General features: G+C 62.7%; 58 protein-coding genes (2 of these 58 cut by a window edge). 20 read left to right on the forward strand and 38 right to left on the reverse strand.

Annotated features, from left to right (window positions below; all coding sequences use genetic code 11):
- Positions 1-142, reverse strand: partial view of a 23S rRNA (uridine(2552)-2'-O)-methyltransferase RlmE gene (rlmE, locus tag ACZ6WW_RS17060; protein ID WP_465275250.1) — the start only. The gene continues 509 nt to the left of window position 1, outside the view; only the first 142 of its 651 coding nucleotides appear in the window; its start codon is at positions 140-142; its stop codon lies off the left edge, out of view.
- 81 nt (positions 143-223) lie between these two features.
- On the opposite strand from rlmE, the gene yhbY reads away from it, so the two are divergent.
- Positions 224-520 carry a ribosome assembly RNA-binding protein YhbY gene (gene yhbY, locus ACZ6WW_RS17065; protein ID WP_281849437.1) on the forward strand — a complete coding sequence of 99 codons (297 nt, stop codon included), beginning with the start codon at positions 224-226 and terminating at the stop codon, positions 518-520.
- Positions 520-894, forward strand: coding sequence for an Mth938-like domain-containing protein (locus ACZ6WW_RS17070; RefSeq protein ID WP_465275251.1), 375 nt, complete (start codon positions 520-522; stop codon positions 892-894). Before yhbY ends, ACZ6WW_RS17070 begins: the two co-directional genes overlap by 1 nt.
- A 2-nt stretch (positions 895-896) precedes the next feature.
- Here the strand turns inward: ACZ6WW_RS17070 and ACZ6WW_RS17075 are convergent, their stop codons facing one another.
- Genes ACZ6WW_RS17075 through surE form a run of 4 tightly spaced genes read right to left on the reverse strand, consistent with a single transcriptional unit; the run spans position 897 to position 4,020 of the window.
- Complete coding sequence (locus ACZ6WW_RS17075; protein WP_465275252.1) at positions 897-1,922, reverse strand: peptidoglycan DD-metalloendopeptidase family protein; 1,026 nt, start codon at positions 1,920-1,922, stop codon at positions 897-899.
- A gap of 39 nt (positions 1,923-1,961) precedes the next feature.
- The gene (locus tag ACZ6WW_RS17080; protein ID WP_281849439.1) at positions 1,962-2,570 is read right to left on the reverse strand and encodes a YqaA family protein; all 609 of its coding nucleotides are present in this window, start codon (positions 2,568-2,570) and stop codon (positions 1,962-1,964) included.
- On the reverse strand, positions 2,570-3,250 hold the full coding sequence (locus ACZ6WW_RS17085; protein ID WP_281849440.1) for a protein-L-isoaspartate(D-aspartate) O-methyltransferase: 681 nt from the start codon (positions 3,248-3,250) through the stop codon (positions 2,570-2,572). The genes ACZ6WW_RS17080 and ACZ6WW_RS17085 overlap by 1 nt, the downstream gene beginning before the upstream one ends.
- Entirely contained in the window at positions 3,247-4,020 is a 774-nt protein-coding gene (gene surE / locus ACZ6WW_RS17090; protein WP_465275253.1) for a 5'/3'-nucleotidase SurE, read from the reverse strand. Before surE ends, ACZ6WW_RS17085 begins: the two co-directional genes overlap by 4 nt.
- Before the next feature lie 146 nt (positions 4,021-4,166).
- Here surE and ACZ6WW_RS17095 point away from each other — a divergent pair, with 146 nt between their 5' ends.
- Positions 4,167-4,712 (forward strand): Smr/MutS family protein, encoded by a 546-nt coding sequence (locus tag ACZ6WW_RS17095; RefSeq protein ID WP_281849442.1) that lies wholly within the window; start codon positions 4,167-4,169, stop codon positions 4,710-4,712.
- Between the two features lie 221 nt (positions 4,713-4,933).
- Here ACZ6WW_RS17095 and truD read toward each other — a convergent pair whose 3' ends face one another.
- The 13 genes from truD to cyoA all read right to left on the reverse strand — a co-directional run bounded on the left by truD (position 4,934) and on the right by cyoA (position 17,142).
- A complete protein-coding gene (truD, locus tag ACZ6WW_RS17100; RefSeq protein ID WP_465275254.1) occupies positions 4,934-5,959 on the reverse strand; it encodes a tRNA pseudouridine(13) synthase TruD in 1,026 nt (341 codons plus the stop codon).
- 31 nt (positions 5,960-5,990) lie between these two features.
- Positions 5,991-7,424 carry a magnesium transporter gene (mgtE, locus tag ACZ6WW_RS17105; protein WP_465275255.1) on the reverse strand — a complete coding sequence of 478 codons (1,434 nt, stop codon included), beginning with the start codon at positions 7,422-7,424 and terminating at the stop codon, positions 5,991-5,993.
- Positions 7,421-7,894, reverse strand: a complete 474-nt coding sequence (gene ispF / locus ACZ6WW_RS17110) for a 2-C-methyl-D-erythritol 2,4-cyclodiphosphate synthase (RefSeq protein ID WP_465275350.1) — start codon at positions 7,892-7,894, stop codon at positions 7,421-7,423. The genes mgtE and ispF overlap by 4 nt, the downstream gene beginning before the upstream one ends.
- Positions 7,894-8,604, reverse strand: a complete 711-nt coding sequence (gene ispD, locus ACZ6WW_RS17115; RefSeq protein WP_465275256.1) for a 2-C-methyl-D-erythritol 4-phosphate cytidylyltransferase — start codon at positions 8,602-8,604, stop codon at positions 7,894-7,896. The genes ispF and ispD overlap by 1 nt, the downstream gene beginning before the upstream one ends.
- Before the next feature lie 2 nt (positions 8,605-8,606).
- Positions 8,607-8,933 carry a cell division protein FtsB gene (gene ftsB / locus ACZ6WW_RS17120; protein ID WP_465275257.1) on the reverse strand — a complete coding sequence of 109 codons (327 nt, stop codon included), beginning with the start codon at positions 8,931-8,933 and terminating at the stop codon, positions 8,607-8,609.
- Positions 8,934-8,954: 21 nt separating this feature from the next.
- Positions 8,955-10,253 (reverse strand): phosphopyruvate hydratase, encoded by a 1,299-nt coding sequence (eno, locus tag ACZ6WW_RS17125; RefSeq protein WP_465275258.1) that lies wholly within the window; start codon positions 10,251-10,253, stop codon positions 8,955-8,957.
- 23 nt (positions 10,254-10,276) lie between these two features.
- Positions 10,277-10,489: a hypothetical protein gene (locus ACZ6WW_RS17130; protein WP_281849448.1), complete on the reverse strand. Its 213-nt coding sequence runs from the start codon at positions 10,487-10,489 to the stop codon at positions 10,277-10,279.
- Positions 10,490-10,498: 9 nt separating this feature from the next.
- On the reverse strand, positions 10,499-11,341 hold the full coding sequence (gene kdsA, locus ACZ6WW_RS17135) for a 3-deoxy-8-phosphooctulonate synthase (RefSeq protein ID WP_465275259.1): 843 nt from the start codon (positions 11,339-11,341) through the stop codon (positions 10,499-10,501).
- Positions 11,338-13,008, reverse strand: coding sequence for a CTP synthase (locus ACZ6WW_RS17140; protein ID WP_465275260.1), 1,671 nt, complete (start codon positions 13,006-13,008; stop codon positions 11,338-11,340). Before ACZ6WW_RS17140 ends, kdsA begins: the two co-directional genes overlap by 4 nt.
- Positions 13,009-13,263: 255 nt before the next feature.
- A complete protein-coding gene (cyoD, locus tag ACZ6WW_RS17145; RefSeq protein WP_465275261.1) occupies positions 13,264-13,641 on the reverse strand; it encodes a cytochrome o ubiquinol oxidase subunit IV in 378 nt (125 codons plus the stop codon).
- Positions 13,641-14,261 carry a cytochrome o ubiquinol oxidase subunit III gene (cyoC, locus tag ACZ6WW_RS17150; RefSeq protein ID WP_281849453.1) on the reverse strand — a complete coding sequence of 207 codons (621 nt, stop codon included), beginning with the start codon at positions 14,259-14,261 and terminating at the stop codon, positions 13,641-13,643. Before cyoC ends, cyoD begins: the two co-directional genes overlap by 1 nt.
- Before the next feature lie 3 nt (positions 14,262-14,264).
- Positions 14,265-16,241 (reverse strand): cytochrome o ubiquinol oxidase subunit I, encoded by a 1,977-nt coding sequence (cyoB, locus tag ACZ6WW_RS17155; RefSeq protein ID WP_465275351.1) that lies wholly within the window; start codon positions 16,239-16,241, stop codon positions 14,265-14,267.
- Positions 16,242-16,257: 16 nt separating this feature from the next.
- Positions 16,258-17,142: a ubiquinol oxidase subunit II gene (cyoA, locus tag ACZ6WW_RS17160; RefSeq protein ID WP_465275352.1), complete on the reverse strand. Its 885-nt coding sequence runs from the start codon at positions 17,140-17,142 to the stop codon at positions 16,258-16,260.
- Positions 17,143-17,529: 387 nt separating this feature from the next.
- On the opposite strand from cyoA, the gene ACZ6WW_RS17165 reads away from it, so the two are divergent.
- The 3 genes from ACZ6WW_RS17165 to ACZ6WW_RS17175 all read left to right on the forward strand — a co-directional run bounded on the left by ACZ6WW_RS17165 (position 17,530) and on the right by ACZ6WW_RS17175 (position 22,096).
- On the forward strand, positions 17,530-19,326 hold the full coding sequence (locus ACZ6WW_RS17165) for a M24 family metallopeptidase (RefSeq protein ID WP_465275262.1): 1,797 nt from the start codon (positions 17,530-17,532) through the stop codon (positions 19,324-19,326).
- 278 nt (positions 19,327-19,604) lie between these two features.
- Positions 19,605-21,494, forward strand: a complete 1,890-nt coding sequence (gene parE, locus ACZ6WW_RS17170) for a DNA topoisomerase IV subunit B (RefSeq protein ID WP_281849455.1) — start codon at positions 19,605-19,607, stop codon at positions 21,492-21,494.
- A 62-nt stretch (positions 21,495-21,556) separates the two neighbouring features.
- Positions 21,557-22,096, forward strand: a complete 540-nt coding sequence (locus ACZ6WW_RS17175) for a 3-hydroxyanthranilate 3,4-dioxygenase (RefSeq protein WP_465275263.1) — start codon at positions 21,557-21,559, stop codon at positions 22,094-22,096.
- A gap of 278 nt (positions 22,097-22,374) precedes the next feature.
- Here the strand turns inward: ACZ6WW_RS17175 and ACZ6WW_RS17180 are convergent, their stop codons facing one another.
- On the reverse strand, positions 22,375-22,920 hold the full coding sequence (locus tag ACZ6WW_RS17180; RefSeq protein WP_465275353.1) for an NUDIX hydrolase: 546 nt from the start codon (positions 22,918-22,920) through the stop codon (positions 22,375-22,377).
- A 202-nt stretch (positions 22,921-23,122) separates the two neighbouring features.
- On the opposite strand from ACZ6WW_RS17180, the gene ACZ6WW_RS17185 reads away from it, so the two are divergent.
- The 3 genes from ACZ6WW_RS17185 to ACZ6WW_RS17195 all read left to right on the forward strand — a co-directional run bounded on the left by ACZ6WW_RS17185 (position 23,123) and on the right by ACZ6WW_RS17195 (position 27,358).
- A complete protein-coding gene (locus tag ACZ6WW_RS17185; RefSeq protein WP_465275264.1) occupies positions 23,123-24,091 on the forward strand; it encodes a hypothetical protein in 969 nt (322 codons plus the stop codon).
- Positions 24,092-24,303: 212 nt separating this feature from the next.
- Positions 24,304-25,791 (forward strand): amino acid permease, encoded by a 1,488-nt coding sequence (locus tag ACZ6WW_RS17190; protein ID WP_465275265.1) that lies wholly within the window; start codon positions 24,304-24,306, stop codon positions 25,789-25,791.
- A gap of 103 nt (positions 25,792-25,894) precedes the next feature.
- Positions 25,895-27,358 carry an amino acid permease gene (locus ACZ6WW_RS17195; protein ID WP_465275266.1) on the forward strand — a complete coding sequence of 488 codons (1,464 nt, stop codon included), beginning with the start codon at positions 25,895-25,897 and terminating at the stop codon, positions 27,356-27,358.
- Positions 27,359-27,791: 433 nt separating this feature from the next.
- Here ACZ6WW_RS17195 and ACZ6WW_RS17200 read toward each other — a convergent pair whose 3' ends face one another.
- Positions 27,792-28,127 (reverse strand): high-potential iron-sulfur protein, encoded by a 336-nt coding sequence (locus ACZ6WW_RS17200; protein ID WP_281849461.1) that lies wholly within the window; start codon positions 28,125-28,127, stop codon positions 27,792-27,794.
- A 173-nt stretch (positions 28,128-28,300) separates the two neighbouring features.
- On the opposite strand from ACZ6WW_RS17200, the gene ACZ6WW_RS17205 reads away from it, so the two are divergent.
- From ACZ6WW_RS17205 to ACZ6WW_RS17220, 4 genes are all read left to right on the forward strand, one after another.
- Entirely contained in the window at positions 28,301-28,948 is a 648-nt protein-coding gene (locus ACZ6WW_RS17205; RefSeq protein WP_465275267.1) for a methylthioribulose 1-phosphate dehydratase, read from the forward strand.
- Positions 28,949-29,021: 73 nt separating this feature from the next.
- Entirely contained in the window at positions 29,022-29,591 is a 570-nt protein-coding gene (locus tag ACZ6WW_RS17210) for a 1,2-dihydroxy-3-keto-5-methylthiopentene dioxygenase (RefSeq protein ID WP_281849463.1), read from the forward strand.
- Entirely contained in the window at positions 29,588-30,274 is a 687-nt protein-coding gene (gene mtnC, locus ACZ6WW_RS17215) for an acireductone synthase (RefSeq protein WP_465275268.1), read from the forward strand. Before ACZ6WW_RS17210 ends, mtnC begins: the two co-directional genes overlap by 4 nt.
- Positions 30,275-30,298: 24 nt before the next feature.
- Positions 30,299-31,336: a C13 family peptidase gene (locus ACZ6WW_RS17220; RefSeq protein ID WP_465275269.1), complete on the forward strand. Its 1,038-nt coding sequence runs from the start codon at positions 30,299-30,301 to the stop codon at positions 31,334-31,336.
- 39 nt (positions 31,337-31,375) lie between these two features.
- Here the strand turns inward: ACZ6WW_RS17220 and hisIE are convergent, their stop codons facing one another.
- From hisIE to ACZ6WW_RS17285, 13 genes are all read right to left on the reverse strand, one after another.
- Complete coding sequence (hisIE, locus tag ACZ6WW_RS17225; protein WP_465275270.1) at positions 31,376-32,005, reverse strand: bifunctional phosphoribosyl-AMP cyclohydrolase/phosphoribosyl-ATP diphosphatase HisIE; 630 nt, start codon at positions 32,003-32,005, stop codon at positions 31,376-31,378.
- Positions 32,002-32,772: an imidazole glycerol phosphate synthase subunit HisF gene (hisF, locus tag ACZ6WW_RS17230; protein ID WP_465275271.1), complete on the reverse strand. Its 771-nt coding sequence runs from the start codon at positions 32,770-32,772 to the stop codon at positions 32,002-32,004. Before hisF ends, hisIE begins: the two co-directional genes overlap by 4 nt.
- On the reverse strand, positions 32,766-33,494 hold the full coding sequence (locus ACZ6WW_RS17235) for a 1-(5-phosphoribosyl)-5-[(5-phosphoribosylamino)methylideneamino]imidazole-4-carboxamide isomerase (RefSeq protein WP_465275272.1): 729 nt from the start codon (positions 33,492-33,494) through the stop codon (positions 32,766-32,768). Before ACZ6WW_RS17235 ends, hisF begins: the two co-directional genes overlap by 7 nt.
- A complete protein-coding gene (gene hisH, locus ACZ6WW_RS17240) occupies positions 33,491-34,081 on the reverse strand; it encodes an imidazole glycerol phosphate synthase subunit HisH (RefSeq protein ID WP_465275273.1) in 591 nt (196 codons plus the stop codon). The genes ACZ6WW_RS17235 and hisH overlap by 4 nt, the downstream gene beginning before the upstream one ends.
- A complete protein-coding gene (gene hisB, locus ACZ6WW_RS17245; RefSeq protein WP_465275274.1) occupies positions 34,081-35,145 on the reverse strand; it encodes a bifunctional histidinol-phosphatase/imidazoleglycerol-phosphate dehydratase HisB in 1,065 nt (354 codons plus the stop codon). Before hisB ends, hisH begins: the two co-directional genes overlap by 1 nt.
- Positions 35,142-36,206: a histidinol-phosphate transaminase gene (hisC, locus tag ACZ6WW_RS17250; protein WP_465275275.1), complete on the reverse strand. Its 1,065-nt coding sequence runs from the start codon at positions 36,204-36,206 to the stop codon at positions 35,142-35,144. Before hisC ends, hisB begins: the two co-directional genes overlap by 4 nt.
- Entirely contained in the window at positions 36,203-37,519 is a 1,317-nt protein-coding gene (gene hisD / locus ACZ6WW_RS17255; protein WP_465275276.1) for a histidinol dehydrogenase, read from the reverse strand. Before hisD ends, hisC begins: the two co-directional genes overlap by 4 nt.
- Complete coding sequence (gene hisG / locus ACZ6WW_RS17260; RefSeq protein WP_465275277.1) at positions 37,516-38,406, reverse strand: ATP phosphoribosyltransferase; 891 nt, start codon at positions 38,404-38,406, stop codon at positions 37,516-37,518. The genes hisD and hisG overlap by 4 nt, the downstream gene beginning before the upstream one ends.
- On the reverse strand, positions 38,403-38,738 hold the full coding sequence (locus tag ACZ6WW_RS17265) for a YerC/YecD family TrpR-related protein (protein ID WP_281849475.1): 336 nt from the start codon (positions 38,736-38,738) through the stop codon (positions 38,403-38,405). The genes hisG and ACZ6WW_RS17265 overlap by 4 nt, the downstream gene beginning before the upstream one ends.
- A gap of 1,028 nt (positions 38,739-39,766) precedes the next feature.
- Positions 39,767-41,326 (reverse strand): protein adenylyltransferase SelO, encoded by a 1,560-nt coding sequence (locus tag ACZ6WW_RS17270; protein ID WP_465275278.1) that lies wholly within the window; start codon positions 41,324-41,326, stop codon positions 39,767-39,769.
- Positions 41,327-41,389: 63 nt separating this feature from the next.
- The gene (locus tag ACZ6WW_RS17275) at positions 41,390-43,156 is read right to left on the reverse strand and encodes a DUF885 domain-containing protein (RefSeq protein ID WP_465275279.1); all 1,767 of its coding nucleotides are present in this window, start codon (positions 43,154-43,156) and stop codon (positions 41,390-41,392) included.
- 55 nt (positions 43,157-43,211) lie between these two features.
- Complete coding sequence (locus ACZ6WW_RS17280) at positions 43,212-43,925, reverse strand: pseudouridine synthase (protein ID WP_465275280.1); 714 nt, start codon at positions 43,923-43,925, stop codon at positions 43,212-43,214.
- Positions 43,922-44,992 (reverse strand): class I SAM-dependent methyltransferase, encoded by a 1,071-nt coding sequence (locus tag ACZ6WW_RS17285; RefSeq protein ID WP_465275281.1) that lies wholly within the window; start codon positions 44,990-44,992, stop codon positions 43,922-43,924. The genes ACZ6WW_RS17280 and ACZ6WW_RS17285 overlap by 4 nt, the downstream gene beginning before the upstream one ends.
- A gap of 91 nt (positions 44,993-45,083) precedes the next feature.
- Between ACZ6WW_RS17285 and ACZ6WW_RS17290 the strand changes: the two genes are divergently transcribed.
- The 4 genes from ACZ6WW_RS17290 to ACZ6WW_RS17305 all read left to right on the forward strand — a co-directional run bounded on the left by ACZ6WW_RS17290 (position 45,084) and on the right by ACZ6WW_RS17305 (position 50,403).
- On the forward strand, positions 45,084-45,746 hold the full coding sequence (locus tag ACZ6WW_RS17290) for a hypothetical protein (protein ID WP_465275282.1): 663 nt from the start codon (positions 45,084-45,086) through the stop codon (positions 45,744-45,746).
- 123 nt (positions 45,747-45,869) lie between these two features.
- The gene (locus ACZ6WW_RS17295; protein WP_465275283.1) at positions 45,870-47,867 is read left to right on the forward strand and encodes a S1 family peptidase; all 1,998 of its coding nucleotides are present in this window, start codon (positions 45,870-45,872) and stop codon (positions 47,865-47,867) included.
- A 184-nt stretch (positions 47,868-48,051) separates the two neighbouring features.
- The gene (locus ACZ6WW_RS17300) at positions 48,052-49,299 is read left to right on the forward strand and encodes a TIGR03862 family flavoprotein (protein WP_465275284.1); all 1,248 of its coding nucleotides are present in this window, start codon (positions 48,052-48,054) and stop codon (positions 49,297-49,299) included.
- Positions 49,300-49,410: 111 nt separating this feature from the next.
- Complete coding sequence (locus ACZ6WW_RS17305) at positions 49,411-50,403, forward strand: HDOD domain-containing protein (protein ID WP_465275285.1); 993 nt, start codon at positions 49,411-49,413, stop codon at positions 50,401-50,403.
- Between the two features lie 2 nt (positions 50,404-50,405).
- Here ACZ6WW_RS17305 and ACZ6WW_RS17310 read toward each other — a convergent pair whose 3' ends face one another.
- The 5 genes from ACZ6WW_RS17310 to ACZ6WW_RS17330 form a co-directional block, all read right to left on the reverse strand.
- Complete coding sequence (locus ACZ6WW_RS17310; protein ID WP_465275286.1) at positions 50,406-50,648, reverse strand: hypothetical protein; 243 nt, start codon at positions 50,646-50,648, stop codon at positions 50,406-50,408.
- Between the two features lie 203 nt (positions 50,649-50,851).
- Positions 50,852-51,844, reverse strand: coding sequence for an LLM class flavin-dependent oxidoreductase (locus tag ACZ6WW_RS17315; RefSeq protein ID WP_465275287.1), 993 nt, complete (start codon positions 51,842-51,844; stop codon positions 50,852-50,854).
- 41 nt (positions 51,845-51,885) lie between these two features.
- Positions 51,886-52,095, reverse strand: a complete 210-nt coding sequence (locus tag ACZ6WW_RS17320; protein WP_281849486.1) for an oxidoreductase-like domain-containing protein — start codon at positions 52,093-52,095, stop codon at positions 51,886-51,888.
- A gap of 71 nt (positions 52,096-52,166) precedes the next feature.
- A complete protein-coding gene (locus tag ACZ6WW_RS17325; protein ID WP_465275288.1) occupies positions 52,167-52,937 on the reverse strand; it encodes a class I SAM-dependent methyltransferase in 771 nt (256 codons plus the stop codon).
- Positions 52,938-53,030: 93 nt separating this feature from the next.
- Entirely contained in the window at positions 53,031-53,591 is a 561-nt protein-coding gene (locus ACZ6WW_RS17330; RefSeq protein WP_465275289.1) for a 2'-5' RNA ligase family protein, read from the reverse strand.
- Between the two features lie 291 nt (positions 53,592-53,882).
- Here ACZ6WW_RS17330 and ACZ6WW_RS17335 point away from each other — a divergent pair, with 291 nt between their 5' ends.
- The 3 genes from ACZ6WW_RS17335 to ACZ6WW_RS17345 all read left to right on the forward strand — a co-directional run.
- Positions 53,883-54,308, forward strand: a complete 426-nt coding sequence (locus ACZ6WW_RS17335; RefSeq protein ID WP_465275290.1) for a YciI family protein — start codon at positions 53,883-53,885, stop codon at positions 54,306-54,308.
- Between the two features lie 11 nt (positions 54,309-54,319).
- Entirely contained in the window at positions 54,320-54,739 is a 420-nt protein-coding gene (locus ACZ6WW_RS17340; protein WP_465275291.1) for a VOC family protein, read from the forward strand.
- A 69-nt stretch (positions 54,740-54,808) separates the two neighbouring features.
- Positions 54,809-55,777, forward strand: partial view of an RNA polymerase sigma factor gene (locus tag ACZ6WW_RS17345; protein ID WP_465275292.1) — the 5' portion only. 300 nt of this gene lie beyond the right edge of the window; 969 of the gene's 1,269 nt are visible here — the first part of the coding sequence; its start codon is at positions 54,809-54,811; its stop codon lies beyond the right edge, outside the window.

Consider the following 55,777-nt stretch of genomic DNA (forward strand, 5'->3'; position numbering starts at 1 on the left):
GCTTGAGCAGCTTGTCGCGGTCGACGAGCTCCTCAAGCTTGAAAGCCGCGCGCGAACGCAGGCCTTCGGCCTGGGCCTTCTTCACGAAGACGTCATCGAAATGTTCCCGCAGCCAGCGGGAACTGCTTTTGCTGCGAGACATCGTCGGCAACGGCCACAGGTAAGGGGGATGGCTGCATGATACCCTTTACGGTCCATCTGCCGCGAATCCGAGACTGAACGCATGGCCCTTTCCCCTTCACAGCGCCGCTACCTGCGCAGCCTGGCTCACGACCTGAGCCCGGTGATCCTGCTCGGCGCCAAGGGCGCGACCGACGCAGTGCTCAAGGAGCTGGACCTGGCCCTGTCCCATCACGAGCTGGTCAAGGTAAAGCTGTCCGGCGGCGACAAGGACGAGCGCCAGGAACAGATCGACTTCCTGAGCCAGGGCACCCGCGCCGAAAGCGTCCAGCAGATCGGCCATGTCGTGGTCCTGTTCCGCCGCAACGAGGACGAGCCCAAGCTCGCCCTGCCTCGCTAATGGACCTCGCGCTCGACCGCCCAGGCGATTTCCTGTTCGTGCGGCGTGTTGCCGCACGGTCAATTACGGTCATGGACCGGGAAATCACCCAGAGTTTCCTGTTGGCGCCCGATCAGGCCGTGGAAGGCTGGCCGGTGAATGACGCCAAGGCCCTGACTACCGTCCAGGTCGACGACATCCTGGCACTGAAGCCGGAACTGGTGATCCTGGGTACCGGCGAACGCCAGGTATTCCCCCCCGCCGAGTTCATGGCCGGTTTCCTGCGCAAGGGCGTAGGTATCGAAGTGATGGACAACGGCGCGGCAGCGCGGACGTACGACTTGCTCGCCGGTGAAGGGCGACGGGTTGTCGTCGCCTTCATCCTGCCGGCATGAAGTCACTTCGAGGGTAAGTACCCCAGCGGATCCACCGGATTGCCGTCCTTGCGGATCTGGAACTGCAGTTCGTCACGCGAAGCACCCGTGGCGCCCATTTCCGCGATCTGCTGGCCCGCCGTGACCTTCTGACCTTCCTTGACCAGACGCTTGCGGTTATGGCCGTAGGCCGAAAGGAAGCTGTCGCTGTGCTTGATGATGACCAGCTCGCCGTAGCCGACCAAGCCATTGCCGCTGTAAACGACGACACCGTCGGCGGCCGCGCGAATGGGATCGCCTGCCTTGCCGAGTACTTCAATGCCGGGAATCGCATCGCCGCTCTGGAAGCGCTTGCCGAGCTGACCGTCGGCGGGCCAGCGCCAGACCACCCCGCCCTGCGAACGCGTGCCACCGGGTGATGGCGCCACTGCAGCCGGAGGCGGCGGGGGCGGTTGCGTAGCTGGAGACTGCGTCGGCGCACCAGCCACCGGCACGACCGTGCTGGTGGGCACGGCAGGCGTGGCGGTACCGGTCGAGGCCGGTTTGGGTGCTGAAGCGGCAGGTGCGGGCTTGCCGGTATCGGCCGTATTGGCAGGAACGTCCTCGAACATCGGCTCCGCCGGCGGCGGCGCAGCAGCCGGCGCGGGCTTGTTGGCAGGCACCACGACAGGCGCGGCGGCAACGGCCGCCGGCTTGGCGTTACCGCCACCGGCAGGCGACAGGCGCAGCACCTGCCCCGGCCAGATCGTGTAGGGCGCCTGGATATTGTTCCATTGCGCCAGATCGCGGAAATCCACCTTGTTACGGAAGGCGATCGAATACAGCGTATCGCCATGCACTACCTGGTAACTACCGCCGGGCACCTGCGTACGCGCCGGTGCGGGCGCGGAAGTCCGCGGTGCCGGACCGGACGACGCAGTCGGCTCGACCCGCACCGAATGGGTCATGCTGCCGCAGGCAGCCACGCTCATGGCCAGAACGGAAATCGCAGCGAGCCGGACGGAAGGATTCATGGTCGCCAGCATACCTAGGCGCAATGGGGATTTCATACGGGACACCGATCTCCTTTCGACATCGCTTAAGCCACGTCAACGTGACAGAAGCCACCACGCTACCAGGGCGATCAGGATCACCACGACCGCCCAGCCGATCCATTCGATATTTTTCTGCAGCATGCGCTCGGCGCGCTCGCCGAACAGGCGTACAAGAATCGCCAGCAGCCACACGCGCTTGCCACGACCGACCGCAACGCACGCCAGGAATGGGATCAACGGCACACCGACGATACCCGCCGCCCAGGTGACGAACTTCATCGGCACGACCGGCTGCAACGCGGCCAGCGCGAGCACGGCGAGCAGACCCAGCCAATGCTGGTTCATCTCGGTGCGCAGGCTATCGACGCCCTTTTGAATCGGCTCGAGCAGATGCAGGGTGTCGAGCAGCGGATGCAAGGCCTGAAACGCCCAATGCCCGAGCGAGTAGCCGACGATCGAACCGAGCAGGGAAAACAGCAGGCTGATATTGGCGTAGAAGAACGCCTTGTGCCGTTTACCGAGCATCATCGGCGCGAGCATCACCTCCGGCATGATCGGAAAGATGAAAGCTTCGACGAAACTCAGGCCGGATAGATACCAGACCGCGCGGGGATGGCGCGCCCAGACCAGTACACGCGCATAAAGCGAACCGAACAGCCGCATCAGCCGATACCGCCAAGCAGCGGCACGAAACTGACGGCAGCGAGTTCTTCCTGGGTGAAGTCGCCGTTGCCGTCGCCGCGCATGCGGATCAGGGTCTGACTGCTGGGCGAGCCGACGGGTGCTACCAGCACACCGGTGGGGCTCAATTGATCGAGCAACTGCGTCGGCACGGTATCTCCGGCGGCGGTAAGAATGATCGCATCGAACGGCGCTTCGTCCGGCCAGCCAAGCTTGCCGTCGTCATGACGCGAACGGATCTGCGTCAGGCCGAGCTGACGAAAACGTCTGCGCGCCTGGCGCAGCAGCTCTTCGATACGCTCGACGGTGAACACCTGCGGCACCAGCCCAGCCAGCACGGTGGCCTGATAGCCGGAACCGGTGCCGATCTCCAAGACTTTTTGCGGTACGCCGAATTCGAGCAGCGCCTCGCTCATGCGCGCGACCACCCAGGGCTGCGAAATGGTCTGGCCATGGCCGATCGGGAGCGCCGTGTTCTCGTAAGCGCGCGAGTGCAGCGCCTGATCGATGAAATGATGGCGCGGCACATTGCGGATCACGTCGATGACGCGCGGGTCCTTGATGCCCTCTTCCTTGAGTTTGGCAACGAGGCGGTCACGCGCGCGCTGCGAGGTCATTCCCTCGCCTTTGAGCATCGCCGGCGGTAGTGGATGCGTGTTCATTCGACCGCCATGCCTTCGGTCAGCGTGGTCATCCAACTGCTGACTTTTTCCAGCGCCTGAAACCGCGTGAGGTCGACATGGATCGGCGTCACCGAAATAAAACCGCGCTGCACGGCATTGAAGTCGGTGCCGGGACCGGCATCGTCGACATCGCCTGCAGGGCCGATCCACCAGATCGGCTTGCCGCGGGGGTCGGTCGCCTTGATGCACGGCGCCGAGCGATGGCGCTTGCCCAGACGGGTGACTTCGAAACCCCGGATCTCCGACCACGGCCGGTCGGGCACGTTGACGTTGAGAATGGTGTCGGCAGGCAGCGGATCGACCAGCAGGCGTTGCATCAGCTGCAACACGGCCTGCGCCGCCGATTCGTAGTGCTCACCCTTGTGGTCGCGGCTGACCAGCGAGACGGCAATCGCGGGCAGGCCGAGAAAGCGCCCTTCCATCGCGGCCGAGACGGTGCCGGAATAGATCACGTCATCGCCAAGATTGGCCGCGTTGTTGATCCCGGAAACGACGATGTCCGGTTCGTAGTCGAGCATGCCGGCCAGCGCAAGGTGCACGCAATCGGTGGGCGTGCCGGCAACGCGGTAATAGCGGTTGCCCATGTCCAGCACCCGGATCGGCGCATCCAGGGTCAGGGAGTTGCTCGCTCCCGACCGATCGCGATCGGGCGCCACTACCGTGACTTCGCCCACCGCGCTCAGGCGATCGGCAAGTACGCGGATACCCGGGGCATCCACGCCATCGTCATTGCTAACAAGAACTCGCATCATGATCCGTCTAGAACCTGCCCAGGGCGCATCCCCCGGACGCACCCACAAGGTCTGAAGTCTACCGGAGCGGGCAAGAGGTTTCACACTTTGTGGAATCGGACGCCGAGCAAAGTATGCTCAGCACAGGTCCTGGACTTTCGTGCATGAAACGACGCCCCGCCAACCCCATCAGCGACGACGACGCCCGCCTGTTCAGAGAGGCGATCGGCGAGGTTCGCCAGTTGGACCCGGTCGAGCTGCCGCCGGCCGCACCCAAGCCCAAGCCGCGGGCGCATATGTTCGAGGCGGATGAAGCGGCCGTGCCCTCCGAACTGCTGGAAATGGCATTCGATCCCGCGCTGATGGAAGTGGGCGAGGAGCTCAGTTATCTACGAGACGGCTATCCGCCCAAACTGCTGCGCCAATTGAAGCGCGGCCAGTACAGCATCGAGGACGATATCGACCTGCATCACATGAACGCGGCGGCCGCGCAGCAGACGATCGTGGAGTTTCTTGCCGAGGCGCACCACAACGGCTTTCATTGCGTGCGCATCGTGCATGGCAAGGGCTTGCGCTCGAAAGCCGCGGGGCCGGTGCTGAAGGTGCTGACGGATCGGATGCTGCGGCGGCGCGACGATGTGATTGCGTTTGCGTCGGCGCGGCCGGCGCAGGGTGGGACGGGAGCAGTGTTGGTTTTGCTTAAGGATTGAGTGACTTCTGATCGCAGCTGAAGGGAAATTCGAAATCCCTTCCTAGTCGTCATCCCGGCGCAGGCCGGGATCCAGTGGCTTCGGTTTGAGGTTTTCGCGATAGCGCAGATGCGCATGGGCTCTTGCGATAACCGATCGCAAAGTCACTGGATCCCGGCCTGCGCCGGGATGACGATAGGAGAAACTGAGGTTCACTCAAGACCGCTCGCCCGCGATATTAATCAGGTCGGGGCGTCCTGCTTGCTCTGCGCCAGCTCACGCACCACCACCGTTGCATAAGCACCGGCCGGCAATTCAAACGACAGCTCCAACGCATCGGCCTCCAGCCAACGCCAGCGCAACCCCTGCGGCATCAGGCGCAGCGGTCGCCGCTCCTGCTCCATCCGCGCACCCGCCAGCCCCTTGGCGAGGTCTTCGTTGGCAGCAGCAATCTCACGCTCAAGCGCACCGGCATCACCCTGCGCCGGCGTCTCGCCATCGCCCCACAGCGGGCCCGACGGATGAATGTCGCCCTTGGCCAAGCGCCCGGCCAGCACCTCGTCGAACGGCTCGGGGCCGAACCACGAACGCGAACCGGCCAGCGACCAGATCTCGCCATCGAGCGGGCTGTCCCATGCCGCGCGCTCGATCCGCGCGGCGAGCAGATGGTTGAAGATTTCCGAGCGCGCGGCCGAAAGCAGAAATGCACGCTTGTCGCGATCGACACGCCGCCCGGCAAACATCGCCCGCGCCTGCGCCACGTTGCCGCCTTCACGGCCGAAGCGCTGCTCGCCGAAATAATTGGGCACGCCACGCTGCGCGATCTGCGCAAGCACCTGCTCGGCCGCAGCGCGATCGCCTTCGACGTCGCGCAACACGAGCACGAAACGATTCCCGCGCAGCGCGCCGCGCTTCAACTTGCGTCGATGCTTGGTGGCCGCGAGCACCTTGGCCTCGGTCGAGGGAAAGGCCGTCCAGTCCGGCTCCGGCTTACCGGCAAGCCCGACCGAAAAGGTCTGCCGCGTCACGGCGTGGCGATCCTTCAGGCCGGCATAGCCGACATTGAGCGGCGGCACGCCCGCGTAACGGGCCAGCTCGCGCGCCACCCAGTCGGTGTTCGCGCCACGCTTCTCCACCCACAGCAGCGCGTGCTCGCCCTCGCCGTCCGCGTCATAGCCGAGAATCTCCTCGACGACAAAGTCTTCCGGAGCGACGCGCAGTCGTGCGGAGAGAGGCGGTTGGCCATAGGCGGTGGGCAGTTCGGACATGCAGTACTCGGAATTAAAGAGGCGCAGCAGTTTAGGTCAGAAAGACCGTTGCCAGGCCCAGGAAAATAAAAAAGCCGCCGCTGTCGGTCATGGCGGTGATCAACACACTCGAACCCAGTGCCGGATCGCGGCCGAAACGGGTCATCAGTATCGGGATACCTACGCCACAAAACGCAGCTAGCAGCAGGTTCAAGGTCATTGCGGAGGTCATCACCACGCCGAGCGCCACGTTGCCATAGAGCAGCCACGCGACGACACCGATCACGCCGCCCCAGACCAGACCGTTGACCAGCGACACCAGCAACTCCTTGCGCCATAGACGCTTGGCGCTATCGGTCGTGATCTGATCGAGCGCCAGTGCACGCACGATCATGGTGATGGTCTGATTGCCGGAATTGCCGCCGATACCGGCCACGATCGGCATCAGCGTCGCCAGGGCGACCAGTCGCTGGATCGATCCTTCGAACAGGCCGATCACGCGCGACGCGATAAAGGCAGTGACGAGGTTGATCGCCAGCCACGCCCAACGATTGCGTACCGAGGCCCAGACCGACGCGAAAATGTCTTCCTCTTCGCGTAGACCGCCGCGACTCAGCGCTTCGCTTTCGCTCTCTTCGCGGATCACGTCGAGCATGGCGTCGACGGTGATACGGCCGATCAGGTGCCCGCCCGAATCGACCACCGGCGCGGTCACCAGGTCGTAGCGCTCGAAGGCCTGCGCCACGTGATAGGCATCGTCGTCGGGCGCGAACGTATTGACGTCAGGCGCCATCACCTCGCTGACCATCTTGTCCGGCGAATTGACCAGCAGCCAATGCAGCGGCAACACACCGGTCAATACGTTCTCATGATTGATCACGAACAGCTTGTCGGTCTGTTCGGGCAGTTCGTCGAAACGGCGCAGATAACGCAGCACGGTTTCCAGGCTCACATCCTCGCGGATGGTCACCATCTCGAAATCCATCAACGCACCGAGTTGGTCGTCCGCATAGGACAGCGCCGATTGCACACGCTCGCGCTGCTGCGCGTCGAGGCTGGCCATCAGCTCGGGCAGCACTTCCTCGGGCAAATCCTCGACCAGGTCGGCGAGTTCGTCGGCATCGAGCGGTTCGACCGCGGCGAGGATTTCGCCCTGATCCATATCCGCGATCAACGACTCGCGTACCGCGTCGGAAACTTCGAGCAGGATTTCGCCGTCGCTATCGGATTTGACCCGGTGCCAGACGGTCAGGCGGTCGTCGAGGGGCAGCGACTCAAGTATGTAGGCAACATCGGCCGGGTGCAGATCGTCGAGCTGGTCGCGCAATTTGCCCAGGATATCGTCAACGACCGCCTGATCCACGGTGAGCACTTCGTCGTCATCGTGACGCTCGCCGGTCGCGGATCGATACAGACGCAGCAGCTCGACCACCGCCGCCATCTTTTCGTGAAGGCGAACGCTGGAGCTTTGGACCGCTTCGTTCACGACTGCACCAACAGCACGCAAGCTTGTGCCGCAATCCCCTCGCCGCGCCCGGTAAACCCGAGCTTTTCCGTGGTGGTGGCCTTGACGCTGATATCGTCGACGCTGCAGCCGATCACGTCGGCCAGCCGTTCGCGCATCGCCTGCGCATGCGGGCCGACCTTGGGCGCTTCGCAGATCACCGTAATGTCGGCATTGCCCAGGCTATATCCACGCTCACGCATCAACTGCACGGCATGCTTAAGGAAGGCACTGCTGTCCGCATCGCGCCAGCGTTCGTCCGACGGCGGAAAGTGGCGACCGATGTCGCCCATCGCCAGGGCGCCGAAGATGGCATCGCATAGCGCGTGAATGACGACGTCGCCATCGGAATGCGCAATGACACCCTGGCGGTGCGGCACGCGCACGCCACCCAACATGACGAAGTCGCCTTCGCCAAAGACATGTACGTCGAAACCCTGGCCTATCCGCATCATGCGATCGTATTCCTTGTCTGGAGCCGGTGCAGCAGAAACTCGGCGAGCGCGAAGTCCGTCGCGGTCGTCACTTTGATATTGTCCTCGGCGCCTTCCACCAGCAACGGCGCGAACCCAGCACGCTCCATCGCCATCGCCTCGTCGCTGACCGTGATGCCCGCATCGATGGCCCACTGCAGCGCCGCCGACAGTTGCGCGCGACGGAACATCTGCGGTGTGAAGGCGCGCCAGCGATGGTCGCGCGGCTCGGTGACCTGGCTGCGACCGGCATCGTCGGCACATTTGAGCGTATCGCGCAGCGGCGCACCGAGCAGGCCGCCATCGACTTCACTGCCGCGCTCGATCAGCGTAGTGATATCCGCATGCCGCACGCACGGACGCGCGGCGTCGTGCACCAGCACGAAATCGTCAGCACGAACTTCCGGCGGCAACGCGCGCAAACCGGCAAGCACCGAATCGCAACGCTCCGCACCGCCGGTAGCAGCAAGCAACGGCTTGCCCCAGCTTCGATCGATACCGTTCCAACGCTCATCGTCGACCGCAAGCACGACCACCAGGCCGGCGATCAGGGGATGCGCCGCCAATTGATCGAGCGTGCGCTCGATCAACGGACGTCCCGCCAGCGGCATGTACTGTTTGGGCATCGGACCACCGACCCGCATGCCGCGTCCTGCCGCCGGCACGACGCACCACAGCTGCGCGGCCATGCTCAAGGCCCGCCGGTCGAGGTAGCGGGCACCGGCGCAGAGCTGCCCGCCGCCGGCTTTTCAACCACCTGATAGAACACCTCGCCAGGCTTGATCAAACCCAGCTCGCTGCGTGCGCGCGCCTCGACAGCCTGTTCGCCGTTCTTGAGGTCTTTCACATCCGCTCCCAGCGCTTGATTGCGCTGGAGCAGACGATCGTTCTCGTCACGTTGCTTCTGGACAGAGGCACGCAAGCCGTCGACTTCGCGCATGCCGCCATGACTGCCCCACAGCTTCAGCTGCAGGCCAATCAATATCAGCAACAAGATGAGCGCGACCCAACGCAGCATGGCGTGCCGTCACTCCGTCACTTAGCTCGGCAAATGGGCAAGACTGGGAAACGCGTTGCGACCGGCATAACGCGCCGCCGCACCCAGCTGTTCCTCGATCCGCAGCAACTGGTTGTACTTGGCCACGCGATCGGTACGGCACAGCGAACCGGTCTTGATCTGCGTCGCGGTCGTAGCCACGGCGATATCCGAGATCGTGGTGTCCTCGGTTTCACCCGAACGGTGCGACACGATCGCCGCGTACTTGGCCGCATCGGCCATCGCGATGGCTTCGAGCGTTTCGGACAAGGTGCCGATCTGGTTGACCTTGATAAGGATCGCGTTGGCGATCTTCTTGTCGATGCCTTCGCGGAAGATCTTCGGGTTGGTCACGAACAGGTCGTCGCCAACCAGCTGCACGCTCTTGCCGATCTTGTCGGTCAGCAGTTTCCAGCCGTCCCAATCGCCTTCGGCCATGCCGTCTTCGATGGTGACGATCGGGTACTGCTTGGCCCAGCTCGCCAGCACGTCGACGAACTCGGCCGGGCTGTATGCCTTGCCCTCGCCTTCCAGATCGTACTTGCCGTTCTTGAAGAACTCGGAGCTGGCCACGTCCAGGCCCAGCAGGATGTCGCTGCCGATCTTGAAGCCGGTCTTGTTCACCGCTTCGAGAATGGTGTCCAGCGCTTCCACGTTGGAACGCAGGTTCGGCGCGAAGCCGCCCTCGTCACCGACCGCCGTATTGAGGCCCTTGCCCTTCAGCACGCCCTTGAGCGCGTGAAAGATCTCGGTACCGGCGCGCAGCGCCTCGGCAAAGCTCGGCAGGCCAACCGGCAGCACCATGAATTCCTGCACGTCGACATTGTTGTCGGCATGCGCACCGCCGTTGATGATGTTCATCATCGGCACTGGCAGATCACCGGGTTTGCCGTTGGAGAGATAGCTCCACAGCGGCTCCTTGCGTGCATTCGCCACCGCGTGCGCAGCGGCCATGGACACGCCGAGCAGCGCATTCGCACCCAGGCGGCCCTTGTTCGGCGTGCCGTCCAGCGCGATCAGCTTGTTGTCGAGACCTTTCTGGTCGGCTGCATCGTAGCCCTTGAGCGCATCGGCGATCGCGCCGTTGACGTTTGCTACCGCGTTGCGCACACCCTTGCCGAGGTAACGCGACTTGTCGCCATCGCGCAGCTCGACCGCTTCGCGCGAGCCGGTGGAGGCACCGCTCGGTACAGCGGCCCGGCCAAAGCCGCCGCCAGCCAGTGTGACTTCCGCTTCGAGTGTCGGGTTACCGCGGGAATCGAGAATCTCACGAGCGTGAATGCGGGTGATCTGTGTCGACATTAATTGTTGCCCCTAATCGGTGATTACTTGAAGAGCCAGAACATGGCGATGGCAATAACAAGAAACAGGATGACCACGACCACGCGATAGAACCGCTGGAACCGCCGAGTGATGTTCAACGCCTGTTCCTGCTTGGCGATGGCCACCTCGCTGTTCTTCCGGTAGAGCTCCAGATGCTCGCGCTGGATATCGCGGATTTCAGTCAACAACTGGACCTGCGATTCTTCCGTGGACATGCGCCTGCCTCAGGTCGGAACAATGGTGTTTTCGAGAAAACCGTGACGCTTGGTGACTTGGTCGAGTTCAAGCAAGGTCGCCAGCAAGGCTTCCATCTTGTCCAGTGGCCACGCATTGGGGCCGTCGCTCAATGCCTTGGACGGATCGGGATGCGTCTCGGCGAACAGGCCTGCGACGCCTACCGCGACAGCCGCGCGCGCCAGCACCGGCACGAATTCGCGCTGTCCGCCCGAGCTGGTGCCCTGCCCACCCGGCAATTGCACCGAATGAGTCGCGTCGAATACCACCGGACAGGCGGTGTCGCGCATCACGCTCAGCGAGCGCATATCCGAGACCAGATTGTTGTAACCGAAGCTCGCGCCGCGCTCGCAGACCATGATGTCGTCGTTGCCGACGGCCTTGGCCTTGTCGACCACGTTCTTCATGTCCCAGGGCGACAGAAACTGGCCCTTCTTGATGTTCACCGGCTTGCCGGCGCGCGCCACGTTCTGGATGAAATCGGTCTGGCGGCACAGGAACGCAGGCGTCTGCAGGACATCCACCACCGCAGCGACTTCATTCATCGGCGTGTATTCGTGAACATCGGTCAGCACGGGCACGCCGATCTGGCGCTTGACCTCGCCGAGGATGCGCAGCCCCTCCTCCATGCCCGGGCCACGAAAGCTCTGGCTGGAGGAACGGTTGGCCTTGTCGAAACTCGACTTGAAAATGAAGTTGATGCCGAGCCTGCCGGTGATCTCCTTGAGCTTGCCGGCGACGTCGAGCTGCAACTGCTCGGACTCGACCACGCAAGGACCGGCGATCAGGAAGAACGGCTTGTCGAGACCTACGTCGAAACCACAGAGCTTCATGCCGCGGACTCCTTCGCCAGCAACTGGCCTTCACGCACCGCCTTGAACTCGCGCGCAGCGTGGACAAAGCCGATGAACAGCGGGTGGCCGTCGCGCGGCGTGGAGGTGAACTCCGGATGCGCCTGGCAGCCCAGGAACCATGGATGCTTCTGGCGCGGCAGCTCGACGATCTCGACCAGCAGGTCGTCCATCGACTTGCCCGACACCAGCATGCCGAGGTCTTCGAACATCTGGCGATAGCGATTATTGAACTCGTAGCGGTGGCGATGGCGCTCGCGCACCACTTCCTGGCCGTACAGTTCGCGCGCCAGCGTGCCGGCCTTGAGGCGGCATTCCTGCGCGCCCAGGCGCATGGTGCCGCCCAGGTCCGAACGCTCGGTACGCTGCTCGACTTCGCCGCTGGCGGTGGTCCACTCGGTAATCAGCGCGATCACCGGGTTGGGGTTGTTGCGATCGTTCTCGCTCGAATCGGCGTCGGTCAGGCCGGCGACGTTGCGCGCGAAATCGACCACGGCCGCATGCATGCCGTAGCAGATGCCAAAGTACGGCACGCCGTGCTCGCGGGCGTACTTGGCCGCCAGCACCTTGCCTTCGAAGCCGCGCTTGCCAAAACCGCCCGGCACCAGGATCGCATCGGCCTTGCCCAGCACCTTGCCGGCGCCGTCGGCCTCGATCTGCTCCGAATCGATCCATGCCAGATTGACGCGGGTCTGCTGCTTGATGCCGCCGTGGCGCAGCGCCTCGCCCAGGGACTTGTAGGCGTCCTTGTGCTCGACGTACTTGCCGACGATGGCGACGGTGATTTCGTCCTTCGGGTGCTCGACCGCATCGACCGTGCGCTGCCAGCTGGACAGATCGGCCGGGCCGGCATCCAGCCCCAGGCGCTTGACGACGATATCGTCCAGGCCCTGCTTGTGCAGCCACAACGGCTGCTTGTAGATGATATCCACGTCGTTGGCGCTGATGACCGCGTGTTCGGGCACATTGGTGAACAGGGCGATCTTGCGGCGCTCGCCTTCGGGCAGCGTCTGCTCGCAGCGGCACAGCAGCACATCTGGCTGGATACCGATCGAGCGCAGCTCCTTGACCGAGTGCTGGGTCGGCTTGGTCTTGATCTCGCCAGCGGCCTTGATATACGGCACCAGGGTCAGGTGCATGAACAGGCACTTTTCCGGGCCATGCTCGATGCGCAACTGGCGGATGGCCTCCAGGAACGGCAGCGACTCGATGTCGCCGACCGTGCCGCCGATCTCGACCAGGGCGACGTCGAAACCGCGGGTGGCCTCATGGATGCAGTGCTTGATCTCGTCGGTGATATGCGGGATCACCTGGACGGTGGCGCCCAGGTAGTCGCCGCGGCGCTCCTTGCGGATCACCGATTCGTAGATCTTGCCGGTCGTGATGGAGTTCTTGCCGGTCAGGCGGGTATGGACGAAGCGCTCGTAGTGGCCCAGGTCCAGGTCGGTCTCGGCGCCGTCGTCGGTCACATAGACCTCGCCGTGCTGAAAGGGACTCATGGTGCCCGGATCCACATTGATATACGGATCGAGCTTCATCATGGTGACCGAGAGACCGCGCGCTTCCAGAATGGAAGCAAGCGACGCCGCTGCGATGCCCTTGCCTAAGGAGGACACCACACCGCCGGTGACGAAAATCAGGGGGGTCATGGGAAGCAGCCGTGCTGGAAATCGGCATTTTAGAGGAAGACGGCTCCGGCTGCGAGATACTTCTGGCTCGGCGGCCCTCCTGATTCAGCATTTTGTCTTATTTGAGGGAAAGCCGGCCGCTGCGCGGCCTGAAAAGAGTAAAGGGTAAAGAGGGAGAGCCGGCGACCGTAGCGTCACCAAGGCTTTTCCTCTTTACCCTTTACAGCGCCGCAGGCGCGACTTTCCAGGCCGCGCAACGGCCGGCTTCACGCGACATCAGTCGCCCGTCGTCGAGGGCATGTTCATCGGCATCGGGTGCATCATGTTTTCGTTCATGTTGTGCAGCACCCACAACGAGCCGCAGACCACGATGGCAATGATCAGGCCGGTAAACAGGAAGATCGCCAGGTTGCTGCGCTGCTCCGGAGCGGTGCCCATATGGAGGAAATACACCAACTGGACCACCAACTGCGCCACCGCCAGCACCACGATGGCCGGCAGGATGGCGCCATGTGGCAGCTTGCCGCTCATCACCGCGCCGAACGAGGCCAGGGTCAGCACCAGCGACAGGGCGAAACCGACGATGTAGCTCTTCCAGCTGCCGTGCGAGCCGCCGTGGCCGGCGGCGTGAAGGGAATGGGTCGCGCTCGACATCACAGCACTCCGCGCAGGTAGACAAAGGTGAACACGCAGATCCAGACGAGATCCAGGAAGTGCCAGAACAGGCTCAGGCAGTTCAGGCGGCGCTGAACCACGCCGTCCAGGCCGAACTTGTGCACCTGGTGGATCATCGTCAGCAGCCAGAACAGGCCGGCGGTGACGTGCAGGCCGTGGGTACCGACCAGGCCGAAATAGGCCGACAGGAAGGCGCTCTTGTCCGGGCCCGCGCCCTCGTGGATCAGCTTGGCGAATTCATACACTTCCATGCCGATAAAGCCGGCGCCGAACAGGAAGGTCACCGCCAGCCAGGCCTGCACCGCGCCCTTGCGGCCGGCCTGCATGCTGAGCATGGCGCCGCCGAAGGTGAAGCTGGAAATCAGCAGCAGCATGGTCTCGCCGAGCACGAACGGCAGCTCGAACAGGTCCTTGCCGCTCGGGCCTCCGGCGGTGTTGCCGGCCAGCACGCTGAAGGTGGCGAACAGCACCGAGAAGATCAGGCAGTCGCTCATCAGGTAGATCCAGAAACCCAGCGTGGTCTTGGATCCGTCGTCGTGGTGCGCGTGGTCGTGATGACCGCCGTGCGCACCGCCAATATGGGAAATCGTCGTGCTCATGGCTTACGCAGCCTCCTTCAGCGCCGCAAAGCGTTCGTTCTCGATGCGTGCCACCTCGCTGGCGGGCACCCAGTAATCCACGTCGCGGTCGTAGCTGCGGGCAATGAACGAGCCGACCATGCCCAGCAGACCCAGGCCGGCCAACCACCAGATGTGCCAGATCAGGCCAAAACACAGGAAGAAGCCCGCCACCGAGATGTACACGCCGGCGCCGGTGTTGCGCGGCATATGGATGTCTTCGTAACGCGCAGGACGCTTGTAGGCGACGCGGCGCTCCTTGTCTTCCCAGTGCTGATCGATATCGTCGATATGCGGCACGATGGCGAAGTTGTAGAACGGCGGCGGCGAGCTGGTTGCCCACTCCAGGGTGCGGCCATCCCACGGATCGCCCGACAGGTCCAGGTTCTGCTTGCGCTCGCGGAAGCTCACCCAGAACTGCACCAGCAGCGCACCGATACCCAGGGCGATGATCACCGCACCGAACGCGGCCACCACCAGGTACGGATGCCAATCGGGGTTCGCATAGTGGTTCATGCGGCGCGTCATGCCCATGAAGCCGAGCACGTACAGCGGCATGAAGGCCACGTAGAAGCCGACCAGCCAGCACCAGAACGACACCTTGCCCCAGAACTCGTTGAGCGTGAAACCGAAGGCCTTCGGGAACCAGAAGTGGATCGCGGCCAGGCAGCCGAACACCACGCCACCGATGATCACGTTATGGAAATGCGCGATCAGGAACAGGCTGTTGTGCAGCACAAAGTCCGCCGCCGGCACCGCCAGCAGCACGCCGGTCATGCCGCCGATGGTGAAGGTGATCATGAAGCCGATCGTCCACAGCACCGGCGCGGTGAAGCGCACACGGCCGTGATACATGGTGAACAGCCAGTTGAACAGCTTCACGCCGGTAGGCACCGAGATGATCATCGTCATGATGCCGAAGAAGGCATTGACGTTGGCGCCCGAACCCATGGTGAAGAAGTGGTGCAACCACACCAGGAACGACATCACGCCGATGCAGCAGGTGGCGTAGACCATCGACTTGTAACCGAACAGCGGCTTGCCCGAGAAGGTGGAGATGATCTCGGAGAACGCGCCGAAGCACGGCAAAATCAAAATGTACACCTCGGGGTGGCCCCACACCCAGATGAGGTTGACGTACATCATCGGGTTGCCGCCAAGCTCGTTGGTGAAGAAGTGCGTACCGAGATAACGGTCGGCGGTCAGCAGGGCCAGCGTCGCGGTCAGCACCGGAAAGGCGGCCACGATCAGGATGTTGGCGATCAGCGCGGTCCAGGTAAACACTGGCATCTGCATCATCTTCATGCCCGGCGCACGCATGCGCAGGATGGTGACGACGAAGTTGATGCCGGTCAGCGTGGTGCCCAGGCCCGATATCTGCAGCGACCATATGTAGTAGTCGACACCGGTAGTCGGGCTATACCCCAGCTCCGACAGCGGCGGATAGGCCAGCCAGCCGGTGGCGGCGAAATCGCCGACGAACATCGACAGCATCACCAGCACCGCACCGACCGCGGCCAGCCAGAAGCTCAGCGAGTTCAGGAACGGATAGGCCACGTCGCGCGCGCCGATCTGCAGCGGTACGATCACGTTCATCAGGCCGACGATCAACGGCATTGCCACGAAGAAGATCATGATCACGCCGTGGGCGGTGAAGATCTGGTCGTAGTGATGCGGCGGCAGGTAGCCGGCAGCGTCGTTGTTGGCGATGGCCTGCTGCATGCGCATCATGATCGCGTCGGCAAAGCCGCGCAGCAGCATCACCAGCGCCAGGATGATGTACATCACGCCGATGCGCTTGTGATCGACCGAGGTAAACCATTCCTTCCACAGGTAGGTCCACTTGCCGTAGTACGTGATCGCACCCAGCAGGGCCAGGCCACCGACGATAACGACGGCCAGCGTGCCCATGATGATCGGTTCGTGGAACGGAACCGCGTCGAGGGTGAGTTTTCCGAAAATCTGACTCAGCATGAGGTCACTCCGCGACCTTGGTTTGCGCGTGATCCATCGGCATGTCCATCGCCATCGGCTTGTCGCCGTGGGACATATCCATGCCCATGTATCGATTGACGATCGTGCCGAAGAAGTCCGGCGTCACGGTCGAGTAAAAGCTCACCGGCAGCTTGGTGCTCGGCTGGGCCAGGCTTGCGTAGCTGGCCGCGTCGAGCGCCTGCGGGGCTGCCTTGGCCTGCTTGATCCAGTTGTCGAAGCCTTCCTGCGTGGTGGCGATGGCGTCGAAGCGCATATCGGAGAAACCGGCGCCGCTGTAGTTGGCCGACAGGCCACGGTAGACCCCCGGCTCATTGGCGATCAGGTGCACCTTGGTTTCCATGCCGGCCATCGAATAGACCTGGCTGCCGAGTTGCGGGATGAAGAACGAGTTCATCACCGTGTCGGAGGTGATGCGAAAATTCACCGGCACGCCGACCGGCATCGCCATCTGGTTGACCGAGGCCACGCCGTAGTCCGGGTAGATGAACAGCCACTTCCAGTCCATCGAAACCACTTCGACGGTGATCGGCTTGACGTCCGATTCCAGCGGCTTGTACGGATCGAGCGAATGCGAGGTGCGCCAGGTGATGACCGCAAGAATGGCCACGATGATGCACGGCACCGTCCACACCACCACTTCGATGGCGGTCGAGTGCGCCCACTTCGGCTTATAGGCAGCTTTCTTGTTCGAGGCGCGGAAGCGGTAGGCGAACAAAAGGGTCATCACGATGACCGGGATGACCACGACCAGCATCAGGCCGAGCGCGGTGAGAATCAGCGTGCGCTCCTGCATACCGATATCGCCCTTGGGCGACATAAGCTCGGTACTGCAACCGGCGAGCAACACGACAGCGCCTACGCAAAGCATGCGCAAGACAGAGGCGAGGGATTTTTTAATCACGGTCTACCTGACGATCTTGGGGTACGCCATGGGGATTTGGCGCCGCGCGCATTCTAGCGAGGCGATAGCGCGCCTTCATCGTTACGAGACAAGATGCCGCGCCTTGCGCGTCGCGCGTTGCTGGTGTACTGCATGCCAACTTTGCGCATCGATGTCACCGTCATGACCGTCGTCGCAACGCCTCGTTCCAGACGACGATGGGGAAAATGGCTTGGTGATCGCAATCGTTCGTGTCGCGCTGGCAAAAGCACGCCACCGACCCGATCATCGAGGCGGCAAGAAGGTACGAAATACGCGACTTACGCTGCGTCACTTCGCCACACTCGCACGCATCGGCACTGGTACCATGCCGTCATGAATTCGATCCCCGAACGCATCGCCGCCTTGCGCCACGCCATGCAGACTCATCGCGTGGCCGCCTGCCTGATTCCCAGCGCCGATCCGCACCTGTCCGAATACCTGCCTGAACACTGGCAGGCGCGGGCCTGGCTTTCCGGCTTTACGGGTTCGGCCGGCACGTTGGTTGTCACGGCAGACCACGCCGGCGTATGGACGGATGGACGCTACTTCGAGCAGGCGCAGCATCAGCTCGATGGGACCGGCGTGGTGCTGATGAAGCAGAAGCAGGCCCACGCCCCCGAGCACCTGACCTGGCTGGAGCAGCAGCTCGGCGAAGGCGAGGTGCTGGCGATCGCAGGCGATAGCATCGCGACCGGCGCGGCACAGGGCATCGCGCGCCGGATGGCAGCGATCGGTGCCCGCCTGCGTACCGATCTCGACCTGCCCGGCCGGATCTGGACCCACCGCCCGGCGCTGCCGCGCGCCCCGATCGTCGAACATCCGCTGCATTACGCCTGCGTCAGCCGGGCCGACAAGTTCAGCCGCCTGCGCACCTCGATGCGCAAGCTCGGCGCGACGAGGCATCTGATCAGCAGCCTGGACGACATCGCCTGGCTGACCAACCTGCGCGGCAGCGACGTCGAGTGCAATCCGGTCTTTCTCGCCCATCTGCTGGTGGACGCGGACGATGGCGCGACGCTCTTCGTCGATCGCGGCAAGCTCAACGACACGCTGGTCGGTGCCCTCGCCGCCGACGGCATCGCCATCGCCGATTATGCGACCGTCGGCGACGCACTGGGCGAGCTACGTGCCAACGATGCCCTGCTGTTCGATCCCAACCGCGTGGTCAGCGCGATAGCCGATGCCATCGCGCCGGCCGCGCGGCGCATCGAAGCGGCCAATCCGACCACCTTGTTCAAGGCGCGCAAGAACGCCGACGAGCTGGCCCATATCCGCGAGGTCATGCGTCGTGACGGCGCCGCGTTGGTGCGCGCGTTCCGGCGCCTGGAAGAACGGCTCGCCGCCGGCATGACGCAGACCGAACTCGATGTCGACACCTTGTTGCGCGAGGAACGCTCGGCGCAGGCCGACTTCGTCGGCGAAAGTTTCGCCACCATCGCCGGCTATCAGGCCAATGGCGCGTTACCGCACTACCGTGCCATGCCCGAGGCGCACAGCACCCTGCAACGCCAGGGACTCCTGCTGATCGATTCGGGCGGCCAGTACCTGGGTGGCACGACCGATATCACCCGGGTGCTGGCACTGGGACCGACCACCGACGACCAGCGCCGCGACGCCACGCTGGTGATGAAAGGCATGATCGCGTTGTCCCGCGCGCGCTTTCCGCAGGGTGCCAGTGGCCCGCAACTCGACGCCCTGGCACGCGCCCCGCTATGGGCCGGCGCGATGGACTATGGCCATGGCACCGGCCACGGCGTGGGTTACTTCCTGAATGTGCACGAAGGCCCGCACGGCATTCGTCAGCCGGCGCCGGGCGGTGCCCTGGTGCCGCTCGAACCGGGCATGATCAGCTCGATCGAGCCCGGGCTGTACAAACCGGGCCGCTATGGCATTCGCCACGAGAACCTGGCGGTGGTGGTCGAAGCCGAGCAGAGCGAGTTCGGTGCGTTCTACGGCTTTGAAACGCTTACGCTGTGCCCGTTCGATCGGCGCGCGCTGGAGCCGAGCCTGCTCAACCCGGAAGAACGGGCCTGGCTGGACGATTACCACGCGGCGGTGCGCGCTGCGCTGGCCCCGATGCTGGAAGAGGCGGACCTGGCTTGGCTGGAGCGGCATTGCGCGCCGCTATAAAACCCCTCCTAGTCGTCATTCCGGCGAAGGCCGAAATCTATTCCTCAGTCCTTGCTCGTCAGGCAGCATATGGGGAGCATCTGCACTGAGGAATGGATCCCGGCCTTCGCCGGGATGACGACTAGGAGGTTTTTCGCGACATCTCCCTGCCTCGTCAGCCTCAAACTTTGCGACAGCCCACGGCTATCGTGTACGAAACCCGCCTCCTGCCTCAAAACTTGACCTCCCGTCGCCCGACACCCATTCTCCCGCGCCTGACCTGAGTAACCTGGCTACGCATGAACACCCGCTATAACGCCGCCGATATCGAAGTCCTTTCCGGCCTTGACCCGGTCAAGCGCCGTCCCGGCATGTACACCGACACCACGCGCCCGAACCATATGGCGCAGGAAGTCATCGATAACTCGGTGGACGAAGCCCTGGCCGGGCACGCCAAGAACATCGAGGTCATCGTGCATAGCGACGGCTCGGTCGAGGTGAGCGACGACGGCCGCGGCATGCCGGTGGACATCCATCCCGAAGAAGGCATCCCGGGCGTCGAGCTGATCCTGACCCGCCTGCATGCGGGCGGCAAGTTCTCCGGCAAGAACTACAACTTCTCTGGCGGCCTGCACGGCGTAGGCGTATCGGTGGTCAACGCGCTGTCCGATCGCGTCGAGGTCACCATCCGCCGCGACGGCAACGAATACCGCATGGCGTTCGAGCACGGCGACCGCGTCAGCGAGCTGGAAGTCATCGGTACTGTGCCGAAGAAGAAGACCGGCACCACCGTGCACTTCTGGCCGGAAGCGAAGTATTTCGATTCGCCCAGGATTTCGCTCTCCAAGCTCAAGCATCTGCTGCGCGCCAAGGCCGTGCTGTGCGCCGGCTTGAACGTGAAGCTCACCGACGAAGCCAGTGGCGAAGTCATCCAGTGGCACTACGAAGACGGCCTCAGCGACTACCTGCGCGGTGAGCTCGATGGCGCCGAGCTGCTGCCGGCCGAATTGTTCGTGCATCACGTCGCACGCGACACGGAAGGTCTCGACGTCGCACTGGCCTGGATCCCCGAAGGTGAACTGGTCCAGGAAAGCTACGTCAACCTGATTCCCACCGCGCAAGGCGGCACGCACGTCAACGGCCTGCGCTCTGGCCTGACCAATGCGATCCGCGAATTCTGCGACTTCCGCAACCTGCTGCCGCGCGGCGTCAAGCTCGCGCCTGAAGACGTGTGGGAACGCCTTGCGTTTGTGCTGTCGGCCAAGCTGCAAGACCCGCAGTTCGCCGGCCAGACCAAGGAACGCCTGTCCTCGCGCCAGGCCGCGGCCATGGTGGAAAACGTCGTGCACGATGCTTTCAGCTTGTGGCTGAACCAGCATGTGGATCTGGGCGAACGCATCGCCCAGCTGGCGATCGAACGTGCCAGCGCGCGCCTGAAGGCAGCCAAGCAGGTCGTACGCAAGAAGATCACCCAGGGCCCCGCCCTGCCCGGCAAGCTGGCCGACTGCTCGGCTACCGATCTCACCCGCACGGAACTGTTCCTGGTCGAGGGCGATTCGGCCGGCGGCAGCGCCAAGCAGGCACGCGACAAGGACTTCCAGGCGATCCTGCCGCTGCGCGGCAAGATCCTCAACACCTGGGAAGTCGAGTCGACCTCGGTACTGGCCTCCGAGGAAGTCCACAATCTGGCCATCGCCATCGGCTGCGATCCGGGCAAGGACGATCTTTCCGGGCTGCGTTACGGCAAGGTCGTAATCCTGGCCGACGCCGATTCGGACGGTCTGCATATCGCCACCCTCCTCGCCGCGCTGTTCCTGCGTCACTTCCCGTCACTGGTGCGCGAAGGCCACGTGTTCGTCGCGATGCCGCCGCTGTTCCGCGTCGACGTGGGCAAGCAGGTGTTCTATTGCCTGGATGAAAACGAAAAAGCAGCGATGCTGCAGAAGATCGAACGCGAGAAGATGAAGGGCCAGGTCAGCGTCACCCGCTTCAAGGGTCTGGGCGAGATGAACCCGGGCCAGTTGCGCGAGTCGGCGATCCACCCCGATACGCGCCGCCTGGTGCAGCTCACCATCGAGGAAGGCGATGCCACCGCCAAATTGATGGACATGTTGCTGGCCAAGAAGCGCGCCAGCGATCGCAAGGCATGGCTGGAAGAGAAAGGCGACCTGGCTACGCTCGAAGTCTAGACTCGCTTTTGGCCGTGCTTCGGGTCTAAGGTACTGCGCATCGCTTTCGTGGAATGTCTCGCATGAGCCTCTCCCCACCGCTCAACCTGCAACGCTGGATCAACGAACATCGGCACTTGCTCAAGCCGCCGGTCGGCAACAAATGCATTGTCGACGGCGATTTCATCGTGATGATCGTCGGTGGGCCGAACGCTCGTACCGACTATCACCACGACGAAGGTCCGGAGTACTTCTATCAGCTCGAAGGCGAGATGGTGCTGAAGGTGCAGGACGAGGGTCAGGCACGCGACATCCCGATCCGGGCCGGCGAGATGTTTTATCTGCCGCCGCGCGTGCCGCATTCGCCGCAACGCATGCCCGACTCGATCGGGCTGGTGATCGAACGCCGTCGTCTTGCCCACGAAAAAGACGGGCTGCTGTGGTTCTGCGAGCGGTGCAATCACAAGCTGTATGAAGAGTATTTCGTGCTCGGCAGTATCGAGAGCGATTTCCCGCCGGTGTTCGAGCGGTTTTATCGCTCGCGTGATGCGCGTACTTGCGATGCTTGTGGGCATTTGAATCCGGCGCCCGCAAAATACGACGACGCTGCAACGGATTTGTAGGAGCGACTTCAGTCGCGACCGTCCTACCACAACGTTACCGTGCACGCGGTTGTCGCCCTTGCGCTCCGCACGGCCGCGACCGAAGATAGCCTCGAATAACCTCAACTTCCATCCTCGTCATCCCGGCGTAGGCCGGAATCCAGTGACTTTACGATCGGTTATCGCGAGAGCCAACAAGCATCTGCTCCATCGCGAAACCCGGAAACCGAAGCCACTGGATCCCGGCCTACGCCGGGATGACGACCAGGGAAGGTTTTGGAGGGCCGCTGAGGTCGGTCCTACGAAAAACCGGCAGCCTTTCGAGCCAGCCAGCGGTGAGCCATACGCCGCAACGAGACATCCAACGTCTCGTCGTCGACCATCCCGCCAATATCCCGCCAGGCAAGCGCCAACGACTCTTCGTTCAACACGAACGCTTCACTACCGCGCGCACGAACGACATAACGCACGTCGTAGTGCCAATGCCCCGGCTCCTGGCCTCGCTCGGGAATCCAGTGCCGGTCGATGTCAAAGATTGCCGGCTCGACGACCAAACCGCTCAAGCCCGTTTCTTCCTCGGCTTCGCGCAAGGCAACACGCGCCAGATCACGATCGCCATCGGCATGTCCGCCCGGCTGTAGCCAGCGACCGAGCTTTCGATGATGCATCAACAGCACCCGCTCGCCGTCGGCACTCACCAGCCAGGATGAACCGGTGAAGTGCCCTTCCCTGTTGCTGCGCTCGAAAGCATTAGGTGTATCGCGCAGAAAATTGGCGAATTGCTGCGCAACTTCGTCGTCAGGACAGCGCGACGCGTAGTCGTCCAGCAAAAGGGATAGCGACATCGGCGACTGACTGACACTCACGAGCTGGACACCCTGACAACAGACGGAGCGTCATTGTATAGCGAAGCTCCCCTACACAAAGCCATTCAAAAAACTCACGGCACACCACAGATTTTTTCGCTTCTAGAAGACCTACAAAGCAACCTAGCCTTGAGCCGAAGGATGTAGTCGTCCACGGACAGAGCCCAAGGAGGCCTTTTACATGGAAGCAAGGAAGTCACTAGCGTGTCTCGGTCTGACGCTGCTCGGCATTTCCCAGATCGACACCGCAAGCGCATCGGACGTTAACTATACCGGCCCACTGCTTACGCCCAATCCCGGCATCCTGCCGCGTGGCACGGTGAGTATCGAGCCCTATTTGATTCATTCCAGCAGTCACTATTACTACGACAACGAAGGGAATAAGCACAGACAACGTCGTACGGCCCACTGGCAAACGCTGGTTCCCATCAACGTGGGCGTGACCGAACGGTTCGGCATGCAGGCGACGCTGGGTGCAACACACAAGATGGCGCAGGGAGGACAACACTCGACCGGCATGCGCTTCAACGACACGTCGCTGCGGGCGCAATTTCTGCTCTTGCGTCCCAGCGCTGACGGCCTCCGGCCCGCGCTTTCGATCAGCGCCATCCATCGTTTTCCGACCGGCAGCTACGACCGACTCGACAACAACCCGTTGAATGGCTCGGGCAATGGCTTGCACGGTGATCGCGTCGACATGCTGATACAGCAAAGCCTGCCGATGCCGACCGGGCGACCGCTGCGCTGGCGCGGACGACTCGCCTACGACTTCAATCCTGGCGCCATCGATATCCGCGGGCAAAGCGTCTATGGCACCGACGCAGGATTTCGCGGCCGAGCCGATCTCAGCCATGCCTGGAGCGCGTCGGCCAGCGCCGAGTACAGCATCGATGCCCATTGGGTACTGGCGATGGAGCTTGCCTATCAGCGCAGCAGCACGACACGTGTCTATGGCTCAGTACCTGTCGGTAGCCACAGGATGGCCATCGACCGGCCCGGCAGCATCGGCCGCAACGTCAGCATCGCCCCGGCAATCGAGTACAACATCAACGGCAAGCTGGGCATCATCGCTGGAGTGCACATGAGCGTGGCCGGGCGCAACAGCGATGCCTTCGTTGCCCCCCAGGCTGCCGTCAATATGGTTTTTTGATCCATCCACGTGCCGTATGGCACATCCATTCGTCCGCGCATGCGTCTAGGCGCCAGCCGCCGGAGCCCGGCACAGGGCGTCTTGACCGCAGTGCAGCTTGTACCACCGTGTTCAGCTGGGATATGGTGTTTCGGATGTGTCCGAACCGAAGCGTCGGCGGGTACCTCCTCTAATAACAAGCTGCGCATGGCACCACCGTTTTGGGGAAAAACATGCTGAAGAATTTGTTTGCTACACACGCCATCGAGGCCAACCCGCACGTCGATGCCGGGGAAACTCATGGTGGGATCGAGGGCGAGGCCACGCTCAAGCGCGCGCTCACCGCGCGCCATCTGGTCATGCTCGGTATCGGCGCCATCATCGGTGCAGGTATTTTCGTAATCACCGGTCAGGCAGCCGCCGACCATGCCGGCCCGGCCATCGTACTGAGCTTTGTTCTTGCCGGCTTTGCCTGCGCGCTGGCTGCGCTGTGCTATGCCGAGTTCGCCGCGATGATCCCGGTCTCGGGCAGCGCCTACTCGTACTCTTATGCCACGCTGGGCGAATACGTCGCCTGGTTCGTCGGCTGGAGCCTGGTGCTCGAGTATTTGTTCACGGTGGCTACCGTGGCTTCGGGCTGGTCCGGTTACTTCAACAAGCTCCTTTCTCTGGTCAGCGGATGGATCGGGCATGACGTATCGCTGCCGGCGATCCTGGCCGCCGCCCCGTTCACGGTGGTCGATGGGCATATCCAGGCGACCGGGATGCTGATCAATCTGCCGGCGGTGGCGATCATCGCCGCGATCACCGGGCTGTGCTACGTCGGCATTACCCAGTCCGCGTTCGTCAACTCGATCATCGTGGCGATCAAGGTCGTGGTGATCCTGCTGTTCATCGCGTTCGCCGCCAAGTACGTCAACCCGGAACACTGGCACCCCTTCATTCCCGCTAACGAAGGCGGTTCGAAGTACGGCTGGGCGGGTGTCGGACGCGCGGCGGCCATCGTGTTCTTCTCCTATATCGGCTTCGATGCGGTATCCACCGCCGCGGCCGAAGCGAAGAACCCGCAGCGCGACATGCCCATCGGCATCATGGGCTCGCTGGTGGTCTGCACGGTGCTGTACATCATCGTGGCAGGCATCCTGACCGGCATCGCCGACTTCCGCCTGCTGGGCACGCCCGAGCCGGTCGCTACCGCGCTGGACAACTATCCGACGCTGCGCTGGCTGCAGGTTATCGTGGTTATCGGCGCCGTCACCGGCCTGAGCTCGGTGATCCTGGTCATGCTGATGGGTCAGCCGCGCATCTTCTACTCGATGGCGCGCGACGGTCTGATTCCGGCCGTGTTCGGCCGCATCCACCGGAAGTTCCGCACGCCGCATGTCGGCACCGTCGTGGTAGGCGTTCTCGCCGCGGCACTGGGCGGCCTGTTCAATATCGGTGTGTTGGGCGAAATGGTCGCCATGGGCACCTTGCTTGCCTTTGCCACCGTCTGCATCGGCGTGCTGGTTCTGCGCTACACGCGCCCGGAACTGCCGCGCGCCTTCCGCGTGCCGGTGCCGTGGCTGGTCTGCCCGCTGGGCGCGCTCGCCTGCCTGGCGCTGTTCCTGCAGTCGTTCGTGGAGCATTGGCGCTGGATGGTGGCCTGGATCGTGATCGGCCAGATCATCTACTTCGGCTACGGCTATTCGCACAGCAAACTGCGCAAACACAACGCCTGAAGTATCTTGCACCAGGGCCGGCCTCGCGCCGGCCCTTTCTCTTTGGTTCGGGACGATAGTTCGCCCGGCATCTCGCCTCATCAGGCTTCATCAGGTTCGACGCATGCTAAAGCAGTTACTTGCCCGCAAGACCGATTTCAGCGACGCCAACGACGAGTCTCACGGCCCGTCGCTGCGCCGCACGCTCGGCCCCTGGGGCATCACCGCGCTCGGTATCGGCGCGGTCATCGGTACCGGCATCTTCGTGGTGACGGGTCAGGCCGCAGCCGACCACGCCGGTCCGGCGGTGTTGATCTCCTTCATTCTTGCGGCGGTCTGCAGCGGCTTTACCGCGCTGTGCTATGCGGAGTTCGCCACGCTGATCCCGATCTCGGGCAGCTCCTATTCCTACGCATATGCCACGCTGGGCGAGCTGGTGGCCTGGTTCATCGGCTGGAACATGGTGCTGGAATACGGCATCTCCGCGTCGGCAGTGGCTGCCAGCTGGACCGGTTATTTCGTCAGCCTGCTCGACCATGTCGGCCTGCACCTGCCCAAGGCGCTGACCGAAGCGCCGCTTGCTTATACCAACGGCCATCTGGTCGCGACCGGCCACCTCCTGAATCTGCCGGCAGTAGCGATCGTGCTGGCATTGACCTGGCTGTGCTACGTCGGCATTCGTGAGTCGGCTGGTATCAATCTGGCCATGGTTGCACTGAAGGTCGGCCTGATCATCGTGGTCGTCGTGGCGGGCTATCGCTATGTCGACCCGGCCAACTGGCACCCGTTCATTCCCGCGCAGCAGGGACCGGACAAGTACGGCTGGGCTGGCATCATGCGCGGTGCGGCTATGGTGTTCTTTGCCTACATCGGCTTCGAAGCCACCTCGACCGCGGCGCAGGAGTGCAAGAACCCTCAACGCGACCTGCCCTTCGGCACCCTGGTCTCGCTGGTCATCTGCACGGTGCTCTATCTGGCCATGGCCGCCGTGTTGACCGGTCTGATTTCGTATACCCAACTGGGTACGGACGAACCGGTGGTGACCGCCATCCGTGCTCATCCGCAACTGGGCTGGCTGCGTTACGTCGTCGAAGGCGGCGCCATGATCGGCCTGTCTTCCGTGATCCTGGTGATGATCATCGCGCAGCCGCGCATCTTCATGATCATGTCGCGCGACGGCCTGTTGCCGAAGGTATTCAACCGCATCCATCCACGCTATCGCACGCCGCACTTGAACACCATCATCACCGGTGTCGGCATCGCGATTCTGGCGGCCGTGTTTCCGCTCGACCTGCTCGCCAACCTTACCTCGATGGGCACGCTGATCGCCTTCGTCGCCGTGTGCGCGGGCGTGTTGATCCTGCGCTACACCGCGCCCGATCTGCCGCGAAGCTTCCGCGTGCCGGGTGCGTGGTTCGTCTGTTCAGCGGGCGTATTGAGCTGCTGCGCACTGCTTTACACGATGGAGTGGTTCAACTGGCTGTTGATGATCGGCTGGACCGTGATCGGCCTGGCGATCTACTTCGGCTACGGCATGCGGCACAGCCGCCTGCGCCGCGGTTCAGCTTTGAAGTCGGTTAACGAATAACAAAACTTCGCCGATTTTCTTTAAAAATCGGCGAAAAATGCCAACTTCGCTGTATACCGGTTTTACACAGAACGCACAAAAGTCGTTCCCTCAAATCTCGATAGTTGACTTAAGTTATTGATTATTAATGACTTAACGAGAAATTATTTTTAAAATTCATGCTTCATCGTGGTTGCGGCCAAGTCAACCGGAGTATGATCGGTGGTCCGAGGGTTGATCACTTGGCAGTGGGCCCCGGATCGCCGCCCGGCGCGTCAGGCAAGCAGCTCCTCGCCTGACGCGCCTGGGCTGCACCTTTCCTCGCAAAGTCGTCGAGCATCGCTCCGACATTCCTCTTGGCAACGCTCTTGATGTCGCGATCACGTCGTCGCGACATAGAAAAAACAAAGGCCGGCATGCGCCGGCCTTGTCGTACTGCCGAGGTAAAAGTTTTTTACGCTTTCTTCGGGTTGTGAGACACGCACCAACCCTTTGCATTCACGGATTTGCCGGGGAACAGCTGACACGGGCCGTAACCCGTCGCGCCGCCCGAGTAGAACTGGCAGTTGGCGCAATCGTCGCCGGCCTTATGCTTGCTGTCTGTCGTCTTGGCGGCGTTTTCGACATAGCCGAGCGCCTTGGCGGTCGGATCGGATTCGGATACATGCGGCAGGTCGGCTGCGCGAGCGAAACGCGGCAGTGCACCACCGGCAATGACCGCCACTGCGGCCGTACCAGCGGCGGCCTTGAGAAAGCGGCGACGCGATTCGATATCTTTGTCATGCGACATTGGTAAAACCTCCGTCTGAAGCGTTCACCGCACACCGCGGCGAATCCAAAGCCGATGGTACGTTGCATTGAACGAAGGCTGCGAGAATGGCTCGCATTTCTGCGTTCAGGCCCCAAAACCGGCGGTTGCGGCCGCCATGTTATATTCCACCACCATTTAGACGTCCATTTGCCATGAGCCAGGTCCTGCCAGCCACGATTTCCCCGACGCTTTTCGCCGAACGTGCCGACGCTATCGCCACGGCTGCCGGCGAACTGGCCGCGCACGGCTGGACGCCTGCCACCAGCAGCAACTTCTCCATGCGGCTGGATAACGATCTGGCCGCCATCACCATCTCCGGGCGCGACAAAGGCCGGCTCGGGCGCGACGACATCATGATCGTCGACATGGATGGCAAGGCGGTCGGCACCAGCGCACGCCCTAGCGCCGAAACCGAACTGCACACGCAGATCTATCGCCGCTATCCCGAGATGAACGTGGTGCTGCATACGCACTCGCGCACGCAAAGCGTGGCTTCGCGGCTGTTTGCCAAAGACGGCTTGGTGAAGCTGGAGGGCTGGGAGCTGCAGAAGGCGATCGCGGGACAGACGACCCACGACGCCAGGCTCGACGTCCCCGTTTTCCCCAATACCCAGCACATGCCCGAACTGGTCGCGCAGGTCGATGCCTGGCTCGACGCCGGCAAGCCCTTGTATGCGTACCTGATCAACGGCCACGGTATTTATACCTGGGGCCGCGACATGGCCGAGACGCGTCGCCATCTCGAAGCACTGGAATTTCTGCTCGGCTGCGAGCTCGACCTCAAGCGGCTGGGCGCCTGACCTTGCCCCCTTCCCCATTCGCCCACACCGATGAGTGCGGCGTTTTTCACCTCTCCCGCACTGGAGCCTCGCCATGAGCCGTTTGCGTATCTATCAGGACTCCCATCCCGACGCCCCCTTGTCGGTGCATACCAGCCATGCCGAGATTTCGCGCGAGCTGGGCAAAGCCGGCGTGCGTTTCGAGCAATGGGAAGCCGCCCAGCCGATCGCCCCGGGCGCCAGCCAGGATGAAGTCATCGCCGCCTATCGCGCCGATATCGACCGGCTGATGGCCGGCGAAGGCTATCAGGCGGTCGACGTGATCAGTCTCAAGCCCGATCACCCCGAACGGGCCGCCATGCGCCAGAAGTTCCTGAACGAGCACACCCATAGCGAGGACGAAGTGCGTTTCTTCGTCGCCGGTGCGGGGCAGTTCACCTTGCACATCGACGGCAAGGTCTATGAAGTGCTTTGCGAACAAGGCGACCTCATCGGCGTCCCCGATGGCACGCCGCACTGGTTCGACATGAGCGAGTCGCCCTATTTCGTGGCGATCCGCCTGTTTACCAACAAGGAAGGCTGGGTTGCGCAATTCACCGGCGAGGATATCGCCGAGAAGTTCCCGCGCATGACGCCTCACGCAACGGCATCGGCAGCGCTATGACCACGATTCGCGCCATCGTCACCGATATCGAGGGCACCACCAGCTCGATCAGCTTCGTCAAGGACGTCTTGTTTCCGTACGCCCGCAAACGCCTGCCGGCCTACATCGAAACGCACGGCGACAAGCCCGAAGTGCAGCACTGGCTGCATGAAGCAGCCAAAGAGGCCGGCATCGTCGAGGCCAGCCGCCAGGAAATCATCGAGCTGCTGTTGCGCTGGATCGACGAGGACCGCAAGTCCACGGCGCTCAAAGCCTTGCAGGGCATGATCTGGAAAGACGGCTACGAAGACGGCGACTATCGCGCGCACATCTATCCTGAAGTATCCGCACGCCTGCATGCCTGGCGCGGCGAAGGCTTGCATTTGTACGTGTATTCGTCGGGCTCGGTGCCCTCGCAACGCCTGTTCTTCGGTTACAGCGAAGCGGGCGACCTGACACCGATGTTCGCCGGCTATTTCGATACCGAGACCGGCCCGAAACGGGAGCGCGCCTCATACGAGCGAATCGCCGCGGCGATCGACGAGCAGCCTGGGCATATCCTGTTCCTGTCCGACATCGTCGAAGAGCTGGATGCGGCCAAGGCCGCCGGTTTCCAGACCGCCTGGCTCGTGCGCCCGCCGCAGGCGCTGCCGGAACAGCCGCGCCATCCGGTCTATCGCGACTTCGACGCCATCACTCCCTGACCCGACCACACGCGAGCCTGACGCATGCGTAACGCACTGATCGCCCTGCTCGCGTTTGCCGCCGGCGTCCTGGCCATGGTGGTCATCGGGCACTACCGTTCACCGGTAATGAATGCGCCGGTGTCGACAGTCAGCGCGCCGGCGCATGCCACCAGCAGCGAGCCGGCCGAAGCATCCTCCGCCACCGATAACGACGATGGCGGCGAGGATGACAACGCTGCATCGAACTGGCCAAGCGACGGCCTGACGCCCGAGCAGGTGATGTACGCCCAGCCGCAGTTGCTGCACCACGCCGTCTCGCAGCTGACGCCCCGTGTACCGGGCAAACCCAATCTCTATGTCGTTGCATTCGCCGGTGACGGCGGCGAAGACGTATTTCGCAACGAAGTGGAATACAGCAGCAAACTGTTCGGCCGTTTCGGGCCAAGCGCACACACGCTGATACTGGAAAACAACCCCGCATCGCTGAGCACGCGTCCGCTGGCCAACTGGAGCAACCTGGAAAGCGCGCTGGAATCGATCTCGAGCGTGATGAAACCGGACGAGGACATCCTGCTGCTCTATCTGACCACGCACGGCGGCCACGACAGCACGCTGCTGGTCGATATGGACCCGGTGCCGCTCGACCAGATCGGCCCGCCGGACCTGGCCGATATTTTCAAGAAGCACCCGTTCAAGTGGAAAGTCGTGGTGGTCAATTCGTGCTATTCCGGCGGCTTCGTGCCGGAGATTCGCGGGCCGGGCACCTTGGTGCTGACCGCCGCACGGAAAGATCGCAGCTCATTCGGCTGCGGCAGCGATTCGGATATCACGTATTTCGGCAAAGCCTGGCTGACCGATGCACTGAACAAGACACCGGATTTTATCGAGGCATTCAACCAGGCAAGCGGCGAAATTGCGCAGTGGGAACAACAGGGCAAGCTGACGCCGTCCGAGCCACAGATCGATATCGGTGACGGTATCGCCGATCAGCTGGCGAAATGGCGGCGTGGCGCTGCTGATGGAGCGGTGGTGCCGTTTGTGGCGGCGCCTTCAGTGCAGAAGGCGGGCGCCAGCCCGTAGGCAGGTATTTCGCGAGCACCCGGCCCCCTCACCCCATCACTACCCACGCACTGCATGCCGCTTGGCCAGCACGCTCACGGCATCGGCAAGCCCCAGCCCTCTGGCACGCAACAACACCGTCAGATGAAACAGCAAATCGGCCGCCTCGCCGAGCAATTCCTCATCACCCTGCACCGCCGCAGCCAAGGCCGTCTCCACGCCTTCCTCGCCCACCTTCTGCGCAATACGACGAACCCCACCCTCGAACAATTGCGTGGTGTAGCTGCCGGCAGGACGCTCGGCGTCCCGCTGCGCCACCAGGGCATCCAGCTCGGCCAGAAAGCCCAGCGGCGGCCGAACCTCTTCGCTCTGGCCAAAGCAACTGGACGTTCCGAGATGACAGGTCGGCCCATGCGGCTCCGCACCGATCAACAACGTGTCGGCATCGCAATCGATGCGCACCGACTTCCATGCCAGCACATGGCCTGAGCTCTCGCCCTTGGTCCACAACCGCGCCTTGCTGCGGCTATAGAACGTGACCTTGCCGTCGCGAAGCGTCTGCTCCAGCGCCTCGCGATTCATATAGCCCAGCATCAGCACTTCACCGCTCAGGTAGTGCTGAACCACTGCGGGCAACAGGCCGTCGCCTTTGGCCCAGTCCAGTGCCGCCGGATCGATCGATGTCTTCATAAACGGACGTCCACGGAGCGTTCGCGCAGGAACTGCTTGAGTGCGGGAATCGAGATGCTGCCGGAATGAAACACGCTGGCAGCCAGCGCGCCATCCACGTCGGTGCTTTCAAATACGTCGAGGAAATGGCCGGGTTCGCCCGCACCACCCGAAGCAATCAGCGGTACATGGCAAAGCGAACGCGCGACAGCCAGTTGCTCCAGATCGTAGCCTTCGCGCACGCCATCGCTGCCCATGCAGTTGAGTACGATCTCACCCGCGCCGCGCTGCTGTGCTTCATCCATCCAATCGAGCGTACGGCGTGGCAAGGCCTGGGTCTTGTCCGGATCGCCGGTGTATTGGCGTACCCGCCACTCGCCGTCCGCGTCACGCAGGCTGTCGATGCCGACCACCACGCATTGCACACCGAACGCAGCGGCCAGTTCACCGATCAGCTCGGGACGTTCCAACGCAGGCGAATTGACCGATATCTTGTCGGCACCGGCATAAAGCACGTCACGCGCCTGTTCGACGTTGCGGATACCACCGGCCACGCAGAATGGAATATCGATCACCTGTGCGACGCGTTCTACCCAACTGCGATCGACGCTACGCGCCTGCGGACTGGCAGTGATGTCGTAGAACACCAGTTCGTCCGCACCTTCGTCGCGATAGCGCAGTGCCAGATCGACGATATCGCCCATGACGACATGGTCGCGAAAACGCACGCCCTTGACGACCTTGCCATCACGCACGTCAAGACAGGGAATGATGCGACGACTCAACACGCCAGCGCCTCCTCGAGAGTAAAGCGCCCTTCCAATAGCGCCCGACCGAGAATCACCGCTTCAGCGCCCGCGTCGCGTGCTGCGACGATATCCGCGATGGAACGCACGCCACCGGATGCCTGGATCGTCAGTGTCGGTGCAAGCGCATGCAGATGGCGATACAGCTCGAGATTGAACCCGCTGAGCATGCCGTCGCGATCGATGTCGGTACATAACAGATGCCGGGCACCGTGCGTTTCGTACCAGGGCGCCAGGTCGTCGAGTTGACCGGCTTCCAACGCTGTCCAGCCCGCGCTGGGCAAGGCCCAGCGACCCTCGTGCCAACGGGTATCGAGCGCGATGGTAAGGCGCTCGGCACCGAATGCGGATAGCCACTGTCCGACAAGGTCAGGCTCACGCATGGCCACGCTACCGACGACGACGCGTGCCACACCGGCGTCGAACAAACGCCGCACATCGGCTTCGCCACGCACGCCGCCGCCGGCCTGGATACGCAACCCCGACGCGGCAATCGCTTCGATCGCACTCAGGTTTTCCAGGTCACCCGAACGTGCACCGTCCAGATCGACCATATGCAGCCACTGCGCGCCGGCTTGCAGGTAACGCGCAGCGAGTTCGGCCGGCGTGCTGTCATAGCGAGTTTCTTGAGCGTAGTCGCCTTGCTTGAGCCGTACAACGCGGCCGCCACGCAGGTCGATCGCGGGTATCACGGTAAACGTCATAGCGAAAGAAAATTCCCCAACAAACGAGCGCCGACACGTGCCGAGCGCTCCGGATGAAACTGCATGCCATGAAAATTGCCGTTGGCGATGACCGCTGAAAAATCGCCACCGTAATTCGTGGTCGCAAGACTGTAGTCGCCCACCGGGACCGCATAGCTGTGAACGAAATAGGCGTAGTCATCGCGCCCCAACCCAGCCAGCAACGGATGCTCGCCCTGCGCGTCGAGTCGGTTCCAGCCCATATGCGGGACGCGCATGCCGTCCGTCGCGTGAAAGCGCCGGACCTGGGCAGGCACCACACCCAGGCAATCGACATCGGCCTCTTCCGAGTGCTCGCAAAGCAACTGCATGCCAAGGCAAACACCAAGAACCGGCTGCGTCAGTGAACGGATCGTGTCGACCAGGTTCAATTCCCGCAGCCGCGCCATGCCCGGACCCGCAGCGCCCACACCCGGCAGGATCACCTTGTCGGCTGCGCGAATGGTTGCTGCGTCCGAGGTCAAGGCAGCATCCACGCCCAGTCGCTGCAAGGCATAGCGCACCGAGCCGATATTGGTGCCACCGGCATCGACCAGTACCACGGCCATTACAGCGCGCCCTTGGTGCTTGGCAGATCACTGCCCTCGCGCCGGATCGCCTGGCGCAGACAACGCGCCACCGCCTTGAAACAGGCCTCGATCATGTGATGCGCATTCTCGCCATGCACGCTCAAGTGCAAGTTCGCACCGAGCGTCTCGCACAGCGATCGAAAGAAATGCGGCAGCAGCTCGGTCGGCATCTGGCCCACCTGATCACGCGGCAGTACGCCTTCGAAAACGAAGTAGGGACGGCCGGACAGATCCAGCGCGGCACTGGCCTGGGTCTCGTCCATCGGCAACGTGAAACCGTAACGGCCGATGCCGCGCTTGTCGCCCAATGCCTGCTTCAGCGCCGCACCCAGCGCCAGCGCGCAGTCTTCGATCGTGTGATGTTCGTCGATGTGGATATCGCCCTCACAATTGAGGGTCAGCGCGAAGCCGCCATGCTTGCCCAACTGCTCGACCATATGATCGAAAAAGCCCAGGCCGGTGTGCACCTTGGGTTCGGCAACCTGGTCGAGGTTTACTCCGACCGTGATGCGCGTTTCCTTGGTACGGCGCGTAACCTGCGCAATGCGCGGCGCGTCGAGCACCTGATGCGCCAGTTCGGTCCAGTTGATCCCGTGAGGACCAACACGCCACCCGCGCACGCCGAGATTGGCGGCAAATTGCAGATCGGTTTCGCGATCGCCCACCATCAGCGAGGCGGCGCGACTCCAGTCGTCATCGGCCAGATAGTGGCGCACCAGACCGACGCCAGGTTTGCGCGTATCCAAACCATCGGCCGGGAAACTCCGATCGATCAGGACCTCGCGAAAGCGCACGCCTTGGCTTTCGAAAATGCGCAGCATCAACTCGTGCGGCCCCGTGAAGCTCGGCTCGGGAAAGCGTTCGGTACCCAGGCCGTCCTGATTGGTCACCATGACCAGCTCGTAGCCAGAAGCGACAAAACGTTGCAGCGCAGCGACCACGCCCGGCAGCAGACTGAGTTTTTCGTAGCTGTCGATCTGCTCGTCCGCCGGTTCCTCGATCAGGCAACCGTCGCGATCGACAAAAAGCAGCTTGCGGCTCATGCCGTCACCCCTTGCAGCACGGCCAGAACGCGCTGGTTTTCATCGGGCGTACCGATGGTGATGCGCAAGGCATCGCTCAGGCCCGGATAACGACGTACGTCGCGCACGACGATGCCCGCATCGAACAAGCGCCGGTAGGCGGCCGCCGCATCATCCAGACGCACGGTGAGGAAATTGGTCACCGATGGCAGCACCTCGCGCACACCAGGTGTGCTGAGCAAGGCCACCGCCATCTCGTAGCGCTGCTCGCGTACCAGGCGAATCTGCTCCGCCACGGCTTTTCGACCTTGCGGCGAAAGTGCGTGTAATGCGGCATCCAGGCAAGGCGTCGGTACGGGATATGGCGGCAGTATCTTGCGCAGCAGATCGATCACCGCCGGTGCGGCCAGTACGCTACCGACGCGCGCGCCGGCCAAGGCCCAGGCCTTGGACAAGGTCCGCAGGACAACCATGTGTTCGTAACGGTCCAGCAGATCGATCACGCTGGCATCGTCTTCATCGGCGAACTCGGCGTATGCCTCATCGACCACTAGTACGGCGCGGCCTGCAAGCGCTTCGGCGAGCGTAACGATCGTCTCTCGCGATACACGCTGCCCGCTGGGATTGTTGGGGCTGCAGACGAAGACCAGCTTGACGGCGTCCGTCATGCCGGCCAGCACGGCGTTGGCGTCGACCTGGAACTGCTCGTCCAGAAGCACCTCGACGATGCCGGCGTTCTGCACCTGGGCACAAATCGCGTACATGCCGAAGGTGGGCGGTTGAATCAGGATCGCATCCTGCCCGGCCCGGCAGAAAGCGCGTATCAGCAGATCGATTGCCTCGTCGCTGCCACGACCGACCAGGATGCGATCGCGCGTTACGCCATAGAGCGCAGCCAGCTGGTCGAGCAAGGCCGCCGGTTGCGGATCGGGATAACGGTGGAACGGACCTTTCTCGCCATACGAGGGCCAGGCCGATTCATTGGCATTGAGAAACACCTCGCCGCCGCTGGCTTCGGTTCGCGCGGACGAGTACGCCTTCATCTTCAACAATTCCGGCCGGGCCAGATCGAGCACGCTCATGCCGCCGACTCCTGCGCCTGCAGACGCTCCAACCGCAGCGTCACCGCGCGGCGATGCGCTTCGAGCTGCTCGGCCTGCGCAAGGATGGCGGTACAGGGGCCAATGGCGCGCAAGCCGTCTTCACTCAGCTCCTGTACGGTGATCTGTTTCTGGAAACTTGCCACCGAGACGCCGCTGTAGCTACGCGCATAACCATAGGTTGGCAGAACGTGGTTGCTGCCGCTGCAGTAGTCGCCCACGGATTCGGGCGTCCACGCGCCCAGGAAAATGGAACCGGCGCTTTCGATACCGTCGAGCAAGGCGCGCGGATCGGTCACCTGAAGAATCAGGTGTTCGGGCGCGTAGCGGTTACTCACGTCGACGGCTTGCGCCAGCGATGTCACTTCGATCAGGCGACTTTGTGCCAGGGCCTGGGTCGCTGTGGATGCGCGCGGCAACAACGCGCACTGACGATCCACCTCCAGCGCAACGGCTTCAAGCAAGGCGCGCGAATCGGACAGCAGGATCACCTGGGAATCGGGACCATGCTCGGCTTGCGAGAGAAGATCGGCGGCAACGAACGGCGGATAGGCCTGCGCATCGGCGATCACCAGTACTTCCGAAGGGCCGGCGGGCATGTCGATCGCCGCGCCCTCGGGATCGCCCGACACCTGCAGCTTTGCTTCGGTAACCCAGGCATTGCCCGGCCCAAACAACTTGTCGCTCCTGGGCACGGACGCCGTGCCATAGGCCATGGCAGCAATAGCCTGCGCACCACCGAGCTTGAACACCTTGTGCACGCCGGTCACCTGCGCCGCATACAACACCGCCTCGTCACAACGGCCATCGGCGCGGGCCGGCGAGCACAGCGTGATTTCCGAGCAACCGGCGATATGCGCGGGCACGCCCAGCATCAAGGCAGTCGACGGCAGCGGCGCGGTCCCTGCCGGCACATACAGCCCGACACGGCGAATCGGCCGCAACATGCGCTCGACGCGCACGCCGGGTGCGGTATCGATACCGACCGGTTGCGGCGCCGCCGCGCGATGAAACGTGTCGATACGTTCCGCGGCCTCGCGAATCGCTGCTTTCAGATCCGCATCGAGCGCGGCCTCGGCGGCGATGAATTCCTCCGGTTGCACGGCCAACGTATCGAGCGAGCATCCGTCGTAGCGCGCGGTCAGTTCGAACAAGGCTTCGTCGCCACGCCCTCGCACCTCGGCGATGATTCGCGCGACACCGTCGCGCAATGTCTCGGCGCGCGATTGCAGAGGGCGCGCCAAGGCATCGCGTCGTGCATTTTCGTCCAGATCGGACCAGTTCAATCGTTTCATGCCAGCATCTTCTCGACCGGCAGCACGAACATCTCGCGCGCGCCGGCTTTCTTGATTTCTTCAAGCTGTCGCCAGCTCACTTCGCCTGCGCAAAGCGCCTGCAGCATCAATTGATCGGGTTGCCCCGCCACCGGCAGCAAGGTCGGCTGCGGACCACCCGGCAACAAACGCGTCACTGCATCGAGCGAACCGCGCGAAGTCTGCAGGAGCAGCAGGCGCGATTCGCGCACCTGAATGACGCCATCGAGCCGCTTGAACAACAACTCGATCATGTCGCCACGCTCATCGGAAGGCAGCGTACGCGGCCCGGCGAGGACCGCCTCGCTTTGCAGGATGACGTCCGTCTCGCGCAGTTGATTGGCCACCAGGGTACCGCCGCTTTGCACCAGATCGCAGATGGCGTCGGCCGTGCCCAGCCGTGGCGCGATTTCGACCGAACCGGCCAAGGTCACCACGCCGGCGTCGATACCGTGCGTCCGCAGCCATTCCCCAAGCAACCCCGGATAGGACGTCGCAATGCGCAAGCCGCCGAGCTGCTCTGGCCGCTCATAGGCCATCTCCTGCGGCACGGCGATCGACAGCCTGCAACGGCCGAAGCCGAGCTGACGCCACTCCGCCAAAGCCGCATCGCGGCCAGCGGACTGGGAGTATTCGTTGAGCACATTGCGCCCGACGATACCCAGGTCGCAGACGCCCTGGGCGATCAACGCGGGGATATCGTCGTCACGCACCAGTAGCAGGTCGACCGGCTCGCCTTCGCCGAAGCAGAAAAGCTTGTCGCGACTCTGCCGAAAGCTGAGTCCGCAGCGATTGAGCAGTTCCAATGCCGGCTCGGTCAACCGGCCGGACTTCTGCATCGCTATACGCAAACGATCCCTCGTACTCATGCCCGTACTCTCTTCTGTGCGGCGCGACGCCGTGCTGCACGAGCCGCGGCGGCGAGGTAGCCGCCATTGCCCTGATTCAGATACCGGGCGACTCGCCCGATCGTGGTGATGCTGACGGCGGTGAGCTCGTGGATCTCCCGGTAGGAAACCCCGTCGAGCAGGTGCGGCACCACCCGCCATCGGTCCACCAGCACTTCCAGCTCCGCCGGGGTGCACAGGTCGTGCAGGAAGGCGGACATTTCCTCCGGGTTTTTCAACGACAGCAGGGCTTCGCAGAGGCCTAGTTCGGCGGACTCGGCGGGGAGCTGGGGGTCTAGGGAGCGACGCTTCATAATGTACTAACGCATTAACACAGTGGAGTGGACTATACGGGGTTTTGTGAGGGGCGGCAAATGGAGGGGTGATCTGATCGCTTACGCAGCCCGTCCTACTTCGTCATTCCGGCGTAGGCCGGAAGCCTTTTGACGTGAGTGTCTCGTTCTTGCCTGTGTGTTCGGGCGACCTGGCCGCTTACGCAGCGGGCGTTTCGAACGCCTGCCGGCGTCCGAGTCACTTTCTCTTTGCTGGCCCACGCACGCAGTGCGAACGGCGAAGCCGACCCGGAGGGCGAAGGACCTTTAGGTCCGGAGTAAAGAGAAAGTAACCCGAGAGAAATGGCCTTTAGAGCCAAGGCTCTGAGCAGCATTGAGAGATAAAACCGTTCGTGCCGTCTACTCGAATCGACAGGGGACACTTCTGGCGCTTCTGATGTACGCCGGATTGGTGCGCGAGGCGTCGTGGCGGTGAGGACTTAAGGTGTCCCCTCACCCTCGCCTACCCCTCTCGTCATTCCGGCGCAGGCCGGAATCTACTCCTCAGGCTCTCGCTCGTCAGACGACATGTCGCAAGCGGAAACCTTGAGGGATGGATTCCGGCCTGCGCCGGAATGACGGATAGGGGAGATGGAGCGAGGTTGGGGGTTGAGCTTTGCTCTTGGCAAGCGATGCGTAGCGAGCGGTCAGCTCTTCGGGCCCCCTCGGGAGCCGAGTGAGGTTTGGACGATCAGGCCCCGAAGGGGGCATCGACAGGACGTCGATGCCTTTAGGACGGGACACGGATGTCCCGTCCTAAAGCCCGGCCAGACCTCACGGTCCGAAGGACGGCGGACTAGGGGTGTCGTTTCTTTGGTTAGCTTTCTTTGGACAAGCAAAGAAAGTAACTCGGCGACCGGCAGGTCGGCGAAACACGCCAAAGGCGACTTTCTAGCCTAAACGCAGAACCAGAGCGATGCGCGCTCTCGCGACAACCGACAACCAAAGCCACTGGGTCCCCGCCTACGCGGGGATGACGAGATAGAGAGCGTTGAGGTAACTCAAGTCAATCACGAGCTACACGACAACATCGAACACCCCGCCCTCACCCGCGCCCACTCCGGCCGCCGCCCGGCAAACCGCTCCATCCCCGGCTGATCCTCATAAGGCCGCCGCAAAACATCAAGCAACGCGTAGATCCCAGACGCATCCCCCTGCTCGGCCAGATCGATCGCCTCCTGCGCCAGATAATTGCGCAACACATAACGCGGATTCACCGCACGCATGCGCTCACGCCGCAACGCGTCGGGCACGCCATCCAGCGCCACCCGCTGCGCATACTGCATCAGCCACGCATCGAACGCAGGCGCACATTGCTCACGCTTCGCATCGTCATAAAACGCCTCCCGCACCGGCTCCAACGAAGGCGCTGCCAGATCGATATCACCCAACCCGCGAAAGAACAACGTCATATCGACTTCAGCCTGATGCAACAACTCATGCAGCGATTGCGCCAGCGCCATGTCCTCGTCGCGAATCGTTTCCAAGCCCAGCTTGGCCGACATATGCGCGCGATCACGCGACTGATAGACCGCCGCGTAGTGATCGAGCCCCGCCTGCAACGCTTCGGTGCCGTCAAACAACGGAGCAAGCGCGCCTGCCAAGCGGCTGAGATTCCACCAGGCGACGTTTGGCTGCTGGCCATAGCGATATCGGCGACGGCCGGCGTCGGTGGTGTTGGGCGTCCAGTCCGGATCGAAATCCTCCAGCCAACCGTAGGGACCATAGTCGATGGTGAGACCGAGGATCGACATATTGTCCGTATTCATCACGCCATGCACGAAGCCGACGCGCATCCAGTGCGCCATCAGGATCGCCGTGCGCTCGCACACCTGCTTGAACCAATCGGCGTACAAGGCCGCACCCTCGCCTTCCAGCTCGGGAAAATCGCGGCGGATGGTGAAATCCACCAATTGCTTGAGCAGCGCCGTATCCCCGCGAGACGAGGGCAGCTCGAAATGACCGAAACGGATGAATGACGGCGCGACGCGACAGACGATGGCGCCGGGTTCATCGCGCGGATGCCCGTCGTAGAACATATCGCGCTCGATCGCATCCCCCGTAGTCACCAGACTCAGCGCACGCGTTGTCGGCACACCCAGGTGATGCATCGCTTCACTGCAAAGGAACTCGCGAACGGACGAGCGCAACACGGCACGCCCGTCGGCGCCACGCGAATAGGGCGTGCGCCCGGCACCTTTCAGTTGAAGCTCCCAGCGCTGTCCCGCCTCGGTAATCAGCTCGCCCAGTGAAATGGCGCGACCGTCGCCCAGTTGGTCCGCCCATACGCCGAACTGATGACCACCATAGTTGGTCGCATACGGCTGCATGCCTGGCAGCAATGCATTGCCGCCGAAAGTTCGCGCAAAGTCATCACTGGCGATGTCTTCTGGCGTGAAACCCAGTGTGGTGGCCATCTCTGCGGAATAAGCCAACACATGGGGCGAGGACACGGCCGCGGGCGATACCGCCGAATGCAGGGCGCCGTCGACCTGGCGTACTCGCGGGCCCTGCTCGGGGTCGCCGGGAAGCTCACGGATAAAGCTGTTATCGAAGGTGAATATGCGCATGGAGCCGATATAGGGGCGTTGTGCCCACTCCCAAGGCGGCAGTGACGCCGCCTTGGCGAAGCATCACAGCGTCGGCGAGTCGTCATGCAGCATGGCGCGGCGCACGATCTTGATCGGCGCAAAGCCCTGCTTCATGAAAGCATCGTGGAATTGTTCGAGATTGAAATCCTTGCCCTGCCTGGCCATTACGTCCTGGCGAAGCTTCAGGATCTGCAGCTTGCCCAGGGTGTAATAGAGATAGGTCGGATCGGAGGTGCCGCGCTTGGCCTCCACCACGCCTACCGCATGCGACTGGTAGCCTTCCTTCACGAAAAAGTCGACCGCCTGCTCGAAGGTCATCTGACCGGTGTGCATCTTGATGCCGGCGATAAAGCGCGCGTTACGCAGCAGCGCGTCCTGCAACTGCCCCAGCTTCAGGCGCTGCTGCTGGTGCACGTCGTTCGGATACATCGCCTGGGCCAGGCCCTGGTCGAGCATCATCTGCTCGCTGTAATGCGCCCAGCCTTCGGCATTGCTCGACGAGCCCAGCAGCTGGCGCACGCGATCGTGGATATCGTGCATCCACAGGAACTGCACGTAGTGCCCGGGATAGGCTTCATGCACGGCAACGTTGTTGATGACCGGGTAGCTGAACTGGGCCATGAACTCGTCGGTTTCCTGCTTGCTCCACGACGGATCCGGCAGCGTGACGTTGAAATAGGCTTCCTTGGCCACCTTCTCGAACGGCCCCGGCGTGTCCATCGACGCGAATGTCGTCGCACGCTCGAACGGCGGCGTCTCCTCCAGGATCGGCTGCACCTGCGAGGGAATGCTGATGATGTGATGGCTCTGGATAAAATCGATCAGCTTGGCGAACGTGCCGCGGAACGTGTCGAGCAGTTGTGCGCGCTCGGGATGATCGGCCCCCAGCTCTGCCAACACCTGCGCCGGGGTTTTCTTCGGATCGAGTTCCTTGGCCACCTTGGCGAACTCGGCCTGATTCCTGTGCATGTCTTCCATATCGATCGCCACCAGCTTGTCCAGCGGCGTGTCGACCATTTCGTCATAGGCCAGCTTTTTGCGGAACGCGTCGGCGCCGATGCGGAAGTCGCCATGCGAGCGCGGCAGCAGATCGGTCTTGATCCACTGCTGATAGTCCTTCAGAGCCTGGATGACTGCCGCATTGCTCTGCGCAAACTGCTCTTTCAGCTTGGCATCGGTGGCCTCGGTAAAGGCCGAAGGCACGTCCTTGCCGAAAAAATCGATCAGACCGGGAAGTTGTTCCAGCGCAATCTCGGTATATATCTTCGGCGGATTCTTGAGGTTCTTGCGCGCCTCGGCCAGTACCTGCGGCATCTTCTTCTCGCGCTCGATCAGCACTTTCAGGCGATCGTCAGGCGAGGCGAATTTGCGCGACATCAGGGTGAATGCACTGCCGGTAATGCCGCTGGAATAGTTGTCCGGATTGGTCTCCCACCAGCGCACCTGGTCGAGCATCAGCAGGCGGCCACGGATATTGGCCAGCACCAGTTCGAGATCGCCACGCGCCTGCTCGCTGAGCTTGCCCGCGTCGATCGCGGCAAACTTCGCTTCCCACTGCCGGAGCGCCTTGACGGTCTCTTCTTCGCCCTTGCGCGAATAATCTTCGAGCTGGCTGTCGTACTGGTGCAGACCGGCCGATGTGGCGGCGGTCGGCTGGTTGGGAAAGTAGAAGTCGTCGAAATAATGATCGGCCAGCTTGGCGAAGGTGGGATCACCCACCGCCGTCGGCTCGGCGGCGAACGAGACGGACGCGAACCCGGCCAGAGCCAGGCTCAAGGCGAGCGAAAGCGACTTGGAACGCTTGAACATGCGGCATACCCCTTGCAACGAAGCGTCGAGTGTAGCGCGGTGCTCGGGCGGTGGATCAGACCACCGGCGTACCGGCAAAAACTTTCGCTATCTCGGCTTCGGAGAGCATGCGCCACTCGCCGGCCGGCAACTCGTCGAGCTGCAAAGCGCCAACCGCTATGCGACGCAAGGCATCGACATGATTGCCGGTGGCCGCGAACATGCGCCTTACCTGGTGGTAGCGGCCCTCGGTCACGGTCAGCCGTGCCAGGCGTGGCTCAAGCACTTCGAGGCGTGCCGGCGCCAACGGCGTGGTTTCCGATTCGAGCATCAACGTACCGCTGGCGAAGAGCTCCGCTTCGTCGCCACGTAGATCCTGCGCCAACGTGGCTTCGTAGATCTTGGTGACTTCGGCGCGCGGCGAGATGATCCGATGCAGCAACGCACCATCGTCGGTAAACAACAACAAGCCTGAGGTATCGCGATCGAGGCGGCCTACCGTCGACAACGAGGGATCGCGCACGCGATAGCGCGGCGGCAGCAGATCGTAGACCACCCTGCCCTGGTCCTTGCGCGAGCAGGTAGCGCCCAGCGGCTTGTTCATCATCAACACCATGCCGACAGGCGGATCGAGCGGCTCGCCATCGATATGAACGTGTTCGTGCTCCACCTTGTCGTCGGCGTACAGCACTTCGCCAGCGGCATCCGTGACGCGGCCTTCGCGAAACATCCAGGCCACTTCCTTGCGACTGCCGTAGCCGAGATTGGCGATCAGCTTGACCAGTTTCATCGGCGCGCCCCGCGGGCTTCGATCACTTTGAATCCATCCTGCAACACGATCTGACGTACCTCTTGGAATCGTTCGGCCAGAATGGCCTCGTAGGGAAGGTGCCGGTTCGCCACCAGCCAGAAGCGTCCGTCACGCTCGAGCGCATCGGCGGCGACGCGGATAAATGCACGCCCCAACTCCGGCAGGTCGGCCTTGCCTTGATGGAATGGTGGGTTGCTCACGATCACGTCGTAGCGTCTGGGCAAGCCGCTGGTGACATCGTGCCAATGCAACGCAAACGGGATGACGGATGCGCGTTCGCGCATCGCAGCCTGCAGATTGCCGCGAGCCGGTTCCAGTGCTCGCGCTTCGGCTTCGAACAGATCGAGCGAGGTCACCGCGGTACAACGGGCTAATACCTGCGCGGACAAATAACCGTAGCCGGCACCGATATCGGCAACCCGACCGGCGAGGTCGGGCGGCAGATGTTCCGCAAGCAGGGCCGAGGCGATATCCACACGATCCCAGGCAAACAGGCCCGGCCGGCTGAGATAACCCGCCGTATTTTCGCGCGGCGTATCGAGCTCCAGCCAGTTCTCGCATAACGCAGCATCCGGGGTACTCGATTCGGGCAGCGTCCAGAACACCCGACATTTATGCTTGGACAGGCTGCCGATCGAACCGGCCAACTGGGCGAGATCGCTTTCGCCCGACTTGCCACCTTCGCTATTGGGCATGCAGGCAACCACGCGACCACCCGGCGCGGTCAAGGTCAAGGCGCGGGCGAACAGTGCCCGCGCCTCGTCACGTTGACGTGGTGGGAGCAGCAGCACCAGCGAAAAGCGTTCTTCCGGATCAGGGGTGCCTACCGCTAACCGGCTGCGCTCCAACGCGTCCGCAAACGGCTTGAAACTCTGCTCGCACAGCCACCCCGGCTTAGCCATCTCGCGCAAGGCAAACCCGTCGCGCGCGCGCAGAAACAGCACGCGACCATCCTCCGGCAAGCGCACAGCGCCGGTGTGGAAAGGAACGAACAAGGCATCCAAGGCCACATCGGATGCGGCAGCGGAGAAAGCAACAGCAGTCACGCCGGGCGTCCAGACTGGGAAAACGCCGGCATTTTAGCCGTGTTGAGCTGCGATGAGGGATTTTGCCGGCATGTTGCGCTAACGTCTTCCCATGCACGCCCGTTTCGTCCCCTTGTCGTTTGCTGCCCTGCTTGCCGCTTGCCAGCCCGCGCCATCGGCTCCCCTTGGGCCAGTCGACCCGCATGGTTTTGCCGGGTCGTATCGCAAGGGCGCCGAGTGGCTGGATATCGGTCCTTCGGGCGACGCCTATTGGGTCAGCATCGAAAGCGTCGATCACCGCAATGCCTGCCGGTTCGTCGGCCATGCGGTGCGCGACGACGACGGCCTGAAAATCTCACTGGACGCCTGGCGCCCCGGCGCCAGCCTGTTGCTGCAACACGCGGGCAATGGGCTGGTCGATATCCGGCCGGCCGATGACGACGATGCCTTCGACCCCGGGTATTTCTGTCGCGGTGGTGCCTCCCTGGCCGGCCACTACAGCCGGATCACCCCGCCGGCCTATCGGCGTGGCCATATCGTGCAGGCGGACGGCGAGGTGCTGTTCCAGCCTTGCGGTTCGCGCCTGAGCTATCTGCTGGCGCCACCACTTGATCAGGCGTTATCGGCGACCACCGCGCCAGTCGAGCTGGCCGTCACGGTGGCTGTCACGAACGACCTTGCCGGCCATGCCGGTCGCTATGCCGCATCGGCGACGCTACCCACCAACGCCTCCGCGCCAGACGATTGCCCCCTTTCCGCCTTTCCAACGAAATAACCTGCCCAACCATGACCTCGGAGCTATACGAGCGCGGGCCTATCCCCGCCTCGCTGTGGCTTGGATACACTCAGCGCCAGGGCGGGGCGTTACCGCTCGATACGACTTAGGGGACAAGGAACGATGAGGCAGGCAGGCAAAGGGTTGGCGCGCCGGATAGCGCCATGGATCGGTATCGCTATCGCGCTGGGCATGAATGCGCACGCGGCCACATTGGACCCTGCGGTGCTGCCCAAGGTGCAGGCCGCCACGTTCGAGGTGGTGATTCCCAAGCCCGTCAACGATCCGCTGAGCTACGAAAAGCCGCTGCCGCTGGATCAATTGCCATTCCAGTTTCGCAACGACAAGTATTTCTCGATCGGCACGGCGTTCGCCCTGGGCGATCATCGCTATGCCACGGCCGCGCATGTGCTTGATGTCGGTATGGGCAGCCTGATGGGCGTTCCCGCGCTGCGCGATGCCAGCGGCAAGGTTTATGCGATCGACAAGATCGTCAAGTTTTCGCGTGAGCAGGACTTCGTGGTGTTCACGCTCAAGGATGCGCCCAACACATCGGCGCTCGATACCAACACCTCGCCCGATATGAACGACGTGGTGTATGCGGTGGGCAACGCGCTGGGCACGGGCGTGGTGATCCGCGACGGCCTCTACACCTCCAACACGCCCGAGGAACAGGACGGGCGCTGGAAGTGGATGCGCTTCTCCGCGGCCGCGTCGCCCGGCAACAGCGGTGGCCCGCTGCTGGACAAGAACGGCAAGATCATCGGTATCGTGCTGATGAAGTCGCCCGGTGAAAATCTCAACTACGCGTTGCCGATCGACCACATCCTGAAGGCGCCGGACAATCTGGCCGAAGTCGACACGCGCGTGACCTATCAGCTCGACGTGCTCGACAGCACCAAGACGTCGAACTTCAAGACGCAATTTGCGCTGCCCAAATCCTTCCAGGATTTCACCACGGCGTATCAGACGCAGTTCAATGCGTCGATCGACAAGCAACTGGCCGATCTGCTCAAGGAAAATCACGACAACCTGTTCCCGATTGGCAGCGGCTCGAATCAGCTCTTGCACAGCAGCTCGAACATGGACCCGTTCCCCACGCTGATCGTGCGTGGCGAGAACGGCGTGTGGTCGTTCGCGCGACGCAATATCCATAAGGAAACCCTGGGCAACAATGGCTTCATCACCACCGGCGTGGCCGGGCACGAAGCGCTGATCCATCTGCGCAAGCCGGACAACGTCAGCGCAAAGCAGCTCTACGGCGATCCGAAGCTGATGATGGATCTGCTCCTCAAAGGCCTGCCGATGCAGCGCGCAGTCGGCTCGGACAAGATCAAGATCACTTCGCTAGGCAAGCCGAGCGAGGATTCGACCTTCACCGATGCCTATCAGCGTCAGTGGCAAGTGCGGATCTGGCCGGTGGCGTATGAAGACAGCATCCTGATCACCTTTGCGCTGCCGGTACCTGACGGCTACGTGATGATGATGCGTTCGACGCATCCGGGCCATAGCTACGACGATATCCTGGACCTGCGCGCGCTCACCAACTTCTTCGATGTGTCCTATAGCGGCACGCTGGCGCAGTGGAAGGATTATCTGCAGCAGAAGACCTGGCTGCCGGCGGCGCTGAAGAATATCGACATCGATTTCGACTATGCGCACAACTTCAAATATCACTCCAAGCGCGTCAGCTTCAATTACACGCCGGACCTGCAGAAAATCGATCAGGACAGCCAGCTGGTACTCGGCTTTTCCTACTTCAAGGACGGCGAGCGGGTGGTCTGGGACGTCTCCGACGTGATGGTCAAGGCCAATATCGAGAACGACGAGCTGGTCCGCGTTAATCGCCATATCGCACCATCCGAAGATCTGGACAACAGCTTCCAGAGCTACTGGAAAAAGGTGCTGCATCGCGATCATCCGGATGACGGCTCGGCATACAACGAAGACGATATGACCTTTATCAGCATGGTCGGTGGTGCGCCTGAGAAGACCGCCATCGAGGCCAAGCCCTCCGTGCTCTACACCGCCTCCTACGGTGCCGAAGGCTCGCGCCCGCAGGATGCGATGAAGGGCAAGCTGGATCTGCTGATGCGCAATTTGCAAGTCAACGAGCACTGAACCCACCTACCCGTCACCCCGGCGCACGCCGGGGTCTAGCGCCTTACGCTTCAACGTACGAAAGACGCTGGGCCCCGGCCTTCGCCGGGGCGACGATGGACACTGAGGTTGTTTGCGGCGCCTCGCATCGCAAGACGACAACGGCGATACTTCACCGATTGTCTCGCCGGTAGTCGCTCGCGCCATGTCCTCATCGCCTCCCAAGCTTGCCGTGATCGGTGGCGGCCCTGCCGGCCTGATGGCGGCTGAAGTCGCGTGCGCGGCGGGTATCGCGGTCGACCTCTACGAGGGCAAAGGCTCGGTCGGACGCAAATTTCTGCTCGCCGGCAAGGGTGGCATGAACCTCACCCATAGCGAGCCGGCGGTGGATTTCGTCCAACGTTACGGCGCACGCGCCAACGAAGTCGGTCACTGGCTGGATAGCTTCGACGCCGATGCATTGCGCGCATGGGCAGCCACGCTCGGCATCGACACCTTTGTTGGCAGTTCCGGGCGCGTCTTCCCCAGCGACATGAAAGCCGCGCCACTGCTTCGCAGCTGGGTGCATCGATTGCGCGAGCAAGGCGTGCGCTTTCATGTGCAGCATCGCTGGCTGGGCTGGAACGATGCAGGCGTCCTGCGTTTTGCCACGCCCATGGGCGAGCAGGCTATCGATGCCGACGCGGTGGTGCTTGCGTTGGGCGGCGGTAGCTGGCCGCAGCTCGGGTCCGATGGCGCGTGGCAGCCCTGGCTGGCCGAGCGCGGGGTCGACATCGATCCGCTCAAGCCGTCCAACTGCGGCTTCGATATCGGCTGGAGCGATTTCCTCGCCACGCGCCATGCTGGTGCACCGCTGAAACCCGTGGTCGCCCATTGGCACGATGCGCAAGGTAGCGAGCACGCGCGCCAGGGCGAATGCGTGGTGACTGCCACCGGCATCGAAGGCAGCCTTATCTACGCGCTATCGGCTACCTTGCGCGACGCCATCGCGCGTGACGGCCAAACCATGCTTTGGCTGGATCTGGCGCCGGATCGACCGCTGGAGCGTCTGCATCAGGACCTGGCCAAGCCGCGTGGCAGGCGAAGCCTGAGCGAGCATCTGCGTCGCCACGCCGGCATCGGCGGGGTCAAGAGCGCCCTGCTCCACGAAGTTCTGGATCAGCATGGCTTAAACGATCCAGCTCAACTGGCCCAGGCGATAAAACGCCTGCCGTTAACGCTCAAGCGCGCGCGCCCCTTGGCCGAAACCATCAGCAGCGGCGGCGGCGTTCGACTTGAAGCCGTGGACGCCCACCTGATGACCCAGCGCCTGCCAGGGGTTTTCTGTGCCGGCGAAATGCTCGACTGGGAAGCACCGACGGGCGGGTACCTGCTGACCGCCTGCATGGCCAGTGGCCGCCTCGCCGGCCAGGGTGCCGCCCGCTGGCTGCGACGCAGCAAATCGGGAGTGTGAACCAGCCTACATTTTTGTTGCAGCCTGCCGATCTTAGAAGCAACGACAAGGGGGCGGGCGATGGGTTTTTGGGCGAGGCTATTTGGGGGTAGACCGGCGGTCGCACCAAGCGTGCGCCTCGCACAAACGGTGTCGCTTGCCGCCTCCACGCCGCGTTCCGAGCCCAGGACCTCAACCGAAGCACCGATCGAGGCCGTCTCCGCCGCTTACGTCGAGGACCGCTTCTTCCGTTTCGTTTTCAGCTTGCCCGCGTCCGAAGACATCGCTCCCTGCGATCAGGAACTGCAGGCGCTGCAGCGCCTGGACGATATCTGCGGGGGCGACCGCTATGACGTACGCACTCTGCCGCGCATGCCCACGGTGCTGCCGCAGTTGCTGCGGGCCCTGAAGAACGACGACGTCAACGGCGCAAAACTGGCAGAGCTGATCGGGCGCGACCCGGTGCTGGTCGGCGAGATCATGCGTGTCATCGGCAGCGTGGCGTACCGCGCGGTGCAACCGATCACGAGCCTGCAACATGCGGTGGTGCTGCTGGGCCAGATCGGCCTGCGCCAAGTAGTATCGATGCACGTGATGAAGCCGATCCTGCTGGCCAGCGCCGGCATGTTCGGCCAGGTAGCGGGGCAACGGTTGTGGGATCACGCCGAGCGCTGCGCGCACGCCGCGGTTTATCTGAGCAAAGGCCTGTGCGACCCGTTCGAGGCGCATCTGGCCGGACTGGTAAGCAATACCGGCATCGGCGCCGTAGCGCGCGCACTGGACAAGGAATTAAGCGGCTCGCTTACCGTCTACACACCGCAATTCATTGCCAATGCGGCACGCATCGCCGCCGAACTGACCCTGCAGGCGGCACGCTACTGGGAGCTGCCTGCCAACGTATTGGAAGCCCTGGGTGAACGCGGCGTCGCCACGCTGCCGATGAGCCAGGTTCTGCACGCCGCCAATCTTGCCGCGATGGTGGAACTGATGGGCGAACACCAGGCCATCGATCCGCAGATCGCCATCGAAGCCGAGGGTGCGGGACGATTCACGCCCTTACAGCTGGCCCGCTGCCGGCAGGACCTTCAGCGCCACTTCGTTACGGTCGAACCGACCTACGTATAAAGCTAAATCACGACGGCGTTGCCGTCCTTGTCTTCGACGTGCAGACCCAGGGCAATCAGTCGTAGAAACTTAAAAGCCAGCAAAATGGCTTTTTCGTTGCTGTCTGCAAAAATGCGTTCGTCTTCGCAAAGCAATGGTGCAAACGATACGTTGCAATAGAAGTGACCGCATTCGGAGACATGTGCATCCGAGATGCGAATCGAGCATGGCTTCCTGCTGTATTCGTCACACAGAAACGCATCCATGGCGTAAACCATCCTGCCCACAGCCGTCATCTCGTTACCTGGACCAGGCACATGAGATGCCGAAACTTTGCTTTCAGCTATAGGAAGTCTTCGAAATTGTGATTCCTGCCTTCGCAGGTGTTACCGGGTACCCATCCTGGGTGTGATAAACATCAACATTCGACTTGCCAAACCCGGCTTTCCATACTCACGTAAAGCGCCCGTCAGGCCGCCAATGCGTCACGCACACCGGCTGCGATTTCATAAGAGCGGCACCTTGCCGCATGATCGAACACGTTGGTGGTGATCATCAGCTCATCGGGCTGATGCCGTGAAATGAAGGCCGACAGGCCCTCGCGTACGGTCGACTCGTCACCTACCACGGCACAGGCAAGCGCATGTTCGACGCCATATTTCTCCGTTGGCGTCCAATACGACTCGATATCGTCGATCGGCGGCGGAATCAGACCCGGCTGACCGCGCCGCAGGTTGATGAAACTTTGCTGCTGCGTGGTGAACAGACGGCGCGCCTCGCTATTGCTGCCGGCCGCGACCACGTTGATGCCGAGCATCGCATACGGTTTCGCCAGCCGTGCGGAGGGGCGGAAATAACGGCGATAGAGCTCCAGGGCTTCGTCCATGGCATCGGGTGCGAAATGCGAGGCGAAGGCAAATGGCAGCCCGAGGGCGGCCGAAAGCTTGGCGCTGAACAGGCTCGAACCCAGCAGCCACACCGGTACGTCGACGCCGGCACCCGGAACGGCACGTACCGGCTGACCCGGCGTCGCCGGCTCGAAGTACGCCAGGAGTTCGTTGACATCCTGCGGGAACGCATCGGCGCTATCGAAATAGCGGCGCAGCGCCCGTGCGGTCGCATGGTCGGTGCCCGGCGCACGCCCCAGGCCAAGGTCGATGCGCCCGGGGTAGAGCGACGCCAGCGTGCCGAATTGTTCGGCCACCTGCAGCGGCGAATGATTGGGCAGCATGATGCCGCCGGCGCCAACGCGAATGCTGGAGGTACCTCCAGCGACATAACCGATCAACACCGACGTCGCCGCGCTGGCGATGCCCGGCATATTGTGATGCTCGGCCAGCCAGTAACGCTGATAACCGAGCCGCTCGGCGCGTCGCGCCAGGTCGAGGCTGCGCGCAAATGCCTCGGTGGCATGGCTGCCTTCGGTAATCGGCGCCAAATCAAGTACGGAAAACGGGATCATGCTGCGTCCTCGATCGTGAAGACCCCAACATGGGGACCGCTTCACCGATTGCCAGCCCCTTGCGCGGGCGAATCGTCGGCAGCATCCGGGTGTCGCAGCTGCCATTGCGCGAGTTCGTCGCGATAGCGCTGCAATGCGGTCTCATAGATGTCGAAGATGCAGGGCACACAGCCCTCGCCACAGCAATCGCCGGCGTCAGGCTCGACCGGTGGCTTCGGTGGCGGGTCGTTATCGAATGACGTCAAGGGCATGGCGCTTAGCATAGGCGCCGAGAGGGCGGTCGCCAAACCGTGCCGGCGACCGCTCATGCATCATGCGCAACTCACGTGCGCGGCTTGCGGAACCGATAAATAAACTGATCGGTATGACCGCGTATGGTTTTGTCGAACACCTTCAGCGTATGGTCGTCGGCCGGGTTGCGCAGCACACTGCTTTCACCGTCGAACACAAAACCGGCTGCTTCGACCTGCTTCTTCACGATCGCCGGATCGATGCGATGCAAGGTATCGGTGTCCTGCATGCCGGTACCGGCCGGTGCGACGTGATCGATGATCACAAACAGGCCGCCGGGCTTGAGCGCGGCAAACACCTGCTTGTTGAACTTGGCCATGTCGACCTTGCCCATGAACGCATCGGGATAGTCGTGATAGTTCTGCGCCGTGAACACCAGATCGACCGGCTCGGGACTGCTGAGCTGCGCGGCGGGCTGGTTGAGCACGCTGACGTTCTTGTAATGCGCGTCGGCCAGCAGCGCTCGCGAGGCGGTCACACCCTCGGTATCTTCCTTGGCGTACTCGTCCGGCCAGACCAGGAAGACATGTCCCTGCGCGCCGACGGCCGCGCTGAACACGCGCGTGAAATAGCCCTTGCCGGGAATCAGCTCCATCACCTTCTGACCTGGTTTGACGTCGGCAAATGCCATGACATCGGCCACTTTGCGGCGTGCATCGTCAGCCTTGTCGGCCTGGCGCGCCGGATCGTTGACCGCATCGGTAATCGACGCGGGAGCTGTCACCGCGGACGGTGCGGTTTGTGCGCACAGTGGGGCAGCTGCAAGCGATAGTGCCAACACGAGCAGAGTGGACGAGCGCATGGGTGACTCCGTAGCGGAAAGGGTGATGGCCGTTCGATTGTGCGCTTGCGCCTGCTCGTTCTCCATAGGCCAGAAAGGCCGAAAACGATTACCTCAGGAGTGACCTGTGCTGCCCCATTCGCCCAGCACGCGATAGTCGCGTTCGCCGACGATGCTGTGGATCAACGCGTAGCCTTCCACCCGCCACAGGATCGGTTCGATCTGGGCGATGTCCGGCACGGTGCCATGGCTGTAACCAAGGGTTACATGCGGCGTAAAACTGCCCACGCCCACATGGTTGCCGGCCCCGGCCAGGATCAGCGCCTGGCGCAGGTCGCGCCAGAGCGCCTGCATCTCCGGCGGCGTCTCCGAACCGCGCAACACACAGGGCGGCTGACGGCCCCGGAAGCCGGCCAGATAATCCAGCGTCCACTCGAACCGACGCGGACCAACCTTGTCGCCTGCAGCCTTGGCGGCGTCCACCACGTCCTGTCGCCACAAGGGAAAGTCGCCAAGAAAGTGCAGCGTCGCGTGATAACGATCGGGCACGACCCAGCGGGCACGGATCGGCTGGTCCCGGCGCAGGGTTTCCGCGGCCCGGGCAAAGCGCTGGCGCGCCACCTCATCGGGCAGGAGCGCAAAGAACAGACGGTGGATCTGAGCCTCCTCCGGCATAGTGCCGCCAAGGAGGTCCATTTGGGGGAGTTGCGGTACGTTGCGTCGTGTCGCCATAGCGCCAGAAATCACATGGGCGGCTCCGCGCCGCCAGCCGGTAAAGCCGCACTATACGAGACAGCGCATGCCTGGCGCTCGTCCCGAGGCGACTTGCAGTGCATCCATGTCACAAATCCCGAGGGTCGCGTACTAAGAATTTTTCCCGCGGCTGTCGATTCGGGCGGATCTCATTCGTCAAACCGATAAGAGCGAGCAAAAGGCCGCTCCCTGCTCACTGACGGAGATACCGCAATGCGATTCATGGTGATGATCAAAGCCGACAAGAACACCGAGGCCGGCGTCATGCCCAACGCGGAACTGCTGGCCGAGATGGGCCGGTACAACGAGGAGCTGGTTCGTGCGGGCGTGCTGCTTGCAGCCGAAGGCCTGCAGCCCACCGCCAAGGGGGCGCGGGTCCGTTTCTCCGGCAAAGAGCGCACCGTGATCGACGGTCCGTTTGCCGAGACCAAGGAATTGCTGGCCGGCTTCTGGCTGATCCAGGTCAAATCGCTCGAAGAGGCGATCGAATGGGTCAAGCGCTGCCCCAACCCGCTTGAGGGCGAACCCGAAATCGAAATCCGCCGCGTTTTCGAGGCGGATGATTTTGGCACCGAATTCACCCCGGAACTGCGCGATCAGGAAGAACGCCTGCGCGCCCAACTCGCTACCAAACACTGAGGAGACCACCCGTGATCGTGAATGCTTACCTGATGTTCAATGGCCAGTGCGAAGAGGCCTTCCGTTTCTACGAGCGCTGCCTGGGCGGCAAGCTGGAGTTGATCATTCGTTATGCCGACATGCCCGAGTGTGCAGGCATGGACGAAGCCACCGGCAAGAAAATCGCCCATGTCCGCCTGGCCGTGGACGGTTCCATGCTGATGGGTTCGGACGCGGGCGACCCAACCCAGACATGGGAAGGCCACAAGGGCTTTTTCGTCTGCATCAATACCAAGGATCCGGATCAGGCGGAGAAGATCTTCAATGCCCTTTCCGAGCAGGCCCGCGCCATCATGATGCCGCTCGCAAAGACCTCCTGGTCGGAAAGATACGGTCAGCTGGCCGACCGTTACGGTGTGGAATGGATGGTCAACTGCGATACGCACGACTGAGCCGGTGGCCCTGGCGATCCTATCGGGCGGCCTTGCGCCGCCCGTGTCGACCTGCTGTGATCCCCGGCCATGACGTCGACCGATATCCATCGCAGTATCGACGCGCTGTGGCGCATCGAATCGCCACGGCTGATCGCCGGCCTCGCGCGCATGGTGCGCGACGTCGGCGTGGCCGAGGAACTGGCCCATGACGCGCTGGTCACCGCGCTCGAACAATGGCCGGTCACCGGCGTTCCCGACCAGCCCGGCGCCTGGCTGATGACCACCGCCAAGCGGCGCGCCATCGACATGCTGCGCCGCAAGGCGCTGCATGCGCGCAAAGAGCACGAGCTCACCCGCGAAATCGAAGAACAGATGGAGATGAGCGGCGCCTCGCCCGAAGCGGTCGCCGACGATCCGATCGGCGACGACCTGCTGCGGCTGATCTTTGTCGCCTGCCATCCGGTGCTGTCGACCGAAGCACGCGTCGCCCTCACCCTGCGTCTGCTCGGCGGCCTCACTACCGAAGAAATCGCCCGCGCGTATCTCACACCCGAGCCGACCATTGCGCAGCGCATCGTGCGCGCCAAGCGCACCCTGAGCGAGAAGAACATCCCGTTCGAAGTACCGCGCGGTGCAGAGCTCAACGAACGCCTGGACTCAGTACTGGAAGCGATCTACCTGATCTTCAACGAGGGCTACACCGCTACGGCCGGCGATGATTTGATGCGTCCGGCCCTGTGTGAAGACGCCATGCGGCTGGGCCGCATGCTTGCGCAACTGATGCCGCGGGAGCCGGAAGTGCACAGCCTGGTCGCGCTGATGGAGCTGCAGGCATCGCGCACCGGCGCCCGCATCAAGCCCTCGGGCGAGCCGGTGTTGTTGATGGACCAGGACCGTAGCCGCTGGGACCAGCTATTGATCCGCCGTGGCCTGGCGTCGTTGGAACATGCCGGCAAGTTGGGCGGCGATATCGGGCCGTACGCGTTGCAGGCAGCAATCGCCGCGTGTCATGCACGCGCCGCTGCCGCCGAAGATACGGATTGGCGCCGGATTGCC

It is taken from the genome of Dyella sp. NPDC103356 (assembly GCF_055584465.1).

Excerpts from the sequence above, each read along its gene's own strand:
- yhbY (WP_281849437.1), top strand. The coding sequence starts at position 224 with ATGGCCCTTTCCCCTTCACAGCGCCGCTACCTGCGCAGCCTGGCTCAC.
- ACZ6WW_RS17070 (WP_465275251.1), top strand. The coding sequence starts at position 520 with ATGGACCTCGCGCTCGACCGCCCAGGCGATTTCCTGTTCGTGCGGCGT.
- ACZ6WW_RS17075 (WP_465275252.1), bottom strand. The coding sequence starts at position 1,922 with ATGAAATCCCCATTGCGCCTAGGTATGCTGGCGACCATGAATCCTTCC.
- ACZ6WW_RS17080 (WP_281849439.1), bottom strand. The coding sequence starts at position 2,570 with ATGCGGCTGTTCGGTTCGCTTTATGCGCGTGTACTGGTCTGGGCGCGC.
- ACZ6WW_RS17085 (WP_281849440.1), bottom strand. The coding sequence starts at position 3,250 with ATGAACACGCATCCACTACCGCCGGCGATGCTCAAAGGCGAGGGAATG.
- surE (WP_465275253.1), bottom strand. The coding sequence starts at position 4,020 with ATGCGAGTTCTTGTTAGCAATGACGATGGCGTGGATGCCCCGGGTATC.
- ACZ6WW_RS17095 (WP_281849442.1), top strand. The coding sequence starts at position 4,167 with ATGAAACGACGCCCCGCCAACCCCATCAGCGACGACGACGCCCGCCTG.
- truD (WP_465275254.1), bottom strand. The coding sequence starts at position 5,959 with ATGTCCGAACTGCCCACCGCCTATGGCCAACCGCCTCTCTCCGCACGA.
- ispF (WP_465275350.1), bottom strand. The coding sequence starts at position 7,894 with ATGCGGATAGGCCAGGGTTTCGACGTACATGTCTTTGGCGAAGGCGAC.
- ispD (WP_465275256.1), bottom strand. The coding sequence starts at position 8,604 with ATGGCCGCGCAGCTGTGGTGCGTCGTGCCGGCGGCAGGACGCGGCATG.
- ftsB (WP_465275257.1), bottom strand. The coding sequence starts at position 8,933 with ATGCTGCGTTGGGTCGCGCTCATCTTGTTGCTGATATTGATTGGCCTG.
- eno (WP_465275258.1), bottom strand. The coding sequence starts at position 10,253 with ATGTCGACACAGATCACCCGCATTCACGCTCGTGAGATTCTCGATTCC.
- ACZ6WW_RS17130 (WP_281849448.1), bottom strand. The coding sequence starts at position 10,489 with ATGTCCACGGAAGAATCGCAGGTCCAGTTGTTGACTGAAATCCGCGAT.
- kdsA (WP_465275259.1), bottom strand. The coding sequence starts at position 11,341 with ATGAAGCTCTGTGGTTTCGACGTAGGTCTCGACAAGCCGTTCTTCCTG.
- ACZ6WW_RS17140 (WP_465275260.1), bottom strand. The coding sequence starts at position 13,008 with ATGACCCCCCTGATTTTCGTCACCGGCGGTGTGGTGTCCTCCTTAGGC.
- cyoD (WP_465275261.1), bottom strand. The coding sequence starts at position 13,641 with ATGTCGAGCGCGACCCATTCCCTTCACGCCGCCGGCCACGGCGGCTCG.
- cyoC (WP_281849453.1), bottom strand. The coding sequence starts at position 14,261 with ATGAGCACGACGATTTCCCATATTGGCGGTGCGCACGGCGGTCATCAC.
- cyoA (WP_465275352.1), bottom strand. The coding sequence starts at position 17,142 with ATGCTTTGCGTAGGCGCTGTCGTGTTGCTCGCCGGTTGCAGTACCGAG.
- ACZ6WW_RS17165 (WP_465275262.1), top strand. The coding sequence starts at position 17,530 with ATGAATTCGATCCCCGAACGCATCGCCGCCTTGCGCCACGCCATGCAG.
- parE (WP_281849455.1), top strand. The coding sequence starts at position 19,605 with ATGAACACCCGCTATAACGCCGCCGATATCGAAGTCCTTTCCGGCCTT.
- ACZ6WW_RS17175 (WP_465275263.1), top strand. The coding sequence starts at position 21,557 with ATGAGCCTCTCCCCACCGCTCAACCTGCAACGCTGGATCAACGAACAT.
- ACZ6WW_RS17180 (WP_465275353.1), bottom strand. The coding sequence starts at position 22,920 with ATGTCGCTATCCCTTTTGCTGGACGACTACGCGTCGCGCTGTCCTGAC.
- ACZ6WW_RS17185 (WP_465275264.1), top strand. The coding sequence starts at position 23,123 with ATGGAAGCAAGGAAGTCACTAGCGTGTCTCGGTCTGACGCTGCTCGGC.
- ACZ6WW_RS17190 (WP_465275265.1), top strand. The coding sequence starts at position 24,304 with ATGCTGAAGAATTTGTTTGCTACACACGCCATCGAGGCCAACCCGCAC.
- ACZ6WW_RS17195 (WP_465275266.1), top strand. The coding sequence starts at position 25,895 with ATGCTAAAGCAGTTACTTGCCCGCAAGACCGATTTCAGCGACGCCAAC.
- ACZ6WW_RS17200 (WP_281849461.1), bottom strand. The coding sequence starts at position 28,127 with ATGTCGCATGACAAAGATATCGAATCGCGTCGCCGCTTTCTCAAGGCC.
- ACZ6WW_RS17205 (WP_465275267.1), top strand. The coding sequence starts at position 28,301 with ATGAGCCAGGTCCTGCCAGCCACGATTTCCCCGACGCTTTTCGCCGAA.
- ACZ6WW_RS17210 (WP_281849463.1), top strand. The coding sequence starts at position 29,022 with ATGAGCCGTTTGCGTATCTATCAGGACTCCCATCCCGACGCCCCCTTG.
- mtnC (WP_465275268.1), top strand. The coding sequence starts at position 29,588 with ATGACCACGATTCGCGCCATCGTCACCGATATCGAGGGCACCACCAGC.
- ACZ6WW_RS17220 (WP_465275269.1), top strand. The coding sequence starts at position 30,299 with ATGCGTAACGCACTGATCGCCCTGCTCGCGTTTGCCGCCGGCGTCCTG.
- hisIE (WP_465275270.1), bottom strand. The coding sequence starts at position 32,005 with ATGAAGACATCGATCGATCCGGCGGCACTGGACTGGGCCAAAGGCGAC.
- ACZ6WW_RS17235 (WP_465275272.1), bottom strand. The coding sequence starts at position 33,494 with ATGACGTTTACCGTGATACCCGCGATCGACCTGCGTGGCGGCCGCGTT.
- hisH (WP_465275273.1), bottom strand. The coding sequence starts at position 34,081 with ATGGCCGTGGTACTGGTCGATGCCGGTGGCACCAATATCGGCTCGGTG.
- hisB (WP_465275274.1), bottom strand. The coding sequence starts at position 35,145 with ATGAGCCGCAAGCTGCTTTTTGTCGATCGCGACGGTTGCCTGATCGAG.
- hisC (WP_465275275.1), bottom strand. The coding sequence starts at position 36,206 with ATGAGCGTGCTCGATCTGGCCCGGCCGGAATTGTTGAAGATGAAGGCG.
- hisD (WP_465275276.1), bottom strand. The coding sequence starts at position 37,519 with ATGAAACGATTGAACTGGTCCGATCTGGACGAAAATGCACGACGCGAT.
- hisG (WP_465275277.1), bottom strand. The coding sequence starts at position 38,406 with ATGAGTACGAGGGATCGTTTGCGTATAGCGATGCAGAAGTCCGGCCGG.
- ACZ6WW_RS17265 (WP_281849475.1), bottom strand. The coding sequence starts at position 38,738 with ATGAAGCGTCGCTCCCTAGACCCCCAGCTCCCCGCCGAGTCCGCCGAA.
- ACZ6WW_RS17270 (WP_465275278.1), bottom strand. The coding sequence starts at position 41,326 with ATGCGCATATTCACCTTCGATAACAGCTTTATCCGTGAGCTTCCCGGC.
- ACZ6WW_RS17275 (WP_465275279.1), bottom strand. The coding sequence starts at position 43,156 with ATGTTCAAGCGTTCCAAGTCGCTTTCGCTCGCCTTGAGCCTGGCTCTG.
- ACZ6WW_RS17280 (WP_465275280.1), bottom strand. The coding sequence starts at position 43,925 with ATGAAACTGGTCAAGCTGATCGCCAATCTCGGCTACGGCAGTCGCAAG.
- ACZ6WW_RS17290 (WP_465275282.1), top strand. The coding sequence starts at position 45,084 with ATGCACGCCCGTTTCGTCCCCTTGTCGTTTGCTGCCCTGCTTGCCGCT.
- ACZ6WW_RS17295 (WP_465275283.1), top strand. The coding sequence starts at position 45,870 with ATGAGGCAGGCAGGCAAAGGGTTGGCGCGCCGGATAGCGCCATGGATC.
- ACZ6WW_RS17300 (WP_465275284.1), top strand. The coding sequence starts at position 48,052 with ATGTCCTCATCGCCTCCCAAGCTTGCCGTGATCGGTGGCGGCCCTGCC.
- ACZ6WW_RS17310 (WP_465275286.1), bottom strand. The coding sequence starts at position 50,648 with ATGGATGCGTTTCTGTGTGACGAATACAGCAGGAAGCCATGCTCGATT.
- ACZ6WW_RS17315 (WP_465275287.1), bottom strand. The coding sequence starts at position 51,844 with ATGATCCCGTTTTCCGTACTTGATTTGGCGCCGATTACCGAAGGCAGC.
- ACZ6WW_RS17320 (WP_281849486.1), bottom strand. The coding sequence starts at position 52,095 with ATGCCCTTGACGTCATTCGATAACGACCCGCCACCGAAGCCACCGGTC.
- ACZ6WW_RS17325 (WP_465275288.1), bottom strand. The coding sequence starts at position 52,937 with ATGCGCTCGTCCACTCTGCTCGTGTTGGCACTATCGCTTGCAGCTGCC.
- ACZ6WW_RS17330 (WP_465275289.1), bottom strand. The coding sequence starts at position 53,591 with ATGCCGGAGGAGGCTCAGATCCACCGTCTGTTCTTTGCGCTCCTGCCC.
- ACZ6WW_RS17335 (WP_465275290.1), top strand. The coding sequence starts at position 53,883 with ATGCGATTCATGGTGATGATCAAAGCCGACAAGAACACCGAGGCCGGC.